This window comes from Streptosporangium sp. NPDC051023, assembly GCF_040689595.1.
Classification (GTDB): Bacteria; Actinomycetota; Actinomycetes; order Streptosporangiales; family Streptosporangiaceae; genus Streptosporangium.
Genome location: NZ_JBFBCE010000068.1, coordinates 1 through 52,133, shown reverse-complemented (window position 1 = coordinate 52,133; position 52,133 = coordinate 1). Strand labels below are relative to the sequence as shown.

General features: G+C 70.3%; 43 protein-coding genes. 17 read left to right on the top strand and 26 right to left on the bottom strand.

From position 1 onward, the window contains the following. Nucleotides 1-58: 58 nt before the first annotated feature. Complete coding sequence (locus tag AB0395_RS34280) at nucleotides 59-442, bottom strand: YciI family protein (RefSeq protein WP_366288163.1); 384 nt, start codon at nucleotides 440-442, stop codon at nucleotides 59-61. Nucleotides 443-747: 305 nt separating this feature from the next. On the opposite strand from AB0395_RS34280, the gene AB0395_RS34275 reads away from it, so the two are divergent. Continuing rightward, nucleotides 748-2,355 carry an MFS transporter gene (locus AB0395_RS34275; protein ID WP_366288162.1) on the top strand — a complete coding sequence of 536 codons (1,608 nt, stop codon included), beginning with the start codon at nucleotides 748-750 and terminating at the stop codon, nucleotides 2,353-2,355. A 151-nt stretch (nucleotides 2,356-2,506) separates the two neighbouring features. On the opposite strand, the gene AB0395_RS34270 is transcribed toward AB0395_RS34275, so the two are convergent. Beyond that, on the bottom strand, nucleotides 2,507-3,295 hold the full coding sequence (locus tag AB0395_RS34270; protein WP_366288161.1) for an SDR family oxidoreductase: 789 nt from the start codon (nucleotides 3,293-3,295) through the stop codon (nucleotides 2,507-2,509). 202 nt (nucleotides 3,296-3,497) lie between these two features. Next, nucleotides 3,498-3,866: a YciI family protein gene (locus AB0395_RS34265; protein ID WP_366288160.1), complete on the bottom strand. Its 369-nt coding sequence runs from the start codon at nucleotides 3,864-3,866 to the stop codon at nucleotides 3,498-3,500. 260 nt (nucleotides 3,867-4,126) lie between these two features. Between AB0395_RS34265 and AB0395_RS34260 the strand changes: the two genes are divergently transcribed. Both AB0395_RS34260 and AB0395_RS34255 read left to right on the top strand, forming a co-directional pair. After that, complete coding sequence (locus tag AB0395_RS34260; protein ID WP_366288159.1) at nucleotides 4,127-5,734, top strand: MFS transporter; 1,608 nt, start codon at nucleotides 4,127-4,129, stop codon at nucleotides 5,732-5,734. Nucleotides 5,735-6,120: 386 nt separating this feature from the next. Next, entirely contained in the window at nucleotides 6,121-6,894 is a 774-nt protein-coding gene (locus AB0395_RS34255; RefSeq protein WP_366288158.1) for a DUF2306 domain-containing protein, read from the top strand. A 71-nt stretch (nucleotides 6,895-6,965) separates the two neighbouring features. On the opposite strand, the gene AB0395_RS34250 is transcribed toward AB0395_RS34255, so the two are convergent. The 3 genes from AB0395_RS34250 to AB0395_RS34240 form a co-directional block, all read right to left on the bottom strand. Continuing rightward, entirely contained in the window at nucleotides 6,966-7,310 is a 345-nt protein-coding gene (locus AB0395_RS34250) for a VOC family protein (protein WP_366288157.1), read from the bottom strand. A 188-nt stretch (nucleotides 7,311-7,498) separates the two neighbouring features. Further along, nucleotides 7,499-8,422, bottom strand: coding sequence for a TIGR03619 family F420-dependent LLM class oxidoreductase (locus AB0395_RS34245; RefSeq protein ID WP_366288156.1), 924 nt, complete (start codon nucleotides 8,420-8,422; stop codon nucleotides 7,499-7,501). Between the two features lie 45 nt (nucleotides 8,423-8,467). Beyond that, entirely contained in the window at nucleotides 8,468-9,808 is a 1,341-nt protein-coding gene (locus tag AB0395_RS34240; RefSeq protein ID WP_366288155.1) for an extracellular solute-binding protein, read from the bottom strand. Between the two features lie 291 nt (nucleotides 9,809-10,099). Here AB0395_RS34240 and AB0395_RS34235 point away from each other — a divergent pair, with 291 nt between their 5' ends. Beyond that, complete coding sequence (locus tag AB0395_RS34235) at nucleotides 10,100-11,281, top strand: acyl-CoA dehydrogenase family protein (RefSeq protein WP_366288154.1); 1,182 nt, start codon at nucleotides 10,100-10,102, stop codon at nucleotides 11,279-11,281. 98 nt (nucleotides 11,282-11,379) lie between these two features. Here the strand turns inward: AB0395_RS34235 and AB0395_RS34230 are convergent, their stop codons facing one another. Continuing rightward, nucleotides 11,380-12,108 (bottom strand): DUF2306 domain-containing protein, encoded by a 729-nt coding sequence (locus tag AB0395_RS34230; RefSeq protein ID WP_366288153.1) that lies wholly within the window; start codon nucleotides 12,106-12,108, stop codon nucleotides 11,380-11,382. Between the two features lie 374 nt (nucleotides 12,109-12,482). On the opposite strand from AB0395_RS34230, the gene AB0395_RS34225 reads away from it, so the two are divergent. The 8 genes from AB0395_RS34225 (at nucleotide 12,483) to AB0395_RS34190 (ending at nucleotide 22,371) form a co-directional block, all read left to right on the top strand. After that, on the top strand, nucleotides 12,483-13,829 hold the full coding sequence (locus tag AB0395_RS34225; RefSeq protein ID WP_366288152.1) for an FAD-binding monooxygenase: 1,347 nt from the start codon (nucleotides 12,483-12,485) through the stop codon (nucleotides 13,827-13,829). Between the two features lie 38 nt (nucleotides 13,830-13,867). Further along, nucleotides 13,868-15,025 (top strand): epoxide hydrolase family protein, encoded by a 1,158-nt coding sequence (locus tag AB0395_RS34220; protein WP_366288151.1) that lies wholly within the window; start codon nucleotides 13,868-13,870, stop codon nucleotides 15,023-15,025. 16 nt (nucleotides 15,026-15,041) lie between these two features. Beyond that, nucleotides 15,042-16,427: a condensation domain-containing protein gene (locus AB0395_RS34215; RefSeq protein ID WP_366288150.1), complete on the top strand. Its 1,386-nt coding sequence runs from the start codon at nucleotides 15,042-15,044 to the stop codon at nucleotides 16,425-16,427. A gap of 57 nt (nucleotides 16,428-16,484) precedes the next feature. Continuing rightward, entirely contained in the window at nucleotides 16,485-17,726 is a 1,242-nt protein-coding gene (locus AB0395_RS34210) for an acyl-CoA dehydrogenase family protein (protein ID WP_366288149.1), read from the top strand. A gap of 45 nt (nucleotides 17,727-17,771) precedes the next feature. Further along, a complete protein-coding gene (locus tag AB0395_RS34205; RefSeq protein WP_366288148.1) occupies nucleotides 17,772-19,190 on the top strand; it encodes an FAD-binding protein in 1,419 nt (472 codons plus the stop codon). Nucleotides 19,191-19,400: 210 nt separating this feature from the next. Continuing rightward, on the top strand, nucleotides 19,401-20,900 hold the full coding sequence (locus tag AB0395_RS34200) for a multicopper oxidase domain-containing protein (RefSeq protein WP_366288147.1): 1,500 nt from the start codon (nucleotides 19,401-19,403) through the stop codon (nucleotides 20,898-20,900). Nucleotides 20,901-20,972: 72 nt separating this feature from the next. Then, nucleotides 20,973-21,734 (top strand): maleylpyruvate isomerase family mycothiol-dependent enzyme, encoded by a 762-nt coding sequence (locus AB0395_RS34195; RefSeq protein WP_366288146.1) that lies wholly within the window; start codon nucleotides 20,973-20,975, stop codon nucleotides 21,732-21,734. A 268-nt stretch (nucleotides 21,735-22,002) separates the two neighbouring features. Further along, nucleotides 22,003-22,371, top strand: a complete 369-nt coding sequence (locus tag AB0395_RS34190) for a YciI family protein (RefSeq protein ID WP_366288145.1) — start codon at nucleotides 22,003-22,005, stop codon at nucleotides 22,369-22,371. Between the two features lie 98 nt (nucleotides 22,372-22,469). Here the strand turns inward: AB0395_RS34190 and AB0395_RS34185 are convergent, their stop codons facing one another. After that, nucleotides 22,470-23,666: a cytochrome P450 gene (locus AB0395_RS34185; protein WP_366288144.1), complete on the bottom strand. Its 1,197-nt coding sequence runs from the start codon at nucleotides 23,664-23,666 to the stop codon at nucleotides 22,470-22,472. A 638-nt stretch (nucleotides 23,667-24,304) separates the two neighbouring features. On the opposite strand from AB0395_RS34185, the gene AB0395_RS34180 reads away from it, so the two are divergent. Then, entirely contained in the window at nucleotides 24,305-24,841 is a 537-nt protein-coding gene (locus AB0395_RS34180; protein ID WP_366288143.1) for an NUDIX hydrolase family protein, read from the top strand. Nucleotides 24,842-24,932: 91 nt separating this feature from the next. Here AB0395_RS34180 and AB0395_RS34175 read toward each other — a convergent pair whose 3' ends face one another. From AB0395_RS34175 to AB0395_RS34155, 5 genes are all read right to left on the bottom strand, one after another. Continuing rightward, entirely contained in the window at nucleotides 24,933-25,778 is an 846-nt protein-coding gene (locus AB0395_RS34175) for a M55 family metallopeptidase (protein WP_366288142.1), read from the bottom strand. A gap of 223 nt (nucleotides 25,779-26,001) precedes the next feature. Further along, the gene (locus tag AB0395_RS34170; protein ID WP_366288141.1) at nucleotides 26,002-26,244 is read right to left on the bottom strand and encodes a hypothetical protein; all 243 of its coding nucleotides are present in this window, start codon (nucleotides 26,242-26,244) and stop codon (nucleotides 26,002-26,004) included. A 20-nt stretch (nucleotides 26,245-26,264) separates the two neighbouring features. Then, nucleotides 26,265-28,409 carry a hypothetical protein gene (locus AB0395_RS34165; protein ID WP_366288140.1) on the bottom strand — a complete coding sequence of 715 codons (2,145 nt, stop codon included), beginning with the start codon at nucleotides 28,407-28,409 and terminating at the stop codon, nucleotides 26,265-26,267. Next, on the bottom strand, nucleotides 28,406-29,980 hold the full coding sequence (locus tag AB0395_RS34160; protein WP_366288139.1) for a peroxidase family protein: 1,575 nt from the start codon (nucleotides 29,978-29,980) through the stop codon (nucleotides 28,406-28,408). The genes AB0395_RS34165 and AB0395_RS34160 overlap by 4 nt, the downstream gene beginning before the upstream one ends. Continuing rightward, nucleotides 29,977-31,338: a cytochrome P450 gene (locus AB0395_RS34155; RefSeq protein WP_366288138.1), complete on the bottom strand. Its 1,362-nt coding sequence runs from the start codon at nucleotides 31,336-31,338 to the stop codon at nucleotides 29,977-29,979. The genes AB0395_RS34160 and AB0395_RS34155 overlap by 4 nt, the downstream gene beginning before the upstream one ends. A gap of 220 nt (nucleotides 31,339-31,558) precedes the next feature. Between AB0395_RS34155 and AB0395_RS34150 the strand changes: the two genes are divergently transcribed. Further along, nucleotides 31,559-32,551, top strand: coding sequence for an acyl-CoA desaturase (locus AB0395_RS34150; RefSeq protein WP_366288137.1), 993 nt, complete (start codon nucleotides 31,559-31,561; stop codon nucleotides 32,549-32,551). 174 nt (nucleotides 32,552-32,725) lie between these two features. Continuing rightward, nucleotides 32,726-33,013, top strand: coding sequence for a carbohydrate-binding protein (locus AB0395_RS34145; RefSeq protein WP_366288136.1), 288 nt, complete (start codon nucleotides 32,726-32,728; stop codon nucleotides 33,011-33,013). 314 nt (nucleotides 33,014-33,327) lie between these two features. Here the strand turns inward: AB0395_RS34145 and AB0395_RS34140 are convergent, their stop codons facing one another. From AB0395_RS34140 to AB0395_RS34080, 13 genes are all read right to left on the bottom strand, one after another. Beyond that, complete coding sequence (locus tag AB0395_RS34140; RefSeq protein WP_366288135.1) at nucleotides 33,328-34,398, bottom strand: flavin reductase; 1,071 nt, start codon at nucleotides 34,396-34,398, stop codon at nucleotides 33,328-33,330. After that, complete coding sequence (locus tag AB0395_RS34135; protein ID WP_366288134.1) at nucleotides 34,395-35,072, bottom strand: 4-carboxy-4-hydroxy-2-oxoadipate aldolase/oxaloacetate decarboxylase; 678 nt, start codon at nucleotides 35,070-35,072, stop codon at nucleotides 34,395-34,397. Before AB0395_RS34135 ends, AB0395_RS34140 begins: the two co-directional genes overlap by 4 nt. 134 nt (nucleotides 35,073-35,206) lie before the next feature. After that, on the bottom strand, nucleotides 35,207-35,914 hold the full coding sequence (locus tag AB0395_RS34130) for an RraA family protein (RefSeq protein WP_366288133.1): 708 nt from the start codon (nucleotides 35,912-35,914) through the stop codon (nucleotides 35,207-35,209). Next, complete coding sequence (locus AB0395_RS34125; RefSeq protein WP_366288132.1) at nucleotides 35,911-36,663, bottom strand: 4-carboxy-4-hydroxy-2-oxoadipate aldolase/oxaloacetate decarboxylase; 753 nt, start codon at nucleotides 36,661-36,663, stop codon at nucleotides 35,911-35,913. The genes AB0395_RS34130 and AB0395_RS34125 overlap by 4 nt, the downstream gene beginning before the upstream one ends. Next, complete coding sequence (locus tag AB0395_RS34120) at nucleotides 36,660-37,691, bottom strand: hypothetical protein (protein ID WP_366288131.1); 1,032 nt, start codon at nucleotides 37,689-37,691, stop codon at nucleotides 36,660-36,662. Before AB0395_RS34120 ends, AB0395_RS34125 begins: the two co-directional genes overlap by 4 nt. 82 nt (nucleotides 37,692-37,773) lie before the next feature. Then, nucleotides 37,774-38,778 carry an amidohydrolase family protein gene (locus AB0395_RS34115; protein WP_366288130.1) on the bottom strand — a complete coding sequence of 335 codons (1,005 nt, stop codon included), beginning with the start codon at nucleotides 38,776-38,778 and terminating at the stop codon, nucleotides 37,774-37,776. Between the two features lie 91 nt (nucleotides 38,779-38,869). After that, the gene (locus tag AB0395_RS34110) at nucleotides 38,870-40,336 is read right to left on the bottom strand and encodes a 4-hydroxyphenylacetate 3-hydroxylase N-terminal domain-containing protein (RefSeq protein WP_366288129.1); all 1,467 of its coding nucleotides are present in this window, start codon (nucleotides 40,334-40,336) and stop codon (nucleotides 38,870-38,872) included. 48 nt (nucleotides 40,337-40,384) lie between these two features. Further along, a complete protein-coding gene (locus tag AB0395_RS34105) occupies nucleotides 40,385-41,626 on the bottom strand; it encodes a flavin-dependent oxidoreductase (RefSeq protein WP_366288128.1) in 1,242 nt (413 codons plus the stop codon). Nucleotides 41,627-41,781: 155 nt separating this feature from the next. Further along, entirely contained in the window at nucleotides 41,782-42,822 is a 1,041-nt protein-coding gene (locus AB0395_RS34100; protein WP_366288127.1) for an alcohol dehydrogenase catalytic domain-containing protein, read from the bottom strand. 23 nt (nucleotides 42,823-42,845) lie between these two features. Next, nucleotides 42,846-44,030 carry a cytochrome P450 gene (locus AB0395_RS34095; protein WP_366288126.1) on the bottom strand — a complete coding sequence of 395 codons (1,185 nt, stop codon included), beginning with the start codon at nucleotides 44,028-44,030 and terminating at the stop codon, nucleotides 42,846-42,848. Nucleotides 44,031-44,179: 149 nt separating this feature from the next. After that, nucleotides 44,180-45,328 (bottom strand): FAD-dependent oxidoreductase, encoded by a 1,149-nt coding sequence (locus AB0395_RS34090; protein ID WP_366288125.1) that lies wholly within the window; start codon nucleotides 45,326-45,328, stop codon nucleotides 44,180-44,182. Continuing rightward, complete coding sequence (locus AB0395_RS34085) at nucleotides 45,325-45,516, bottom strand: ferredoxin (RefSeq protein ID WP_366288124.1); 192 nt, start codon at nucleotides 45,514-45,516, stop codon at nucleotides 45,325-45,327. The genes AB0395_RS34090 and AB0395_RS34085 overlap by 4 nt, the downstream gene beginning before the upstream one ends. A 31-nt stretch (nucleotides 45,517-45,547) precedes the next feature. Next, complete coding sequence (locus AB0395_RS34080; protein WP_366288123.1) at nucleotides 45,548-47,008, bottom strand: aldehyde dehydrogenase family protein; 1,461 nt, start codon at nucleotides 47,006-47,008, stop codon at nucleotides 45,548-45,550. A 220-nt stretch (nucleotides 47,009-47,228) separates the two neighbouring features. On the opposite strand from AB0395_RS34080, the gene AB0395_RS34075 reads away from it, so the two are divergent. Both AB0395_RS34075 and AB0395_RS34070 read left to right on the top strand, forming a co-directional pair. Further along, the gene (locus AB0395_RS34075; protein ID WP_366288122.1) at nucleotides 47,229-48,398 is read left to right on the top strand and encodes a helix-turn-helix domain-containing protein; all 1,170 of its coding nucleotides are present in this window, start codon (nucleotides 47,229-47,231) and stop codon (nucleotides 48,396-48,398) included. Between the two features lie 1,041 nt (nucleotides 48,399-49,439). Then, nucleotides 49,440-52,010, top strand: coding sequence for a S8 family serine peptidase (locus AB0395_RS34070; RefSeq protein WP_366288121.1), 2,571 nt, complete (start codon nucleotides 49,440-49,442; stop codon nucleotides 52,008-52,010). Nucleotides 52,011-52,133 lie beyond the last annotated feature (123 nt).

Genomic DNA, 52,133 nt, shown 5'->3' with positions numbered 1-52,133 from the left:
CCGGAGCGGTCAAGGTCACCCCGGCGCACGACCCCAACGACTTCGAGATCGGCCGCCGTCACTCGCTGCCGTCCCTCACGGCGCCGGCCGAGAACACGATCGGACGGACCTCGACGCCGAGCCCGTCAATCTTCGCGTCCGGAATCAGCGCGGCGACCTCGTAGGCGCGCTCCTTGCTCTCGCACTCGACGATGTAGTAGCCGCCGACGCCCAGCTCGCTGTCCAGGAGCGGGCCCTCCTTGACGCTCGTGACACCGTCGTTGACGCTGACGACCGCGCTGTTCGAGGGGTCGCCCAGCGCGTGCGTCGAGACGAACTCCCCGGTCTCCTTGATCTTCTCCTGGAACGCGCCGTGGCCGCTCATGATCTCGTTGCGGTCCGTTTCGGACAGGTTCTCCATGACCTTGGGGCTTATGTGCATGATCAACATGTACTTCGACATGTAACTCGCTCCTCCGGTCGTCGGCGCCCGTTCGGCGCCTCTCACGGACAGGTCGGAGCCGGAGCCGGGTTCTCGACACCCCGGACCGACGAATTCGATCGTTTTTCCGCCCGTCCCCGCGCCCCTCCTGGACGTAGCCGCGCCGGGGCGCCGACCTGCGGGAACCGGGACGGCGCCCCGGTCAGGGAAAGGCCGAAACCCTCGCGCGGGTGACGGATGTCGAGATCGCGAGGTCGGCTCCGACCTATCCGTGAAAGTGCCGCACACGTCGGCATCCGACTACTCGTGGACAGGAAGAGAACTCCATGCAAGACGAAACAACGGCGGAGGCCGGTCCTCTGGCCGGTCGCCGGGAGTGGACCGGGCTCGCGGTGCTGGCCCTGCCCACCCTGCTGATCGCGCTGGACATCGGCGTCCTGTTCCTCGCTGTCCCCCATCTCAGCACAGGCCTCGGAGCCAGCAGCGTCGAGCAGCTGTGGATCGCGGACATCTACGGCTTCCTCCTCGCGGGCTTCCTCATCACCATGGGCACCCTCGGCGACCGCATCGGCCGCAGACGGCTGCTCCTCATCGGTGCGGCCGCCTTCGGCTTGGCCTCCGTCCTGGCCGCCTACTCCACCAGTCCCGGCATGCTCATCGCCGCCAGGGCCATCCTCGGCGTCGCGGGCGCGACCCTCATGCCCTCGACCCTCGCGTTGCTCAGCAACATGTTCACCAACGCGAGGCAGCGCGGTGTCGCCATCTCGCTCTGGGCGGCGTGCCAGATGGGCGGCGCGGCGCTCGGACCCGTCATCGGCGGGCTCCTGCTCGAACACTTCTGGTGGGGCTCGGTCTTCCTCCTCGGTGTCCCCGTCATGGTGCTGCTGCTCGTCCTGGGCCCGATCCTGCTGCCCGAGTACCGTAACCAGACCCCCGGCAAGATCGATCTCGTCAGCGTCGTGATGTCCCTCGCCGCCATCCTCCCCGTCATCTACGGCATCAAGGAACTCGCCGTGAGCACGGTCAGCACGCCGATCGTGCCGATTCTGGCGATCGTCGTCGGCCTGGCGATCGGCGTGGCCTTCGTACGGCGGCAGCTACACCTCGAACACCCGCTGCTGGACCTGCACCTGTTCGCCGAGGGCACCTTCAGCGCGTCGCTGACCGCCATGCTGCTGGCGGGCGGCGCGCAGGCGGGGACGTTCCTGCTGATCAGCCAGTACGTCCAGTCGGACCTCGGATACTCCCCCGGGCAGGCCGGGCTCTGGCTGGCACCGCAGGGACTGACCATGGCCGTGAGCGCGGCGCTGGCGGCCCCCGTCGTCGCGCGGAAACTGGGTCTGAGCCTCGCGATCACCGGCGGCCTGGTGCTCGGGGCCGTCGGTTACGTGATGATCGGCCTGGTGCCCAGCGTCGACGGGCTTCCCCTCATCGTGATCGGCGGTGTCGTGATCTCGATCGGCCTCGGACAGCTGTTCGCGCTCGGCGCGGGCCTGGTCATGGGGGCGGTGCCGCCGGAACGCGCGGGCTCCGCGGCCTCGATGTCGGAGACGAGCGGTAACTTCGGCGGCACGCTCGGCATCGCGGTCATGGGCACCATCGGCGCCGCCGTCTATCGCGCCCAGGTGGCGGACTCCATTCCCGCCGACGTCCCCGCGGACGCCGCGAAAGCCGCCCACGAAACCCTCGCCGGGGCGACCGCCGCGGCGGCGAACCTGCCCGCGGGCCCCGCTGCCGAGCTTCTCGGGGCGGCCCGCGACGCCTTCACCAACGGACTCAACACGGTCGGCCTGATCGGTGCCGTCCTCCTGCTCTGCCTCGCGGTCATGATCTGGTTGTTGTTCCGTAAGCAGAGGAACCAGGAAGGAAACCCCGGCGGCGCGGAACCGGCGGCCGAGACGGACGTGGCGCAGGAGGTCAGAACCGACCACTGACCCCGCCCCCTGCCACCGGCGGCGGGCGGGACCGTACGGCGGCGCGGGCCGACGGGGTCGTGAGCGTTCCAGGGAGCCCCGCCTCACCGTCCTCGGCGACAGAACGTGGACCGCACGGGTGAGGCGGACGGCTTCGTCCGCGGCGGTGACCTCAGTTGTGGAACTCTCCGCCGTTGACGTCGAGGCAGTGCCCGGTGATCGCGCGGGCCATGTCGGAGGCCAGGAAGATCACCGCGTCGGCGACCTCGTCCGGGTCCTGCAGCCTGCGCCGGTCGATCGTCCTCGTCATCTCGCCGTAGACCTCCTGGGACGAGATGCCGCGCGTGGTGGCGATCTCCTCGACGAAAGCCTTCACCGTGTCGATCAGGATCGGGCCCGGAGCGACGCTGTTGACCCGAACGCCCTTCGGGCCCAGCTCGGTCGACAATGTCTGGGCGAGGGCGAGCAGACCGCCCTTCGCCATCTTGTAGGCCCCGCACAACTCGTTCGAGTGCCGCAGGACCGAAGAGTTGATCATCACGATGGAGCCCTTGTTCTCCACCAGTGTCGGCAGGAGCAGCCGGACCAGCCGCAGCGCGGCGTACACGTTGGTCTCGAAGCCGTCGCGGACCTCGTCGAGATGGACCTCGATGACCGGCACGTGCCGCGGGACCGCGAACGCGTTGTGGATGAACGTGTCCACCCGGCCGAAGGTCTCGAGCGCCGTACTCACCAGATTCTCGGCCGCTGCGTCATCGGTGAGGTCGGTCGGCACCACCAGCGCTCGGCGGCCGATCTCCTTGACCTCGTCGGCCACCTCGACCAGCCGGGACTCGGTGCGTGCGGCCAGCACCAGATCGGCGCCCGCGCGGGCGCAACGCACCGCGAGCTCTCGGCCGAGGCCCGGGCCGACCCCCGCGACCAGGACCACCTTCCCCGGTAACAAATCTGGAACGTTCACGTTTCCACCTCCGTTGCCGGACCCGGACCAAGGGTCCCATTTCACTGTTTATCAAAGCTTCTTCTGGATTGCGATATCAGGAACCTAAACTGCCGGATATATCCATCTCGCCCCTTGTTTCCCGGCTTTATCCGGTATTACCTGGCGTTTCACGGTGTTTCCTGGCATCGGATGCCGGGTCGCAATGCAAAAAGGCCGGCGATCAAGCACCCGCGCCCGCCGAGAAAACGATCGGCCGTACCTCGATGCCCGATCCCTCGATTCTGGTGTCCGGAATCATCGCGGCGATCGCGTGTGCGCGTTCCGTGCTCTCGCACTCGACGACGTAGTAACCGGTGAGGCACTCCCCGCCCTCGACGAAGGGACCGCCGGTGACCCAGGCCAGCCCGTCGCGGACCTTGATGACGGCGCTGTGCGACAGGTCCTCCAGCGCGTTCGCGCCGAGGAACTCCCCGGTTCTCTTGATCGTCTCGACGAACCGGCCTCGACCGCTCCACACGTCGTCGCGAACCCGCTCGGGCAGAGCGTTCCAGACCTTGGGGTTCGTGTAGATCGACAGCAGGTACTTCACATCTTCACTCCAAGCCTTCCGGTTCCCGGCTCTGGCCGGTCATGTAAACAGGTCGGAGCGGGCGTCCCGTTCTCGACATCCGGTTCCCGGCGTCCGGAAATCCGGCCACCCCCGGAGATCCTCCGGCCACCGCAATGGCCAAACCATGACAAATCACCGGCAAGCGAGCGTCGAGAGTCCCGGATCGGCTCCGACCTGTCTACGAGAGGTGCCACTCGCACCCGATATCCGAATCACTCGTGGACAAGGATGAGAACCCCATGCATGACGAAACAACGGCGGAGGCCGGTCCTCTGGCCGGTCGCCGGGAGTGGACCGGGCTCGCGGTGCTGGCCCTGCCCACCCTGCTGGTCGCGCTGGACATCGGCGTCCTGTTCCTCGCGGTGCCCCACCTCAGCGCTGATCTCGGGACCAGCAGCGTCGAGCAGCTGTGGATCGCGGACGTCTACGGCTTCTTCCTGGCCGGCTTCCTCATCACCATGGGCACCCTCGGCGACCGCATCGGCCGCAGACGGCTGCTCCTCATCGGCGGGGCCGCCTTCGGCTTGGCCTCCGTCCTGGCCGCCTACTCCACCAGTCCCGGCATGCTCATCGCCGCCAGGGCCATCCTCGGCGTCGCGGGCGCGACCCTCATGCCCTCGACCCTCGCCCTCATCAGCAACATGTTCACCGACGCCAGGCAGCGCGGTGTCGCCATCTCGCTCTGGGCGGCGTGCCAGTTCGGCGGCGCGGCGCTCGGACCCGTCATCGGCGGCGTCCTGCTCGAACACTTCTGGTGGGGCTCGGTCTTCCTCCTCGGTGTCCCCGTCATGGTGCTGCTGCTCGTCCTGGGCCCGATCCTGCTGCCCGAGTACCGCGCTCCGGAGGCGGGACACCTCGACCTCGTCAGCGTCGCCCTGTCATTGGCCGCCATCCTCCCGCTCATCTACGGCATCAAGGAGCTGGCCGTCGGTGATCACACGACACCGGTGGCGGCCGTCGCCGCGGTCGCCGCGGGCCTGGCGTTCGGCGTGGCCTTCGTACGGCGGCAGCTACACCTCGAACACCCCCTACTGGACCTGCACCTGTTCGCCGGGCGTTCCTTCAGCGTCGTCCTCGCCACGATGCTGTTGAGCGGCGCGACGGTGGCCGGAACGGGACTGCTGGTCAGCCAGTATCTGCAGTCGGTGCTCGGCCTGTCCCCCGCGATGTCGGCCCTGTGGTACGCCCCCATGGGCCTGGCACTGGCCGTCGGCGCCGTGTTCTCGCCCACCCTCGTCCGCTGGATGAGGCCGGGAACGGCCATCGCCTGCGGCCTGGCGCTCTCGGCGGTCGGCTTCGTGCTGGTGACGCTGGTCGACAGCGTCGGCGGACTCGCGTTCGCGGTGCTCGGCATCGCGATCGTCGCGCTGGGCGACGGCCCGCTGGTCTCCCTGGGGACGGGGCTGGTCGTCGGTTCCGTACCGCCAGAGCGGGCGGGCTCCGCGGCCTCGATCTCGGAGACCAGCCTTCACTTCGGCGGGACGCTGGGCATGGCGGTCATGGGCACCGTCGGCGCCGCCGTCTACCGCTCCCACATCGCCGGATCACTCCCCCAGGGCATCCCCGCGGAGACCGCGCGGGCGGCCGGTGAAACCCTCGCCGGGGCGACCGCGGCCGCCGCTGACCTGCCCGCGGACCTCTCGGCCCCGTTCCTGCGGACCGCCCGCGACGCCTTCACCATCGGGCTGAACACCGTCGGCGTCATCGGCGTCATCACCTTCGCCGCTCTGGCGGCCCTGACGGCGAGCGCGTTGCGGCAGCGGAGATCGGTCCCCGGGACCGCCGGGGAGAGACGCGGCACCGACTCCCCGGCCGCCGGTGAAGTGCCGTCCATCGTCGAGAACTGAGCCCGCGGCACACCGATCGCGAAGCACGGCACGATGCCGAACGCCTTTCAATGCCGTTCACCATGTGCCGTTCACCATGCGCCGTTCACCATGCGCCGTTCGCCATGGCGAGACTTCGAAGGAACGAGGCGTTCCGGAAAAATCCGGATTTCCGTGGCGGGCCGCCCGCCGACGACACCCGCGCCATGACTCCGCAATCTAAAAGAAATCCCCCCACCACCCCGGTGGGACCATCGAGGCACGGCATTTTCTGCCATGTTCAGGCGCCGAAAACCGGGCGCGTCGAACAACGCACTCCGGCGTCCCCGCTTTCCCCGGTTCATCAGGCGCGCGCCATCGCGGGCGAACTCTCCCCGCAGCGAAGATCTGTCAGAGAGGGAATCGACGTGACGCAATCGTCGGAGAAGGCACCCGAGGTCCACGACGTGCCCGACGAAATGATCGAGCTGGACCGGAAGCTGACCGAACGGGCGAGGCGACGTTCGCCCCGGCCGCGGTGGTGGCGAAGGCCGTGGATGATTCCGCTGGTCATCCTGGTCGCGGTATTCCTGACCTACATCTGGGGCCCCTACATCGGCCTGGATCCGAGCACGGCGACCGTGCACCTGGTACGGAGCATCCCCCTGCACTACGTGCTGGTGGTCACCCACATCCTGACCGCCACCATCGCGATGGTGACGGCCTGCCTGCAGGTGTGGCCGCTGATCCGCAGGCGGTACCCAGCCGTGCACCGGATCAGCGGCCGGTTCTTCGTTTTCGCGGGCGCGGTCCCCACCTCGATCGTCGCCATCGTCCTGATGCGGATCCGCAACACCCGCGACGGCGGGATCCAGGTCGGCAGCGCGGGCCTGTACATCACCGCGGCCCTGTGGCTGGTCATCACGCTCGTCGGTTACCGGATGGGACGGCAGCGAAGGTGGGCCGAGCACCGCCGCTGGATGACCTACAGCTTCGCCCTGTCGCTGACGAACATCTACAGCAGGCCCATCGGGATATACGTGTCGAGCTTCCCCGGCGCCAATATGAACCTGTACTTCGAGCTGATCGGCTGGCTGCCCTTCATCGTGCACCTCACGGTCGCCCAGTGGTGGCTCGACCGCACGTCGGGACTGCCGTGGGTGAACCGGAGGGTGAAACGCGCCGCGCCGTCCCGGAGCTGAGCGACGACAGGCGACCTCGGGCCGGTCGCACCACGGCCCGAGGTCGCCGCCGCCGGAACCGGCGGTCGTCCCTAGTGCTTGTGCTGGACGATCTGGACGTAGTTGCCGTCCGGGTCGATCAGGGTGCCGATCCACGCCTGCTCGCGATCGGCCACCTCGGTCAGCCAGGTCACCCCCAGCTCGTTGAGGTGCTCGGCCGTCGCCATCGCGTCCTCGACGCCGAAGCAGAGGATCTGCCGGCCGGGCTCGGGGTTCTTCTCCCCGACGTCGTCACGCTGGTCGCAGACCAGGACGACGTCGCCGAAGAACAGGACCGGCCCCTCGACCCGGGGGTTCAGCGCCTTGATGTACCACTCGCGAAGCCGATCGGCGTCGGGCGTGCCCAGCAGAATGCCGCCTAGCGTGTGTGAAGCCACGTGTCTCCTCCTCGGTGCGACCCCGGTCGGGGCCGTCTGACCTACAGTCGGAGCCGAAAACGGGTTCTCGACATCCGGTCCGGCACCGATTCGGCTGACGGACGGCACGCCCGTGGAAACGACCGGGCCGGCCCGCGGACGTTCCCGATGCGCCCGCGAGAACGGCCACGCCCCGGGCCCGGCCCCAATCAGAGTCTGGCGTCCGTCAGCGCCTCGAACACCTCGAGCGACCTGTCGAGCAGCTCGTCGCCGTTCTTCGCCGAGGGCGTCAGGTCGAGCAGGATCTCGTCCGCACCGGCGCCGGCGAGCGCGGCGACGTCCTCGACCACCTGCTCGAGCGACCCCTGGAACGGCCGCCTGCCCGTCGCTCCCGGCGTCTCCGAGAGCACGACGGCGGCCCGGGGAATGAGCTCCAGCGCGTCAGCGTCCCGCCCGTACCCGGCTGCCCGCTCCCTGATCCGGGCCCAGAGGTCGGCCACCGCGGGCGCGGGCAGCCCTGAGGGCAGCCAGCCGTCGGCCTTGCGGGCGATCCGGTCGACGGCCCGCTCCGAGCGGCCACCGCCCAGCATCACCGGAATCCTCGACACCGGTTTCGGGCTCACCAGCGCGTTCTCCACGGTCACCCGCGAGTCCCGGTAGGAGACCGGGTTGGTCCCCCAGAACGCGCGGCACGCGTCGACGGTCTCGTCGAGGGTCCGGCCACGGGCACCGAAGTCGGCCTCCATCCCCCGGTACTCGTCCGAGGACCAGCCGCTGCCGAACCCGGCGATCACCCGCCCGCCGCTCGCCTGGTCGAGCGCCGCCAGCGCCCGCGCCAGGTGCAGCGAGGAGTAGAACGGCGCGACGAGGATGCTGGTGCCGAGCCGTACGGTGTCCGTGACCGCCGCGGCGAGCGTGAGCACGGTCAGTGCGTCCGCGCACTCCCGGTAGTGGTCGATCCAGGGAAGGCCGGGCACGCCGTTCATGCCGTCGGCCGGTTCGAGCGGGTAGAGCACCCGCTCGTAGACCCAGAGGCTGGAGTAGCCCGCCCGCTCCGCCCCTCTGGCGACTCTCACGACATCGTAACGAAGATCGAACCCGCTGCCCTGCGGCAGCCCGAAGCCGAACCTCACGGCGCTCCTCTCCTGGCCTCTCCTGGTCGTGCTGGTCGTGCTGGGTCAGTGCACGCGGTAGCTGCCGGGGTCGCGCCCCGGTCCCCGGTGCGCGTTGTAGTCGTCAAGCAGCCTCTGCCCCTCGGCGTTGGCCCGGGCGAACCGGGCCACCGGGTCGGCGCCGGAGAGCAGCACGTCGTGCATGGCGTACGTCATCACATCCTGAAGCCTGGGCAGCTCCCCGACCATCGCCCCCAGCGCCGCAGGTGAGTCGTCCGAGCCCTCAAGCTGGTCGATGGCGACCCGCCGGTGCGGGTTCTCGGCGAACCAGCCCTGCTCCTCCAGGAGGCCGACCGCGGAGTAGGTGATCGGCATGTAGTTGGTGCGCCGGTGCCGGTCGATCGCGTTGGCCGGGTTGTTGAGGTACTGCAGGAAGGCGAGCGCGCCGTCCCGGGTCGCCTCGTCGAGCCCGTCGGCCAGGAAGATCCCGTCGCCGCCGAGCACGTTGCCGACGTAGGGCACGTCGTGGTTGTACGGCAGCCTGCTCGCCCTGACAACGAACCCTCTGTCCTTGCCGACCTGGACCAGTCGCGGCGCGTCGACCGACGAGGTGAACATGAAGGCCACCTGCTGTTCGGCGAACACCCCGAAGCTGCCGACCCAGTCCATCAGGGTGCCGGTGTAGTGGTAGTAGCCGTCCTTCTGCAGGCGCTGCCACCAGGCGACGAAGGCCATCATCTCGTCGGAGTCGAGGTGGGCGGTTTCGGCGACGCCGGAGCGGCCGTTGTCGTGGTCGACGATGAGGCCGCCCTGCGCGGCGATCGCCTGCATGAACATCCAGCCGTGGTTGCACCAGGTGATGGCGTGGGCGGGCGGGTTCGGAAGCTTGGCGACGGCCCGGCAGGCGGCGTCGATCCCGGCCCAGGTCTGCGGGACCTCGGAGACGCCCGCGGCTTCGAGCAGCGTCATGTTGGCGTAGAGCAGGGTCGTTGAGGACAGCGGCGACAGGGCGGTGCGCCCGTCGGGGACCGAGAAGTAGTAGCGGGCGTGCGACAGGACGTCGCCGTCGACGACCGGCTCGCCAAGGATCTCCGTACGGCCACCGATCGCCCCGGCGATCGAGGTGTAGAGCGGCGAACCGTCGTTCTTCACCATGTCGAAGGCGACACGGCTCGAGGTCGAGTAGTACTGGGCCATGGTCGGCGTGACGCCGCGCTCGACCGCGCGGGCGACCTCGAGGGGCATCTTCACGTAGTCGTGCTCGTGCAGCCTGACGTCGTATTCCGGGTGCGCCTCGTTGAAGCCCTTGATGGCGTCCCTGGTGCTGTCCAGGAAACGCGGGGTCTTGTAGTAGTGCAGCCAGGCATCAATGACGATCTTTTTCCGGCCGCCGACGGCGCTGTTCATTCGGCATACCCCCTCGTCTCTTGGCGGAAGATTCCACGCGTGACCCTGTGGCCGAAGACCTCAGGGGCGGCCCGGATCGCAGAAAAAAGAACTCGCAGCCAATGATGTGCACCGCGCTCAGGCGGCGCATCTTCGCGATTGCGATATTCCCTTCCGCGTTGCCGTCGCCCGCGTACGGCGCAATCAGAGAGATGCGACGCGAAAAAAGGACTGCGAGGGTCGACGTGCACGGGCCGGCCTCCGAGGGCGGGCCGTGAGCCGACACCTGCCGCAGTCTCCCGAGGAGGATCGATGGACGTCACCGAGGTACCGCCGAGGAGGGAACTCCTCCGCCGCGCGTCGGAACTGGTGCCCCTGCTCCAGAAGAACGCGCTCAGGGCCGAGGAGAACAGGCGCCTTCCCGACGAGTCGATCGAGGCCCTGACGGACGCGGGCATCCTGAAGATGCGGGTCCCGACCAGGTACGGCGGCTACGAATCGGACATGCGCACCGTGGTCGAGGTGCTGGCGGAGCTGGCGCGGGGCGACGGCTCGCACTCCTGGACCGTCGCGGTCTGGGCGATCAGCACCTGGATGGTCGGGCTGTTCCCCGACGAGGTGCAGGACGAGGTCTTCTCCACACCCGACGTCCGGGTGAGCGGGATCCTCAGCCCGACGGCGGTCGCCGTTCCCACGGACGGCGGCGTCGTGCTCAACGGCAGGTGGTCGTTCAACACCGGGTCGCAGCAGAGCCACTGGAACACCAATGCGGCGGTCCTGGCCACCCCCGACGGCGGCTACGAGCCGATCATGGTCGCGGTCCCGCTGTCGGACCTGCAGATCATCGACGACTGGTTCACCTCGGGACTGCGCGGCTCCGGCAGCGTCACCAGCGTCGCGCAGGACCTGTTCGTCCCGCGGGCGCGGGTGCTGTCCATGGGGCCGGTGCTGCAGGGGCAGATCTCCTCGAAGCTCAACGCGAACTCCCCGATCTTCCGCGCCCCGTTCATGCCGACCGCCTGCACGACCGTCAGCGCGACGGCGCTCGGTCTGGCCAAGGCCGCCAAGGACGCCTTCTTCGAGCGCCTGCCCGGCCGGAAGATCAGCTACACCTCCTACGACAGCCAGCGGGAGGCACCGCTCACCCATCTCCAGGTCGCCGAGGCGACGACGAAGATCGACGAGGCCGAGTTCCACGCCTTCCGCGCGGCGGGCCTGGTGGACACGAAGGGGCCGACCGGTGAGCCGTGGACGCTGGAGGAACGCGCCCGCGTCAGGCTGGACCTGGGCGCGGTGTGCCAGCGGGCGAAGGAGGCGGTGGACATCCTCAACACCGCCAGCGGCGGATCCTCCATCTACACCTCGGTGCCGATCCAGCGCATCGAGCGTGACGTGCAGACCCTGAACCTGCACGCCATCATGCACCCCAACACCAACCTCGAGCTCTACGGCCGGATCCTCTGCGGCCTCGAACCCAACACGGTGTACATCTGAGGGCTCGCGCATGGGAAAGTCCTCCGGTGGAGCGGTGACCGCCTCACCGGAGGACTCGTGTGCGCTGGCTGCTCCTACGAGTGACCGCCGCGCGCCCCCTACGACGGGACCGTGGTCTTGACGGCCCGGCGCCTCGGAGAGGTCCGCTCCAGCCACCAGTACGCGGCGACGAGGCTGACCACCCAGCCCATCCAGGAGGAGATGTCGAAGAACACGGCGACGTCGATGCCCTTACCCGGTATGGCGAACTGGCTGATGACCCGGCCCCACGACGTGCCCATGGCCAGCGCGAAACTGTAGATCATCCAGCGGCGGTGCTCCATGTAGCGGCGCCGCCTCGCCATCCGGTAGCCGGTCAGGGCCGTCGCCAGCCAGAGGATCGCCATCGTCGCCAGGCCCAGCTTGCCCATCGGCGCCGTCGAGTACGGCAGCAGCACAAGGGACAGCAACGCGGTGGGGATGACCCCCCCGAACACGTACACCCGTCCCGTCATCCGATGGAAGGCCGGATGACGCCTGCGAATCCACGGCAACAACTGCAGGAAGACCGTCACCAACGCCAGGTTTCCCGCGACGACGTGCAGGACGACCACCGGGTAGTGCAGAGGGAAGGTCGGGTCTATCCGGGTGCGTGACTGGGTCGGGTCGAAGCTCAGGTATCTCGGCAGAGCGTAGATCAGATTGAAGACGACGAGCGCGGCGAGCCCGTAGACCCATGGGCTGCGCCACCAGGGCCGCCGCGCGCGGGACATGACGGAACCTTCCCCGTCCTCCTGCTCCTCGGGCCCGCTCACCAGCGTGCCGGCCCCGTCGGATTTCTGCGTCACTGTTCGTTCCACCTTTTTTCCTCGGTGGCCGACGTCCTGCGTCCGCCCGGGGCCGAAAAACGTCGTCCAGGTGAGAGAAGATCGCGGCCGAAGGCGCTAAAGGCGAGTTTCACACCCGTTCCTCGGGAATCTCATCTCCCGTATTGCGCCCTTTTCCGGCGAACCCGGTTCAGCCACCGAGAGAAAACAGAAAGCGCAATTCAGAAGATGTCGCCCCACCCTCTCCTGTGCCACCATGCAGGGGCGGACAGGGCAGCACAGAAAATCCATGCAGAGTGACCCCTCGATTCCTCCCGTGCCCTTTTCTCCGCGCGCTTCGTCATGCCTGATCGATAAGTACCTGATCGAGTTCTGGAACCTGCGAGGTGACTCCAATGGGTCGTGAAACGGGAACCCGGGTGGTTGTGCTTGGCGGGAGCATGGCGGGGCTACTGGCCGCACGAGTGCTCTCCGATCGGTTCGCCGAGGTGCTGCTGGTCGACCGCGACAAACTGACCGGGGTGAGGACCTACCGCAACGGGGTCCCACACGGACGGCACGCGCACGGCCTCGTGGCCCGCGGCCAGCAGATCCTGGAGGAACACTTTCCCGGGCTCACCGAGGACCTGGTCGCCGCCGGGGTCCGCCCCGGCGACTTCAACGGTGACATCCGCTGGCTGTTCAACGGCAGGCGGATCGCCCCGTCCCACTCCGGGCTGAGATGCGTTCCGGCCACCCGGCCCGTTCTGGAGCACCAGGTCCGTCTGCGGGTGCAGGGCATTCCCAACGTGACCTTCCTCCAGGAGCACGACATCCTCGGGCTTGAGACGACGCCCGACCGCACCCGGGTGACCGGCGCGCGGGTGCAGCGGCGCGACGGGAGCGCTCCGGCCGAGACGCTAACCGCGGACCTGGTGCTCGACACCACCGGCAGGGGCTCACGCACCCCGCTGTGGCTGGAGGAGCTCGGATACCAGCGGCCCGAGGAAGAACGCGTCAAGATCGACCTGGCGTACACGACCCGGCACTACCGGCTGCGTTCCGACCCGTTCGGCGACGACCTGGCGATCATCCCGGCGGCCACCCCGGAGACCCCGCGCGGGGCGTTCTTCTTTCCCATCTCCGGTGGGGCGGGCCTGGTCGAGCTGTCGCTCACCGGCATCCTGGGCGACCACCCTCCCGCCGACCCGGAAGGGTTCCTCGCCTTCGCGAAATCCCTGCCGATCCCGGACATCTACGAGTCCGTCAGGGACGCCGAGCCGCTCGACGACCCGGTGACGTTCAAGTACCCGGCCAGTGTCCGGCGGCACTACGAACGGCTGACCGACTTCCCGGCCGGCCTGCTCGTCATGGGCGACGCGGTGTGCACGTTCAATCCGGTCTACGCCCAGGGCATGACGGTCTCCGCGCTCGAATCCCTCGTCCTGCGGCGGCACCTGAGCCAGGGGACGGTCCCGAAGGCGAAGGCGTTCTTCCAGGACGTGTCCCGGGAGATCGACTCCCCGTGGGAGCTGGCCGCCGGTTCCGACCTCGGCTACTCGGGGGTCAGGGGAAAACGTTCCGCGAAGGTCAGGTTCGTCAACTCGTACGTGGCCAGGCTGCAGGACGCCGCGGTCCACGACCCCGGCCTCGCGAACGCCTTCATCCGGGTGGCGGGGCTCGTCGACTCACCCGCGTCGCTCATGCTGCCGCGTCACATCATCCGGGTGCTGCGCGGATCGCGGCGACATCCGGCCGCCTAGCCCCCGTCCCCACGCAGAACCGACTGAAAGGCACTTCGATGCGTCCCTTCCGAGTCGAGTTCCCTCAGGCAGACCTCGACGACCTGAACCGGAGGCTGGCAGGGACCCGGTGGCCCGGCGAACTGCCGGGCACCGGGTGGGAGCGCGGTGTTCCCCTGGACTACCTCAAAGAACTGACCGAGTATTGGCGGACGGGCTTCGACTGGGCGGCGGCTCGGGAGAGGCTGAACCGCTTTCCCCAGTTCATCACCGAGATCGACGGCGTCGACGTGCACTTCCTGCACGCGCCCTCACCGGTGCGCTCGGCCGTACCGCTGATCATGACCCATGGCTGGCCGGGGTCCTATGCCGAGTTCATTGAGGTGGCCGGGCCGCTGACCGACCCCGCGAAGTACGGCGGCGACCCCGCTGACGCCTTCCACGTCGTGGCCCCCTCCATCCCCGGGTACGGCTTCTCCGGCCATCCCGGCGAGGCCGGATGGTCGACCCGCCGGGTCGCGCGGGCGTGGGCGGAGCTGATGCGCCGCCTCGGCTACGAGCGGTACGTCACGCAGGGCGGCGACTGGGGCATGCCGATCTCGCTGGAGGTCGGCCTCGCCGACCCGGACCACGTCATCGGCGTCCACGTCAACATGTTCGCCGCGTTCCCGCCCGCGGACCCCGGCGAGTGGGGTGAGCTGAGCGCGTCGGACAACGCGCGTCTGGAGTTCGCGGCGAGGTTCGAGCAGGACGGCGCGGGCTGGCGGTACATCCAGTCGACCCGCCCGCAGACGCTGTCCTACGCGCTGACCGACTCGCCCGCGGGACAGCTCGCCTGGATCGTGGAGAAGTACAAGGAGTGGACCGACTCGGCGAAGGCGCCCGAGGACGCCGTCGACCGTGACCACATGCTGACCATCGCCTCGATCTACTGGCTCACCGCCTCGGCCGGATCGAGCGCGCAGCTCTACTACGAGTCCAACCATCTCACCGCCGACTTCCTTCGGACCTGGGGCGGCCCCTGGCCGCTGCGGGCCCCGGTGGGGGTCGCGGTCTTCCCCTCCGACGCGGTACTGCCCGTCCGCTCGTTCGCCGAACGGGTCCTGCCGACGCTGTCGCGCTGGTCGGAGTTCGACCGCGGCGGCCACTTCGCGGCCATGGAGCAACCGGAGCTGCTCGTCGACGACCTGCGGGCGTTCGCCCGCCCGCTGCGGTGAAGGGGAGCCGGACGACATGACCGTTCCCGAGACCTCACCGGCGCCCGGCGAGCAGGCGGGCGGGATTCCCCTCTCCCTGAACCAGGAGTTCGTCTGCCTCTTCGACCAGGGCGAGAGCGGCGGCCCGTTCGGCCCGCGCTACCACCTCGTCCACGGCTGGCGCGTCCGCGGCGGGATCGACGACGAGACCCTGCGGGGGGCGCTGGACGACGTCGTGGCCAGGCACGAGGCGCTACGCACCCGGATAGCCACGCAGGACGGCACGCGTCACCAGGAGGTCCTGCCCCCGTGCTCGGCCGAGCTGGTGGTCAAGGACCTCTCCGGGACCGATCCCGCCCTGCGCGAGGAGGTGGTCGAGACCCTCCTGAACGATGTCGAGGCCGGAACGATCGACTCCCGGTCGCTGCCGCATCTGCGGGCCGTACTCGGCCGGTTCGACGACCAGGACGCGATCCTGGTGATCATCGCTCACCACACGGCGACCGACGGCTGGTCCATGCGGCTGATCATCCGCGACCTCGCCCACCGCTACGCCGCGCGCCGCGACGGCACCTTCCCCGATCTCCCCGCGACGCGCCAATACCGGGAGTACGCGCGGTGGCAGCTGGCGGGCTCTGCCGGCGCGACCGCGGCCGTCGACCACGAGTACTGGCGGCGGAAGCTGCGCGGCGCGGAGATCTTCACCGTGCGCACCGACCGGCCCAGGTCGGCCGCCGCCGTGCAGGAGACGTCGGTGCACCGCTTCCTGGTCGACGCGGAGGTGATCTCCGGGACGACGGCCCTCGCCAAGGCGGTGCGCGGGACGCCGTTCATGGTGCTGTTCGCCGCGTTCAGCCTGCTCGAACACCGGCGGACGGGCCGCACCGACATCACGGTGCCGACGTTCACCCCGGGGCGTGGCCGCGAGCGCGACGGGTTCGGGGACATGGTCGGCTCCTGTTTCAACTTCCTGCCGCTGCGGACCGACCTCGCCGGATGCCGGACGTTCCGCGAGATCGTCGAGCGGACCAGGACGACCTGCCTTGAGGGCTACTCGCACGACATCCCGACCCTGCGGATCTTCGAGCAGGCCCCCGAGCTGATGCGCCCCGCCGTCGAACCGGACAGGGCGCCCTGGGTCTTCCAGGTCTTCCCGTTCCCGTTCGTGCTCGACGGCGAGGTGATCGGAGACCTGGAGTACACCGAGGTGCGGATGCGGCTGCTGGAGCAGCCCATCGGCTCCGACGTGCCGGACGGCGCGCTGTGGACGCTGAACCTCCATCCGACCGGCGAGCTGGTGGGCAGCGTCCAGTACAAGAGCGGCCTGTACGACCGGAGCACGATCGGCGACATGGTCTCCGAGTACCGCCGTGTGCTGGGGGAGGCGGTCGCCGCGCCGGACGCCCCGCTCCGGCTGAGCTGACCACGAACTCTCCCGCCCGCAGGCCAGACAGGCCAAACAGGAAGGAACCGCTCCGCGATGACGGCCGTCACGAACGTTCCCGGACAGGGGTTTCCGGCACCGCCGGAACCCGCTCTCACGCCGCTCGAGGTGATAGCCAGGGCCGAGGCGATCGCGCCGACGCTGGTCGGCCGCCAGAGCGAGACGGAACACCGCACCTACTACTCCCAGGAGACCCACAGGGAATTCGCCGCGGCCGGTTTCTACCGGATCCTGGTGCCCCGCCGCTACGGCGGCTACGAGTTCGGGATCGACACCTTCATGCGCGTGACGATGGCGCTCGCGCGCGGCTGCCCCTCGACGGCCTGGATGTACTGCCTCGGCGCGACCCACGCGATCGCGGCGGCCACGCTCTTCGGTGAGGAGGCGCAGGCCGAGATCTTCCGCGACGGCGATTTCATCTGCCCCGCGACGATCGTGCCCAGCGGTTCCGCCGTCCGCACCGCGGAAGGGGACTGGGTGCTCAACGGCACCTGGAACTACTGCTCCGGCGCGCCGTACGCGACGCACTTCATCGGTCACGCGCTGGTACGGCCCGCCGAGGACCAGCCCCCGGCGCCCATGCTGTTCATCGCCCCGAGGAGCCAGTGGCGGCGCCTCGACGACTGGGGGCGGCAGCTGGGTCTCAAGGGCAGCGGGTCGCACAGCATCACCGTCGAGGACGGGCGTCTGCCCGCCGCCTTCGCGCTGCCGGGTGTGCATCTCAGCGAGGCGACCGTCACCGGTGGAACCCCCGGGCGTGACCTGCACGGCAACCCCGAGTACGGCGGCGGCCCGCTCAGCTACATGGTCCTGGAGATCGCGTCGCTGGCCGTTGGCATCGCCCGGGGCGCGTTGGACGTCTACGGCGACCTGATGCGTTCGAGGAACACCCTGCTCCCGCCGATCGTCGGCCGGGCCGAGGACCCCGACTACCAGTTCTGGTACGCCGAGGCCTCAGGCATGATCGCCGCGGCGGAGGCGGGGGTGTTCGGCGCGATCCAGCAGTGGCGCGACCTCTGCGCCCAGGGGCCCGCGGCGTTCACCCGCGAGCAGGACCTCCGGATCACGACGATCTGCCGTCACACGATCAGGCTCTGCTGGACGGCGGTCGAGAGCTACCTGTTCCCGACCGCCGGTTCGAGCTCGGTCCGCCAGGGTGAACGCCTCGAACGGGTGTGGCGGGACATGTCCATGTTGCACAGCCACTCCGGGTTCGCGGTCTTCCTGCCCACCGTGGCGAACCGTGAGTTCACCCGGGTCCACTTCGCCGCCCGCTGACGGCCAGGTCCGTCGGCACCGGAACCGCGCTGGAGGAACACCGCCATGACCACCGTCGACGAGCAGGAAACGGGCATCGCCCGCCACGGGGAACCGAGGTACGAGGCCGCGACACAGGTCTTCAACCTGGCCGCGCCCGCGGCTCCCGCGGCGGCGGCGACGGTGCGCACGGTCGGCCAGATCCGTGCCGCGATCGCCTACGCCGTCGCGGAGAACCTGCGGGTCCGCGTGCACACGACCGGGCACGGCTCGGCCACCGCGGGGCCGATGGAGGACGCGCTGCTGCTCAGAACGCTGCTGCCCGGCGGCGTCGACATCGACCCACGTGCCCGCGTCGCCCGTGTGCCCGCGGGGACGTGCTGGGGCGAGGTGGTCGAGGCCGCCGCGCCGTACGGCCTGGCCGCACCGCACGGCTCCTCCCCGCTCGTCGGCGTCGCCGGGTACGTGCTGCGCGGCGGGGTGAGCCTCTATGGGCGGCACACCGGGCTTGCCGCCAACAGCGTCAGGGCGATCGAGCTGGTCACCGCCGACGGTGAGCTGCGCAGGGCGGACGCCTCCTCCGATCCCGAGCTGTTGTGGGCGCTGCGGGGTGGCGGCGGCGGGTTCGGCGTCGTCACCGCGGTCGAGATCGACCTGTTCGCGGCCGAGCGGGTGGTCACGGGGGCCGCCTACTGGCCTGCCGCGCACGCGCACAGGCTGCTGCCGCTGTGGTTGCGCTGGACGCGGGACGCTCCCCGGAAGGTGACCACGACCCTGCGGGTGATGAACCTGCCCTCGCTGCCGGAGATCCCGGAACCGCTGCGCGCGGGCACGGTGCTCTGCGTCGACGGTGTCGTGCTCGGCGAGGCCGATGACCCCGCCGCCGCGGGGCGGCTCGCGGAGGACCTGCTCGGGCCGCTGCGCGCGGTCGCGGAACCGGTGTTCGACACCTGGCAGGAGGCCACGCCCAGGGAAGTGGTGCGGACCCACATGGACCCGACCGAGCCGTTCCCCATCTTCGGCGACCACATGCTGCTCGGCGACCTGCCCGAGGAGGCGATCGCCGAGTTCCTCGCCCTGGTCGGCGAGGGGTCCGGGTCACCGCTGACGAACGCCGAGCTGCGCCAGCTCGGGGGGGCGCTGGCCGTACCGGACGGGGAGGGGGGCGCGCTCGACCGCCTCGACGCGCGTTTCGCCTACATCGGCGGGGGTGTGCCGTTCGGCGGGCTCACGCCGGACATCCTGGTCGGCCACTGTGCACGGGTGCGCGCCGCGCTCGGCCGGTGGGACACCGGCCTGACCGCGCCCTCGTTCGTCGAGAACGTCACTCAGCCCCAGCGCCACCTGAGCCAGGAGAAGGTCGCGGCCGTCGACCGGGTCCGCGCGCGCCTCGATCCGTCGGGGCGGTTCCGCGGAGACATCGCGCCCAACGCGTCCGCCGGACAGCGGGCGCCCGGGTCCCCGGGGAACGCGTCCGCCGGATAACCGCACGGTCCCCGTGTTCCGCCGCCCGGCGACAGCGCAACCTGCGAGATGCAGCCCGTCCCGCGAGATGGGACGGTGCACTGGCAGGCCTCCTGGCTCGACCGTTCACGAGAGCGAACTCCCCGCCTCACAGGGGACCGAGGACTTCTTCGCCGTCATTTCGAGGGCGATTCCCGGCGCCGCCCGGCGAGAGAACCGATTGGGGACCAGATGTTGAACAGACGACGCCTGCTGACAGCCGGCGGTCTGGCGCTCGGTGGCGTGGTCGGCGGAACGCTGCTGCTCCCGCAGAACGGGACCACCCGCGCCGCGGCGAACACGAGCCTCGGCGCGCACGGCCACATGGCGCACGGCATGGCGTACGGCACAGCGCACGGTACGGCGCCCGGCCGCCCCTCGCCCCCCGTCGCCCCGTTCCGCGTGCGGATGCCGGTGCCACGCGTGCTCACGCCGGTGGCGTCGCACCGCGACGTCGACGTCTACCAGCAGGACATCCAGCCCGCCTCCGTGGAGATGCTCCCCGGGATCCGCACCGAGGTGCTGGGGTACGGCGGCGGCTTCGTCGGGCCGACCATCCGTGCCAGGAGCGGGCGGCGGGTCGTTGTCCGCTACCGCAACGGGCTCGACCGGGCGGTGAACACACACCTGCACGGCGGGCACGTGGCCGCGAGCAACGACGGCTACCCGATGGACCTCATCGAACCGGGCCGGTCGCGGTACTACGAGTACCCGAACAATCAGCCGGGGGCGACGCTCTGGTACCACGACCACACGCACCACCGGGAGGCGGAGCACGTCTACCGCGGCATGCACGGGTTCTACCTGCTCGAGGGCGAGGATGAAAGACGCCTGCGGCTGCCCTCGAAGGAGTACGACGTACCGATCATGCTCACCGACGCCCACTTCAACGAGAACGGTGCCCTGATCTACGCGCCCGAGGACACCCCGAACCGGAACACGCTGCTGGCCAACGGACGCCCGCAACCGTACTTTCCCGTGGCCGCGCGCAGGTACCGGTTCAGGCTGCTCAACGTGTCCAACTTCCGGACGTTCCACCTGCGTCTCGACGGCATGACGATGACGCAGATCGGTTCGGACGGCGGCCTGCTGCCCGCTCCGGTGAACCGGGACGAGGTGGTCCTGTCCCCGGGCGAGCGAGCCGAGGTCGTGGTCGACTTCGCGGGGTGCCCGATCGGCGGCAAGGTCGTCCTGAACGACGTGAGCGGCCCGGTCCTGAGGTTCGACGTGGTCACCGGGGCGGCGGACGACAGCCGGGTGCCCGACGTGCTCCGCCCGCTGCCCGCGCTGCCCTCGCTACCCGCGGGGCGGACCGACCGCGAGATCACCCTCAAGGTCGACATGGTCCGCGGCGCGGCCTACATCAACGGCAAGGTCTTCGACCCCGACCGGGTCGACGCCCGCGTCAGGCGCGGAAGCACGGAGGTCTGGCGAATCACCAACCTGGACACCGACATCGCGCTGGACCACAACCTGCACCTGCACCTGGTGCAGTTCCGGATCCTGGACCGCGACGGCGCCCCGCCGCTGCCCGGTGAGTCCGGGCTCAAGGACACCGTGCTGGTCCCGGCGGGCACCTCGGTCCGGATCCAGGTCACCTTCGGCGACTTCCTCGGGCGCTACCTCTACCACTGCCACATGCTCGAGCACTCGGTCGGCGGGATGATGGCGCAGATGGAGATCGTCGCCTAGACCAAGACCGCAACGACCGGCCACGGTGCCGACCGCAGCGGCGAACCTTCCTATGGCGAAAGGACCTGCACCATGACCGACCTGCTGGACGTGATCGCTGACCTGCGCTCGGAGGCCGAACAGATCGACCGGATGGTCGTCGATCTCGATGCGGACGGATGGGCGGCGCCGACCACGGTGTCCGGCTGGACGGTCGGGCACCAGATCGCCCACCTGGCCGCCCTCTTCCGGCTGGTCGGCCTGGCGGCCTCCGACCCGGTCGCGTTCACCGCGCTGATCTCGCAACCCCGCTTCGACGTCGAGGCCCGGGTCCGCGCGTCGCTCTCCGGCTACCTGCTCGAACCGCCGGGGGCGCTGTTTCCCCGCTGGTACACCGAACGCGAGCACACCGCCGCCGTGCTCGCCGCGGTCCCGCCGGGCCAGGCGGTGCCGTGGCTGGCCGCTCCGCTGAACGCCACGGTGCTCGCGGGCGCCGCGATGACCGAGTTGTTCCGCCACGGTCATGACATCGCGGACGCGCTCGGACTGCGCAGGGACCTGACCGACAGGATCCGGCACGTGGTCGAGTTCGCGGTGCTGCCCTCGAGCGCCGGGTACCGTCCGGCCGAGTGGACCCCGCCGGGCACGGACTTCCACCTGCTCCTCACCGCGCCCTCAGGCGGGCGCTGGGAGTTCGGCCCGGCCGGGTCACCGCAGAGGATCAACGGTTCGGCCGGGGACTTCTGCCTGCTGGCGACCGGGCGCGGCCGTCGGTCGCTCGACCTCCTCGCGACCGGCGAGGCGGCCGAGCGGTGGCTGGCGGAGGCGCGGAACCATCTGGTCGAGGTGACATGATCCCGGCCGTCCTCGACGATCCCGGACTCGGTCTGACGGGTCCATGGGGCCTGACGGGTCCGGAGCTGAGGTGGGCGACGGATGCGTGCGCCCACCGGACCGCTGCCGGACCGCCGAACCGCCGGAGTGCTGAGCTGGCGCCTGGCCGATCAGGAGTTTCTTCCCGAATGTCGAGAACCCGGCGTCAGCTCCGACCTGTCTCCTAGAGGCACCGCCATGGTCCTGTGAGAAGGTGCTGCCCCGGCACCCGGGATGGTGAGGATCAAAGATGAAGTTCCTACTGATCATGCAGATGAACCGCGACGTCTGGGAGTCCATGCCGGAGGCGGAGAGGACCGAGGTCGTGACCGGGCACGGCGACTTCATGAAGATGATCACCGAGTCCGGGGAGCTGATCAGTACGCACGCGCTGGCCGACCCGGCCAACAGCAACGTGGTGCGGAGTCTCGACGGCGTCATGTCCGTGAAGCCAGGGCCGTACCAGGAGACGAAGAACTACATGGGCGGCTACTACCTGGTGGACTGCGAGAGCACGGAGCGCGCGGTCGAGCTGGCGTCCCAGATTCCGGACGCCCGGGTCGACGGGCTGGCCGTCGAGGTCCGGCCGGTCATGTTCTCCTCCGGCTCGGACATGTGACCTCGTCACGTGCGGAAGCCGTGCCACCACCGGCCGCCGGATGACGTTCGGCCGGCGGTGGTCGGCTCCCGGAGACGGTCGTCAGGGCGCGGCCGAGATCACCAGGTGACCGGCAGTTCGTGGATGCCGTAGACGGGCGCCTCGTCCCGGAAGTTGAGGTCCTTCAGGTCACAGGCCAGCCTGAGGTCGGGGAAACGGGAGAAGAGACGGTCGATGCCGATCTCCATCTCGGCCTTGGCGAGGGGCGCCCCGATGCACTGGTGCGCGCCGAAGCCGAACGCGAAGTGATGCCCCTGGTAGCGCCCGACGTCCAGCCGGTCGGGCGCGGCGACGCACTCCGGGTCCCGGTTGGCCGAGAGCAGGGAGATGATGACCCCCTCGCCCGCGCCGATCATGACGCCTCCGACCTCGACCGGCTCCAGCGCCATCCGGGCCATGGGCCCCTGCGTGATGGTCAGGTAGCGCAGCAGTTCCTCGACGGTCGGCGCGAGCATGTTCGGGTCGGCGCGCAGGGCCCGAAGCTGGTCGGGGTGGCTGAGCAGCGCCAGGACGCCCAAGGAGAGCGAGTGGACGGTGGTCTCGTGCCCGGCGACCAGGAGCGCGCGCCCCATGGCGACCAGTTCCTTGTGGGTGAGCTCGCCCTGGTTGGCGCGGATCGCCAGACGGCCGAGAAGGTCGTCCTCGCTCGGGGCTCGCTTCTTGTCGACGGCGAGCCGCTCGACGTACTCGAAGAGCTCGACGTTGGCAGCGACCGCGACCTCGGGATCGGTCGAGCAGATCACCGTCGCGCTGCGCGACCTGAGGAACTCGTGGTCGGAGTACGGCACACCGAGAAGCTCACAGATGATCCTCGTGGGCAGCGGCACGGCGAACATCCGGACCAGGTCGACCGGGCCCTGATCCTTCTCCCTGGCCCTCTCCATCCCGTCCAGCAGTTCGTCGACGATCCGCTGAATCCACTTCCGCATGGTGGCGACCCTGCGGACGCTGAACTCCGAGATGACCATGGTGCGGAGGCGGTTGTGCTCGGGGTTGTCCATACGGGTGAACGAGAGCTGGCCGGGTTCCGCCGCCACCAGCATCTGGGGGAAACCGGGTTTTGTGTCGTCCGCGCTGAACCGCGCGTCGGCCAGCACCGCCCGTACGTCGGCGTAGCGGCTCAGCAACCAGTATTCGTTTCCGTCCGGAAACCGGATCCGGCTCGGCGGTCCTTCGCGAAACTCGGCAAGCTCTTTGGGAGGGGTGAACGGATCGGGTCTGGCACTGGGGAACTCGCGCATCGTGGACTGACTCATGGAAGTCCTTCCTTTGTGAGCACCGACGAATCCGAACATGGAATCTTCTGTGACGTCACCTGCCGGAAGAGTAGGCCACGCACTCACTTCGAGTGAAGGGAATTCCCATCATCAAGCAATTTCGAATAAATATCCGGCCTGGCCACGCCCCGGTGGAGGCCCCGTGAAAATGCGCCCTTTCCGGCCGCCCGTTCACCTTCGACCATCGAGCACATGGGCACCGACCAGCCAGATCACTCCGACCGCCGGCGAGTCAATACACCAATTCACACATGAAGGCCAGTCGGGCTCGACGAGAAATTAATACCGATCAAGAAAAGCCAGGAAAAACCTCGAAGGACACCTTCGCCCGCCGCCAGGCCGGAATTCATGTGACCCGACCAAAACTCCCGGAAGGGCAGCCGTTTTCCACCGCCCCCGGAGACTGTTCGAAACTCACGCACCGCCGCTCCCCTGCCGAGGCGGCCTCGCACGCGATGAGGGCACCGGTTCCGAGGCCGGGGACGGCCCGGCGAGGCCCCCGTCGCCCCTCGGACGTCAGGAGTCCGGCCACACCCCTACCACCTGCGCTTACTCGGTTCGCCACGACTTCACAGCGCCTCCGTGTCTGCACGTCGACTGCGAAGTACGATCGATCAATGACCGAAATGACCGAAACCACGCCCGGCTGGCTTTCTCCCGAAGAGCTGGAGTCGACTCGTGCCCGGATGCCGATCCTCTACGTCGACGCCGTACCCGTGCGGGTCGACGACGCGGGGGTGGTCACGCATGTCGGCCTGCTGCTGCGCATCGGAGCTGACGGCACGGTCAGCCGCGCTCTCGTCTCGGGCCGTGTGCTTCACCAGGAGCGCGTCCGTGACGCGCTCATCCGCCACCTGGAGAAGGACCTCGGCCCGGTGGCCCTGCCGCGCGTCCCGGCTTCTCCGCAGCCGTTCACCATCGCCGAGTACTTCCCGACGCGGGGGGTCACGCCGTACCACGACCCCAGGCAGCACGCGGTCTCCCTCGCCTACGTGGTCCCGGTCGTGGGTGACTGCCGTCCTCGGCAGGACGCGCTCGACCTCGTCTGGTTCACCCCGGAGGAGGCGGCGTCGCCGCTGGTGCAGCAGGAGATGCCGGGCGGGCACGGCGTCCTGCTGAAGCAGGCCCTCGCGTACGTCGGCTGCCTTACCTGACCCCGCGATCCGGCTCTGGAGGCCCTGGGGTCACGGAAGCCCCGGGAGCCCGGCGGGCAGAGCCCGCCAGGCAGGGGGGCGCCGGTCCCGATCAGCGACGGTCGTACAGGATCGCCCTGGCCTTGGTCGTGCTCGCGGCCAGCTCGTAGCAGATGGAGATGACGCCGAGCACCTCGCGCGGGCTGGTCAGGTTGCCCTCAAGGGTACGGTCGCCGGTACGGGCGATGCCGGGGATCAACGCGCCAAGCTCGGCCGCGGCGGCATTCGGCATGTCGATCTCCAGGCGCAGCTCGTCCGGGATCTGGACGGGCTGCAGGTCGCCGGCCTTGGTGACGGCCTCAGCGGCGGCGACCCTGATGCGCTCGCGCGCCACCGAGGGGGAGAGGCTGTCGGCGGCGAAGACACCGTGCGCGGTCTTCACCTCGACGGTCCGCGTCCCAGGGAACTGGGCCTCGATGGTGGCGCAGATGACGTCGTCCCCGGTGACCAGCCCGACGGGGACGCCGACCGCCGCGGCCTGCAGCGCGTTACCCTCGGCCTCGGACACGACGCGGCCGTTGAGGCGAACCTCGGTGAAGTGCGAGGAGTAGGTGTGCGCGAGCACGCCGGGCTCACCCGCCGCGGCGTGATAGCCAAGGAAGAGGGCCACGTCGTGGTCGGCGCTGATTCCCTCCGCCATGCAGTCGAGCTTGGGCGAGCCGAAGATGAGCCTGGCCCTGGGGTCGAGCTCCTCGTGGATCAGGTTGTCCATGGTGCCGTGGCTGTCGTTGATCAGGACGCTCTCCGCGCCCGCGTCAAAGGCGCCCGCGATGGCCGCGTTGGCCTCCGCGGTCATCAGCCGCTGCGCGGCCGGATACCCGTGACCACCCCTGACCACCTGGTCCATGGTGGCGATTCCCGCGACACCCTCCATGTCGATGGACATGTAGACCCGCATGTAAGAGACTCCTCACGCTTCACGAACGACCCCCCTGAGCTTCTCCGAGGGTTCTCCGCGCAGGCTACGTGCTCGGGGCCAAGCCAGGGTGGCCCCCTTTGTCCTGGCGTCCCTTGTGCCGTCCCGCCACCGGTGCTCCCGCGCCGCCCGGATCCCACGGACCCGCCCGCGACGACCGGGCACGGGCCGGCCGCGGCGGGCTCGCTCCGCGTACGCGGGCACGTCACGGGCGGGTGCGCTCCGCGTAGTGGCGCAGTGTGGCCGCGGCCTGTGTCAGATCATCGGAGGCCGCGGCGCAGGCGGCGAGGTGCGCCTCCATCGACGTGCGAAGCCACGGCGGTGCGACGCCGGCTGCCTCAAGCCTGGCCTCGATCTCGCGCAGACGTTCGGCACACTCGGCGAGCACGCGGGCGTCGGACCGCAGGATCGCGGCGTGCTCGGCGATCCCCTCGGGTACGGCGGGCATCCGATCCTCCGGTCTTGCGATCATCCGATCGGCACCGGGACGCACGCGTCCTGGAGCGTCTGGCGAACGGGGGTGGAAAGGCACAGCAACGGGCGGGCACCGTCGAGCCCCAGCTCACGAAGCCTGCCGGCCAGCGGGTGAGCCGCCTGCCCGACGGTCAGCCGCACCCGTGGCGCGGGATGCACCCGGCCGGGGCCGCTGGTCCGCACGCACGAGCGCAGCGTGGCGTCCGCGCTGCGCATGTAGCCGACCAGGTCGCGGTCACTCGCGGGCAGCCAGGGACCGAGGGACCCGCTCAGGACCAGGAGCCGGTCTTCGAGTCCGCCGACCGCGACGCGCGCGGCCCGGTCGGTGAGTTCGAACTCCACGGGCGCCATGTACGGCTCGCCACCCCACAGCCGCGGCGCCACCGCGCAGGCGAGGCCCGTGTCAACGATGGAACCGGCCATGAAGCTGCCCGAACGCCGCCGGTCGGCGCCACGCGGCAGGTCGGGCCAGACACGCGGCGACCCTGGCCGCCACGGGTCGGGCACCACGACCCCGAGGTGGACCTCACGGTAGGCCCCCAGGCTGGTCCGCCGGTTCCATGAGGCGTGCACCACGACGAGGGCCCGTCCCGCGAGCCGTACGGCGGGCCCGAGCCCGGTCCCTTTCAGCAGGTCGGCCGCCGCGCCCTGCTCCGCGGCGAAGTACGCGGTGAGGGCGCCGCCGTCCTGGCACCTGACCGGCAGCTCGATCGTTCCCCCCGGGGTCTCGGCCGGGTAGGTGGGCACGGTCAGGAACGGGAAACCCTCGGGACAGGGGGCGCGGTCGAACAGTTGGTAGGCCTGCGACCGCACGACCCGGCCCTGATAGGGCGTCAGCTGCCCGTCGATTCGGGCATGGGCCTCGGGCAGGTCGTCGGCGAGGTTGGCGATGTAGTGCTCGATGCCGTGGCAGAGCGGGAACAGGTGGGTGGGGTCGGAGTAGTCGACCACGTACCAGTCGGGATGCAGGTCGAAGCAGCCGCCCGCGCCCTGCCCGTCGAGGGTGGGGATGATGTCGTGCTGGTTGGTGACGCTGGCGATCCAGGTGCGCGGATCCGCGGGCCGCTTGAAGTCGATGGGCGAGCCGACCGCGACGGCGTGGGTGACGGTGTGGCGGGCGCAGAACCCGGCGTCCTGCACCAGGTTCATGATGGCCGCGCCGCCCGCGCTGTGCCCGACCAGCGCCAGCTCGGCGCCGTGGGGCAGGCCGTAGTCGTCGACGGCCCTGGCCAGGGCACGGCTGTACGGGCTGCTGTCGAGCACGGCGCTGCTGAAGGCGCCGAGCAGGTCCTGGGGCGAGTCGTTGTCCGGCTGTCCGGCCTGCATTCCGGGCGCCTGGACGATGTGGCGCGTCACCCCGTCCTGGCCCTCGACGCTCTGGATGAGGATTCGTCCCGTCGTGCCGAGCAGGCTGATGTTGCGCAGGAAGCCGAGCAGCGACCCGCTCCGGCTCAGCCGCGCGGACTCGAGGGCGGCCAGGTCGACGCGGCGCGCGGCCCCCTCTCCCGTGTCGAGGACCGCGATGGCCCTGTTGCTCATGCCGGTGATCGGGTCGGCGGTCGCGTAGCCCTTTCCCGTCGCGATCAGCCAGGCGGTGGCGTCGTTGAGCGGGTTCTCGTCCAGCAGGGCCCGCAGGGCGAGCACCTCGCCGAAGACCGGGGCGAGCTCGCTGAGCGTACGCACCGCGCCGCGGTCCCTGAGCAGGACGCGCAGCGCGCGCACCGCCTCCAGGTCGCGGTCGGCCGCCGCGGCCTCGACGAGCCTGGCCAGCATGGGGTCGCCGGTCAGTTCGGGGTGGTCGAGGGCGACGGCGGCGATGCGCAGCCGCAACGAGGTGGCCAGGACCCGCACGGCCAGGCTCTCCCCGCCCACCATCGCGCCGAGCTTGGCCGCCAGGGTGCCCAGCACGCCGCCGGAAAACGCGTATCCGAGGCCTCGGCCGTTCGTGACCGCGCGCAGCAGCGCGCGCTGGGCCAGGCAGCCCGCGGCGGGGGCACGCGCCACGGCGCCGAGTGCGGCGCCCTCGGTGAGCGCGGCCGTCGCGTGGACGGACGCCTCCCGGATCATGACCCCGATGTCGGCCAGCTCACGGGCCGCGGCGCGCAGCAGCGCGGCGTCCCCGTCCTTCTCCCCGCTCACGGCTCGGTCCTGCGGGTCATGCTGACGAAGCGGGGCCGCGGATCCTCGGGAACGTTGCGGTGCAGCACGTCGGAGAGCGTGCGGGTCGCGGCGATGACCCGCAGCCCCTGCGGGGAGAAGGTCGCGGCGTTGAACACCCTCGGGGCCAGCAGCGGGTTGGTCAGCGCCTGGGAGAAGGCGTCGATGGCGATGATCTTCGTCAGCAGCGGTGGCAGGATGGCGTCGGGAGATCCGGGCTCCTCGGCGAACAGGCCGACGTACAGGTCGAGGTCGTCAACACCCCGGTAGAGCTCGCGCAGCGCCCCGCTGACCCTCTCGTCGCCGGAGACCTGCTCGAAGCCGCGCACCCTGGGGAAGCGGCAGTGCTCGCGGTAGCCGTTGTACGGGGCCAGGTCGAGGGCGCGCGACTCGGCCATGCTCGCCACGTCGACCTCCCGCAGGACAGGGTCGGTGTTGAACAGGCCGATGCGGCCCGCGCGCTGGCGGGAGGCGTCGTCGAAGAGCCTGCCCAGACCCGGCCCAGGGAGCAGCGCGGCGCCGACCAGGGTCTGCGCCATCGGCAGGTCGCGGTCGCCGACCGACAGGTGGGAGGGGATCAGACCGTGCCAGCGGTAGACCAGGTTGAACTCGACCGAGGCCCAGTTCTCCCGGTGCCAGGGCGCGTGGGCCAGCATCGTGGAGAGCCGGGAGTCGAGGGTGAAGCGGAAGTGATAGGGCGTGATGTGGTTGATGTACTCCTCGACCACCAGCTTGATGAGCAGCACGATGAGGATGTTCCGTGTCGTCTGGAACAGTCGCTCGTCGTCCCAGCGCGGGTGGTATCCGGCCAGCAGGCGGGCCACCCTGTTGTGCTCGCGCAGGAACAACACCGTGAGCATGGTGAAGCCGATCTGGATGTTGCCCCGGTCGCTGCCGGTGGCGAACAGGGTGTCGCGCTGCGCGTCGGTGAGCTCGGAGAAGCGGATCACGCTCAGCGGGGCGAACTCCGGCTTGATCTTGCCGTTCTCGCAGAGGGGCGGCGGGAACTCCCCCTCATTGATGAGCTGGCTCTTCAGCCGGCCGCCCTCGAACGTGCGCAGGGCCGCGGTCACCTCCTCGTGGAGGCCGTAGAGCTGGTTCAGGTCGATCTGGTGGTTGGAGGTGTTCTTGCGGGGGTCGCGCGGGACGTGGGTGTCGCCGCGCAGAAAGCCGTCGGTGAACCACTGGGCGAAGTAGGCGAACAGCACGGTCGAGCGGGGGCAGGGAACCATGGTGTCGCCGCGGGTGAAGAGGTCGGCGGCACGCTCCGGGGTTGGCCTGCCGCTCTCGTCGGCCGGGACCGGTGGCAGGTGTCTGCCGCTGTAGGTGCGGTCGGTCAGTGAGGCCCAGGAGGTGTAGTCGGCCATGGTGCTCAGCGGCTCCGGGCGCGGGGGCATCTCGCGGATCGCGTGGTCGATCAGCGAGGCGTTGACGCGGCGCCGTACGGGCTCGATGGCCTGCACGAGGTCCCAGAAAGGGCGTCCGCCGGTCAGGGCGAGGAACCGCAGGCGGTTCGCGACCCCGTCCGTCGCGATGCTCCGCGCCGTCGTCATCCTTCCCTCCTTTCCCGACCGAGACCGGGATCATGACCGAGACCGGGATCATGACCGAAGCCGGATTCGCGGCCGAGGCCGAGCACGAACCGGTCAGGGAAGATCCCGTGCGAGCGGACGACCTCCCCCTCCGGCGGCGGGAGCAGGCGCACACCGGGGCGCAGCAGCAGTCGCCGTACGGCTTCGCAGATGACGACCCTGGCCGGGTGCACGCCGAGGCAGGCGTGATGGCCATGGCCGAAGAACAACCGGTGGTGCTCCGGCCGGTCGGGGCGGAACTCGTCCGGCTCGGTCACCACGTCGGCGTCGAACGCGGCGGAGGCGGGTGCCGCGAGCACGAGCGTGCCCGCGGGGATCACGGTGCGGCGCGGGGTGCCCGCGGCCAGGACGTGGTCGCGCCGGCACACCCGGGCAAGCAGCTTGAAGAACGGGTTGAAGCGCAGGGCCTCCCAGACGTAGCCGTCGAAGCGCGCCGGATCGGGGTCCGCGGCCGCCTCGACGGCCAGGGCGAGCACCCGGGGGCGCAGCATGAGCTGCTCGGCCGCCTCGACCATGGCTCCGGGGCCGCTCTCCACGAACCCGAGGGGCAGTCCGGCCATGTTGATCACGACACGCTCGTCATCGACGGCGACCTCGGGAGGCAGGACGGTGCCGACGAGCCTGGCGAAGACGTCGTCGGGCGGCTCCTGCCCGGACCGGAGCGCGGCCCTGCGTTCGGCGAGCCTGCCGCGCAGGTGGGCCGTCATCTCCGCGCCCGCGGTGACGGACGCCGCCTGGATCTCCTGGTCGCCGTTGAAGTTGGCGAAACCGTCAACGACGATGGCCCGGGTCCACCTGGACAGAGTCTGCGGATCGGGCCCGGGGAAACCGAAGTACTCCGCGCAGACACCGAGGGCGACGTGGCGGAACAACTCGTGGACCGCCTCGACGCGGCCGCTCGGCCAGGCGGCGTCCAGCGCCTCGTCCGCGAGACGCCCCGCCAGCTCGCGCACGCGCGCCGCGTCGCCGGGGGCGAGCATGACCCGCATCAGCCCTTTCTCGTGCCAGTTCATCGGGGTCGCGTCCCTGGAGAGCATGAAGGGGGCGCCGAGCGCGGCCTCGAGACGCGGGCCGAATGCCCTGACCGTGAAGACCTCCTCGTGGGAGAGCACCTCGACGACGTCGGCGAACCGTGTCACGACCGTGAAAGCGGGCGTGACGAGAACCGGCCTCCGCTCACGGAGCTCTGCGAACAGGGCACGCCAGTCGGTGCGCAGCCACTCGCGGACGAGACCGAACGCGGACAGCGGGTCGCGGGCCAGAAGCTCGTCGTATCTCTCCAGATGTCCGCCAGTGGTCGCCTGATCGACAGCACCCATGCCGTGGGCCCTTCCGTCTGAAGCCGGAGCGAACAGAGATCATCACGTTGTGTAGCCACAACAATCTAGGGGCGCGGCACGGCATTCCTTGATGGCTACCCTATGGAGTGTTTTACTTCCCCTGGGTGACCGTCATGTCACTTTCCGGCAACTGTCGTGACGTTGGGTTACAGACGTTCAATGAGTGGCCCGATCGACTTCGCCGACCGCAGGAGGCAGCGTGGCCTCGTCGCCCGTCCCGCGACCCGCCCCGGGCGCGACGGAGACGGTCGCGGTCACCATGGGCCGCCGCACCGCGTACCTAGTCGTCCTCGTGCTGCTCCCCCTGCTGCTCCTGGCCCTGGCCCTGCCCGCCGCGTGGGGGTGGGGCGTCGGCCTGCGCGACGTGGTCATCGCGATCGTGATGTACCTCGTCAGCATCTTCGGGATCGCCATCGGCTACCACAGGCTCCTCACCCATCGATCCTTCAGGTGCCGCAGGCCGCTGCGGATCGCCCTGATGCTGGCGGGCGGCATGGCGGTCGAGGGACCGGTCACACTGTGGGCGGCCGAGCACCGCCGCCACCACAAGTACGCCGACCGCGACGGCGACCCGCACTCGCCGTGGCGTTACGGCGACAGCGGCCTGGCGCTGCTGCGCGGCATGGCGCACGCCCATGTCTGCTGGTTCTACACCGCGCGTCACCGCTCAAGCCGCGCGCACTGGGTGCCCGATCTGCTGGCCGACCCGGACGTGCGGCGCTTCGATGCCGCCTACCCCGCCGTCGCCGCACTGTCGTTCGCGCTTCCCACCGCGGCGGGCGGGCTGTGGTCGATGTCGTGGGCAGGCGCGCTGAGCGCCTTCTTCTGGGGCGGCCTGGTCCGCTACGCCGTGGTGCACCACGTCACGTGGTCGGTGAACTCCGTCTCGCACACCTTCGGCGAGCGCCCGTTCACGACCAGGGATCGCTCGTCCAACGTGCGGTGGGTCGCGATGCTGACGCTCGGCGAGGGCTGGCACAACTGGCACCACGTCGAACCGACCTGCGCCAGGCACGGGGTGCTCAGGGGGCAGCTCGACCCGAGCGCCCGACTGATCCGCTGGTTCGAGCGGGCACGCTGGGCGTACGGCGTGCACTGGCCTGACCCGGAGCGTCTGGCCGCCCGCCGCGCTGACCAGCATGACCAACACGGCCAGTACGGTCGGTGCGACCAGCACGACCGGCACTCCTGACGGCCGGTTCACGTTCCCGGGCCGGCGGAGTTCGCACGAAGTTCGCGGGCACGCGGCGGCGCCGTATGCGGTCCATACAACCGGGATATGCAAAAGCGAGGGCTCCTCACGCCAGGTGAGCCCAGGGCAATGTGGGGACGCTCGTTCTCCTTTTCCCCTCTCCCGAGGAGTCACATGAAATCAGACCGCGCGACATCCGCCATCGCGCTCTTCACAACGATTTTCCTGGGCATCGGCCTGTATGCCGCCATGGCTGCCCTGGCCGCCCCCGTCGGCGGTTCCCGCCCAACGCACGCAACCGACCCGGGCATCGTGTGGCCGTCCTGGTCGGCGTCGCGCGCCTACAAAGTCGGCGATCTGGTCACCCACTATGGCACCACCTACAAGTGTGTCCAGGCCCACTCCTCCTCCGACGGCGGGGAGCCGCTCACCACCCCCGCCCTGTGGATGGCCCTGAGCTGACGGACTGACGGCCGCAACGACGCGCTCCGCCCGCCCTCAGCGCGGAGGACTCCCGCGACCTCACCGAGGCCGCGTTTCACCGGACCTCACGCAGACCCGTGTTCACGGGCCCGCACGGGCCACGGAACCTTACGGAGGACGGGCGGAGCCTCGAACCAGGACACGTGGTCCTCAAACCAGAGCACGTGATCGTCAGAGCCCGGGCGCATAGACCTCGAACCAGGGAACGTGGGTCTCGAACCAGGGCACGTGATCGTCAGAGCCAGGCGGTGAGGGCGGAGCGCACACCGTCGGGTGCACTCTCGACAGACATGTCATGACTCCTTCGTCGGGCTCGTCGAGACGGCCGGTGCGGGTTCCGCCGGGCAGCACAGGCGCCTGCCGACCACGGCCAGGTGTGCGGTCATCGCCTCCCTGGCCCGCACCGCGTCACCCGCGGCGATCGCGTCGTAGATCTCCTGGTGCGCGGCGAGGGCCCGCCGGGTCGCCTGGGGGTTGGTGCCGGTCGAGTAGTGGGCGTGGCGGGAGCGGGCGAGGGACTGTAGCGAGGCCGCGATGGCGGGGTTGCCGCTGGCCGTACCCAGGGCCGCGTGGAAACGTACCGACTCCTCGGTGAAGCGCTCCGGGACCGACGCGGCCACGCGGGAGCCGTCGATGGCCTCACGCAGCGCCGTAAGGCCCTCGGGCGACCGCCGGAAGGCCGCCAGTTCCGCGGCGGCCGGTTCGAGGGCGCGCTGGGCCTCGATCAGCTCGCTCGGCGACAGACCGTCCTCGTGCAGGCGCGCGGACAAGGCGTCGGCGAACGTCCCGATCCCGGTGTCGGGAGTGCCCTCGTCGGCGGGGTCGAGCCGCCGGTAACCGCCCGCCCAGTACAGCAACGGCCCGTTCTCCGCGTTCCCTCCCGGCCCGGCCGTACCGTTCTCCGTACCGCCCGCGGCCACCACCTCACCGATCAGGATCTGGTGGTCCCCGCCGGGGAGAATGGCGTGCAGCCGGGTGTCGAACCAGCTCAGGCAGGCGGAGACGACGGGGGCGCCGGTCCGCTCCGTGCGGGTGACGACTCCGGGGAAGGCGCCCTCCGCGCGGCCCCTGCCACGTGTGGAGAAATACTGCGACACATCCCGCTGGCCGCTCGCCAGCACGCTGACGGCGAAGCAGCCCGCCGAGTTCACCTCGTCCAGGAAAGGACTGTTGGAGTTGATGGACACGGCCACCAGCAGCGGGCTCAGGGAGAGCGAGACAAACGAGGTCGCGGTGATGCCGTAGAGGTGGTCGCCGTTGCGGGTCGTCACCACGGTGACGCCGGAGGCGAAACGACCGGCGGCGTGCCGGAAGGAGTTCGCGAGGACGGCGGCATCCGGTACGGCGTTCGCCCGCGCGTTCACGGGGCACCCCCCGCCCGCTCCGCGGCCACCGCCACGTCCTCCGGAAGCTCGGCGACCAGCGGGTTCCCGAGGCCGCGGAACCCGTAGAGGTCAAGGGTGAGCTCCCCCTCCCGCAGGCGCCGCATGAAGACGTCCTCCTTGGCCACCCGTTGCCGGGCCGCCTCCAGGACGCCGTCCACGGACGCGGCGGGCAGGACGACGATCCCGTCCTCGTCCGCCACGACGAGGTCGCCGCGGTGGACGACCCGGCCGCGCATGATGACCGGGGACCCGATCGTGCCGGGCCATTCCTTGCCGGTCCCCCGGATCGCGATGTGCGTGCTGAACGCCGGGAAGTCCAGGGCGCGCATGCGGTCGGTGTCACGGACGCCACCGTCGATCACCAGACCGGCCACGCCTCGCCGCTGCGCGGCCACCGCCAGGACCTCGCCCCAGTAGCCGAAGGGGGCGCCGCCCGCGTCCACCACGAGGACGTCACCCGGACGGGCCGCTTCAAGGGCCCAGTGCAGCGGAAGGTTGTCCCCGGCCGCGGCCTGGACGGGCAGTGCCCGCCCCGCGAGCCTGGCTCCGGCCCAGGCGGGCCGGAAGGCGGGATCGAGGTCGCAGCCCAGCCCGGACGCCTCGTACAGGGTCGCCGACCCCATCGCCAGCACCTCGGCCACCGAAACGGCCACTGAGACAGCCACTGAGACGGCCACTGGGACAGCCACTGGGACAGCCACCGAGACAACCGTCGGCACGTCCACCGGGTCCTCACCCGGAGCGGCGGCGGAGAGGTCCTTCGAAACGCCCACGGGGCTCTGCCCGGTCACGACTCGGCCTTTCGCTGCAGGTTGTGGTACCCATAGGCGGCGCGGGCCTCGGCGATGGACGCCCCGGCCAGCGCCATGCGCAGGATGTTCTCCTCGCGCTCGGCGATCTCCTTGGCGACCGCGAGCACCTGTTCCTCGCAATCCCGCGGGATGGCGACGACCCCGTCCTGGTCTCCAACGATCAGGTCGCCGGGGCGGACCTGCACCCCGCCGATGTTCACCGGTCCCTGGACCTCGGCGACCTCGACACGGTCCTTGCCGGTGCGCATGAACCGGCCCCGGCTGTAGACGGGGTAGGTGAGGTCGAGCGCCCGGTGGACATCGCGGCAGACACCGTCGATGACGGTCCCGGCGATGCCCCGGGCGTGCGCGACGGCGGTGAGGATGTCGCCCCAGACGGTGCAGTCGGTGCGGCCGTCGTTGTCGAGCACGACCACCCCTCCGGCGGGCACGTCGTCGAGGTAGTCCCCGACGGTGCCCGGCGGCGTGCTCGCCGACACGTAGCGGACGGTGTAGGCGCGGCCGGTCATCTTCTGCCCCGGCCCGAGCGGGGCGATGCCCAGCAGGCTGCCCGTACGGCCCAGCCGGTCCAGGGCATCGGAGACGGTGGCCGTGGAGAACGCCGCGAACTGTTCAACGATGCCGCCCTGTTCGACGGCACCGGCCTGTCCGATACTGCCGGTCTGTTCGATGGTGCCGGTCATGGGGCCGCCTCCGCGGTGATGGTCGGGAACTGTGAGTCGTGCATGACGTCGATGACGCTGCGGCCGGACCGTACGGCCCGCGCCATGTCGGCCTCGCGGGCCGCGATGCGCTCGGCGAGGCCCAGGACGCGCCCGATCTCATGCCGGGCGACGAAGACGACGCCGTTGCGGTCGGCGATCACGAAGTCGCCGCTGCTGACGCGGACCCCGCCGACCTGAATCGGCACGTCCATGGCCTCCTGGACGATCCGGCCCCTGGCGCTGACGGTCACGGCGGCGCGGGCGAACAGCGGCAGGTCAACGCCCTCGCAGTCCTGCACGTCCCGGCAGGCGCCGTCGACGATGACTCCGGCGACCCCGCGCTGTGCGGCGGCCTCGGCGAGCAGGCCGCCCCAGCAGGAGACGTCGGTGCGCCCGTGGTTGTCGATGACGACCACGTCGTCGGGGTCGGCGACGGCCACGAGCGGGGTGGCGATGTGCGTGGCGGGTCCGGCCGCTGACTTGGGGGCCGCCTTGACGGTCCGGACGACACCTGCGACGACCCGCCCCGCGGCCCACATCGGCCGCAGCACGGTCACCGCCCCCGGCAGTCCGAGGGTGTCGAGGGCGTCGGAGATCGCGCACGCGTCGAGGGCGCGCAGCCTGGCGACCTCGGCGGACGCGGTTCCCGCCCCCACAGCGCCCGTCTCCATGGCACCCGCGCTCTCCATGGCCCCCGTCTCCGTGTCGGCGGTCTCGTTCTGGGTCATCGGTCGGACTCCTCGGTGGCAGGTGACCAGGTCACGAATCCCATGGCGTTGCCCGTACCGGCCTCGGTCCGGTAGCAGGGCTGGTAGTCGACGGAGCCGACGGTCAGCCCGGTCTCGGCGGCGATCCCGGCCACGACGATCCAGTTGCGCAGCTCGGAGCTGCCCGAGCGCATCTCGGAGGCCGGGACCGACGCGAGATAGCGCTCGTCGCCGGCCTCCAGGCCCCTGATGAAGGCCCGGTCGAGGTCCTCGTCGATGACGAAGTGCGACAGTCCGCCGGAGGCGACCACCCCGACGCGCAGGTCTTCGGGGAAGGACGCCAGAGCGCGGCCGAGAGCGCGGCCGAAGTCGAGGCAGCGCCGCGCCGTGGGCGGGTTCGGCTCGTAGAAGGTGTTGACGAAGACCGGCACCATCGGCACCTTCGACGTCTCGCCCATGATCCGCTGGTAGATGAAGCCGTACCCGTGGGGGATGCCGTGGTTGCCGTACCGCCCGGCGGGCAGCGAGCGCGACGCGGCGACGTCGAAGCCCTCCTCGGCCGAGCGCTCGATCAGATGCCTGGCCAGGCCCGCATGGCAGGGACGGGTGACAGTGCTGGAGGGCACATCGCCCAGCGCTGCCTCCCCCAGTCCCGGCTGCATCGCGGCGATCTGCTCGGGGGTGAACGGAACGTGGTCGACGGCGTCCCCCCAGTAGACCGCGAAGGCGGGCAGCAGTTCGTCGTCATAGACCTCTTTGTGGTCGCTGCTGACGATGACCAGCACGTCGATCGCCGCGTCGGCCAGGTGCCCGCCCAGGCGGTCCATCGCCCGCTGGCAGGCCGCCCAGCGGTTGTACTGGACGTCGGGCGCGCACTCGTGAGAGAAGTCGTCGCGCTCGGCCTTGAGCTCGTCGAAGGTGTGGCGCCCGCCGCGGAACTCCAGCGTCGAGCTGCGGCGGTCGGCCTCGCCGCGCTCCGCCCAGCGGACTGGAGGCGTCTTCAGCTGTGGTCCGTGTGAGGTGCCGATTCCGGCTACGACGGTTGCCATCGTCTGCCTTTCGTTCGGTGTTCGGCCCGCCCGCTGTCCCGGGCGGGCCCGGCCCGCCGTACGAGGCGGGCCCGGCCTGCTGTCAGAGGCGGAAGAGGTCGCTCGCGTTCTTGCTGAAGATCGCCTCACGCTCGGCCTCGGTGAGCCAGTCGATGTCGTCGACCAGCAGGTGAATGTCGTCGAACCAGCGCCCGTTCTCCGGGTTGATCTGGGAGCCGGTGCCGGGCTTCTCGGTGCCGAACAGGCAGCGGTCGACGCCCACGACCTTGACGAGCAGTTCGATGGCCTCCTGGGTGTACAGGCAGGTGTCGAACCACAGGCGGCGCAGCTTCTCCAGGTACGGCGTGCCCCCGGCGCGGACGCCCGACGGCAGGAACCGGCCGACCTGGTACGGGATCGCCCCGCCGCCGTGCGAGACGACGATCTTCAGATCGGGGAAGTCACGCAGGACCTGCGAGGACAGCAGGCTCCAGATCGCAACCGTCTCCTCCTGGATGAAGTGCAGGCTGTACGGCTCGCGCGCCGGGGGCCTGCAGCCCGCGGCGTGGATCAGCGCGGGCACGTCCAGCTCGCACAGGGCCTCGTAGACCGGATACCAGTACCGGTCGCCGAGCGCGGGCGGCGTCGCCGTACCCTCGTGCGGGTCGGGGTTGAGCAGCGCGCCGACGAAGCCCAGCTCGGTCACCGTACGGCGCAGCTCGCCGACCCACTCCTCCGGCCGCAGGTCAGGGCTCTGCGGCAGCCCGGCGACTCCCTTGAACCGCCCGGGGAACAGCTCGCAGGAGCGGTGGATGACGTTGTTCGTCTCCTCGGTGAACCACTGGACGAGCTTGGCGGGCTGCTCGCTGTGCATCATCTGGTACGGCCGGGGCGAGATGAGCTGGACGTCGACCCCGGCGCCGTCGATGTGGTCGAAGTGGGAGACGTTCCCGAAGCTCGGGTGCGGCTCGAAGTGCACGGCGCGGATCCGGTCGTCACTGATGGACGGGCCCTTTCCGCCGTGCGCTCCGCGGTGGGACAGGAGGTTGGCCTTCCACGCGTACAGCTCCGCGGGGGCGGTCACGTGGCCGTGGACATCGATGATCATGACGTTCTTCCAGGGATGCGGGGCCGCCCCGGACGGGAACGGCACGGACGGAGAGCGACGCGGGCGAAGACCCGCTCAGGCGGAAAGCGGCTCAGGCGGAGAGCGGGGAGGAGATGAGCTCGGTGAGGCGGCCGTCGACCGACGAGCGGTCGTAGGTCCGCAGCAGACGGGTGCGCCCCGCGCCCGGATCCCCCCGGTGCAGGTACTCGTACAGCTCCTGACGGGAGCCGAACCCGTCCCCGACCAGCTCCCACGCGACGCGGAAGAGCCGTGCCTTGCGGTCGACGTCGATGTCGTGGCCGCGCATGTACTTCTCCAGGAACGGCCGCAGCTCGGGGCTGGCCAGGTCGGCCTCGGTCGGCTGCATGATCAGCCCGGAGGCGCCGATGCGGCGGACGATCTCCACGACGCGCGCGGAGACGTCGGCCGACCAGAACCCCAGGCCGTAGCTCGGCGCGGGGGCGAGCAGCCCGCCGGGGGTCGGCTCTGCCGACATCTCGGCTCCCACGATGCCCAGGCGCAGCGTCTCGGCGTAGGAGATCAGCTCCCCGACGTTCTCCTGGATGCCGCGGAAGGCGTTCACCCCGATGCTCTCGGCGAGCATCGCGGCCACGGACACGAAGACCTTCAGCCGCTCGTGGAAGCGGATGTGGGTGCTCTGCATGCTCCAGGCGTTGATGCGGCTGAGCCCGCGCAGCGCGAGCATGCCGTCGCCGAGGAGGAACAGCCGCTCCCAGGGGATCTCGACGTCGTCGAAGAAGAGCATCGCGTCCTGCTCGTCGAACCGACGCCCGAGCGGGTGGCTGTGGCCGTTGCCGCGGTCGCCGAGCGGCTCCCGGCACAGGATCTTCAGGCCCTTGGCGTTCATCGGCAGCGCGAACCAGATGACGAACTTCTCCGCGCCGCGCTGCGCGGTGACGGCGTTGAGGTAGACGAGGACCTCGTGGGAGAACGGCGCGAGGGTGGCCAGCTGCTTGGCGCCACGGATCACGACGCCCCGCTCGTTCTCCTCGACGACGCGCAGCGCCAGGTCGGGGTCGTCGAGGGGACTCGCGCTCCGGTCGATCTGCGGGTCGCCGAGCGCGTGGGTGAGCACGAGGTCGTGCTCCATGGCGTACCGGTGGTAGGCGACGGCGTTGGCGCCGAAGCCCGCCCTGCCCTTCTCCAGCTCGTCGTGATAGTCGTGCAGGCCGACCACGACGTTGGCCATGAAGTCGGGCGAGCGGCCGAGCTGTCCCCAGCTCTCCCGCATCCACCACTCGGAGGCCGCGAACTTCGCCCGCAGCTCGTCAGGGGTCCTCGGCAGCGCGTACGACCTGCTCACCCTGTTGCCCGTCTCCGGGGAGACGAAGGTGTTGGTCTCGACGGCCTCGGGCGTGGAAAGGCGCAGGTCGAACAGCCTGGCGAACTCGTCGACGACCCCGCGGAAGGCGGGATGTTCGGCGACGTTCTTCACCCGCTCCCCGGCCAGCCAGACCTCCCGTCCGTCGTCGAGGCTCTCGCGGTATCTGTCACCGGTCATGGCGCCGCGAGCGTGAGTGATGTCGGTGATGCCCATGGTTTTCCCCCTCATGGTTGTCTGGAGTGGTTGTCTGGGTCTGGCGGGTCAGGAGCGGGCGAGGGCGGAATGGGAGAACCCCGCGACGGCCTGGTAGCCCTCGCTGAGCCGCCTGATCTCCTCGGGGGTGATCACGTCGCCGACACGCTCGAAGGGCCGGTCCCCGGTGCGCTCGTAGACCTCCCGCAGCAGGGCGTCCGGCGGGTTGGCCCGGTTGGTCAGCACGACACGGGAGGTCGCGGGCAGCCGCTCCTCCTCGTAGGCGCGCAGCGCCCGGTACGGGTCCCCGTCACCGGCGAGGCGGGCGGCCAGGACGCGGGCGTCCAGGATGGCCTGGGCCGCGCCGTTCGAACCGCGCGGCACCATCGGGTGTGCCGCGTCGCCGAGAAGGGTGACGCGGCCCTCGGTCCAGTGGCCGAGCGGGTCCTGGTCGACCATGGGGTACTCCAGCACCGCGTCGGCGGCCCGGATCATCGCGGGCACGTCCAGCCAGTCGAAGTGCCAGTCGGCGAAGGGTCCGATGAAGTCGTCGACCAGTCCGGGGCGGTTCCAGTCACGGGCGTCCCCGATCGGGGCCTCGACCTCCGCGACCCAGTTGACCAGCTGGTCTCCCCGGTCGTTGACGTCGTCGCGGATCGGGTAGATCACCATCTTTCCGGTGGCCAGCCATCCGGCCCTGACCATGCTCGCCCCGGTCAGGAAGCGCGGCCAGACGGTGGTGCCGCGCCACATCATGTATCCCGTGTAGCGCGGGGCGACGTCGCCGTGGAACTGCCTGCGCACCACCGAGTGGACGCCGTCGGCGCCGACGACGACGTCGCTCCTGACCTCCGAGGTGGAGCCGTCCGGGTGCTCGACGTGGACGGTGGCCGAGCGCTCGTCCTGGGTCACGCGGACGCCGCGGTGGCCGAGCAGTACGGCGTCGGGGCCGAGCCGGTCGCGAACGGCGCCGAGCAGGACCTGCTGCAGGTCACCGCGGTGGATGGAGAACTGCGGCCAGTCGTAACCCGCGTGCCTTCCCGCCGGTTCTGTGGCGATCAGCTGACCGAACCGGTTGAAGAACGCCGACTCCCTGGTGGTCACGGCGACGGCGGTGAGGGCCTCCTGGAGACCGAGCCGCGACAGGTTGCGGGTCGCGTGCGGGAGCAGGTTGATGCCCACGCCGAGGGCGCCCAGGTTCGGGGCGGCCTCCAGCACCACGCACTCGACCCCCACCCTGTGGAGTTCCAGCGCCAGGGTGAGACCTCCGATCCCGGCGCCGAGGATCGTGACCCTGGGCTTGGTCGCCATCTGCGACTCCTTCCTCTGCGTGCTCCGCACGACTGTCTGCTCTGTACGGCTCTGTACGGCCCGGGCGCGACGGGCATGCCGATGAGGACACGGCGGCATGGCCCGTCGGCGCCCGTGGCACCGCGAACTGTGAAATCGGGGGGTGTCGGGGTGGGTCAGGTCATCCGGAGGATCGCCTTGAGCGCCGTCCCCTGGTCCATCTCGGCGTAGCCCTCGGCGATGTCCTCGATCCCGAGGACCCGGTCGACCAGCGGTGACGGGTCGAGCCGGCCGCCGACGACGTCGTCGATCAGGCCGGGCAGGTAGTGGCGTGCCGGGGCGACCCCGCCCGCGAGCCGTACCTGCCGCCCGAACAGCCGCATCGGTGCGATCTGCGACACCCCGTGGGGGACGCCGACGAATCCCACCGAACCGGCAGGGCGGACGACGTCGAGCGCGGTGTCGAAGGCCGCCTGCATGCCGACGCACTCGACGACCCGGTCAGGCAGACGTCCGTCGAGCAGGTCCCGTACGGCCTCGACCGGCGACTCGTCCCGTGAGACGAGCAGCGTCCGCGCTCCGGCCGCCTCCGCGACCTTCAGCCGATCCGGCCGCTCGCCGAGCAGGAGCACCCGGGCGGCCCCGGCACGGGCCGCGGCCATCGCGGCGGAGATGCCGACCGCGCCGTCGCCGATCACCGCGACGGTCTCGCCGCTCTCGACCCCGGCGAGGACGACGCCGTGCGTACCGGTCGCGAAGACGTCGCACAGCGGGATCAGCCCGCGGGCGAGATCGTCGTCGATCTCCGCCTCCGGCCAGGGAAGCTTGACGAGCGTCACGTCGGCGTACGGCACGCGGATGGCCTCCGCCTGCGCGCCCGCCCAGTCCTTGCCCCAGATCCCGGCATGCGCGCAGAGCGGCTGCAGACCGCGCAGGCACTCCTCGCACCCGCCCTCGGAGAACAGGAACGGCGCGATGACGACGTCACCGGGGCTCAGAGTGGTGACGTCCTGCCCCACCTCCCGCACCCTGCCGATGAACTCGTGCCCGATGCCGCCTTCGCCGTGCGGTACGAGCCCGCGGAAGGTCCACAGGTCCGAGCCGCAGATCCCGGCGTAGAGGATGTCGACGACGACGTCGCCCGGATCGACGACCTCCGGTTCCGGCAGGTCCTTGACCCCGATCCGTCCCGGTTCGGTGAACCACGCTGCGCGCATGCTGTTTCGGCCTTTCGTCGGTCTCAGGCGGCCGCGACGACGGTGGCGGGCAGCGCGTCGAGTCCGCGGATGAGCTGGTTGATGCGCCGGACCGGCGTGCCGACCTCGAAGCGCTCGACCCGCCGCGCCAGCGCGCCGAGGATCGAGTGGCCCTCAAGGCGGGCCAGGCCCTGGCCGGCGCAGCCGTGCATGCCGTAGCCGAACGTGAGGTGGTCCACCGGGTTGCGCGTGACGTCGAAGCGGGCGGGGTCCTCCCACTTGCGCTCGTCGCGGTTGGCCGAGGCGTACAGCATCATCACGCGGGACCCGGCGGCCAGCCTCTGACCGTCCACCTCCACGTCGCGGGTGGCGACCCGGCAGAAGAACTGCACCGGTGCCTCGATGCGCAGCACCTCGTTGAACGCGCTGGGGATCAGGGAGGGGTCCTGGCGGACGAGGTCCCACTGCTCGGGGTGCTGGGCGAAGTGCCAGACCGCGTTGCTGATCGCGTTGATCGTCGTGTCGAGCCCTGCGGTGACGTAGGCCGACATGAGCGGGACGCAGGACTCCTGGCGGATCTCTCCGGCCGCGGCGGCGTCGTAGATCGCACGGCCCATGCTGCCCGGCGTCAGCTGGTCGGGCTGGATGCTCGACAGGTAGGCGAGCTGGTCCTGCAGGAGCGGGAAGGCGGCGTCGGTGCGCGGTCCGGGCGGCCCGCTGGCGGAGAAGGCGGCGTCGGCCCAGCCGAGCACCTTGTCGCGTCCGTCCTGGGGCAGGCCGATCAGGTCAAGGACGATGGAGATGGGGAAGGCGCGCGCGAGGTCGTTGACCGCGTCGAAGCTCCCCGCGGCGACGAGCGGCTCGACGAGTTCGTCGGCCCTGCGCTCGATGTCCTCCCTGAGGTTCCTGATCGCCTTCGGCGACAGCCTGGAGGCCAGCACGTTGCGGAGCTTGTCGTGCTCGGGCGGGTCGGTGGCGATGATCATGCCCTGGGTGGCGGCGTTGGCCAGGTCGTTGAGGCCGATGCCCTGGGCGGAGCTGAAGGACTCCCAGTCCGACAGGGCGGCCCGCACGTCGGCGTACCGGCCCATGGCCCAGGAGCCGTAGTGGGGCAGGTAGACGGCGGGGGCGGTGTCGCGGATGAGCTGGTAGCCGGGGAACGGGTCGGTCAGGGCGTCGTCGCTGAACAGGTCGAGGTCCAGGGAGGGACCTTCCGGGGTGCCGGTCATGCTGTGCTCCTTAGGGGAACTGTGGGGGGTGGCCCGGTGTTCGGCCCGGATCAGGGCCGGGGTCCTGGGTCCGGTTTCGGGCCGTGTCTCAGGTCCTGGGTCCGGTTTCGGGCCGTCATTCGGCTTCGGGCCGGGATTCGGGTCCTGGGTCAGCTCGCGGTCGCGAGCCTGCGCAGTTTGACCACGGGCATGCGATGGTTCACGGTTGCGGCGGCCACGGGGACGCCGTCGTGGGTCCACCGGACGAGGGCGGTGCGTTCGTCGAGTGATCCGCTGAGGACCTCCGGGATCGCCCCCGGCAGGATCCGGCCGCAGATCTTGATGTCGAGGCCCCACTGCTCGGTCCAGTAGTACGGCGCCGGGCGGTAGACAGGGGCCTCGTCCCCCTTGAGCAGGGCCTGAGCGGCGGCCCGTGCCTGGTCGATCGCGCTGCCCCAGTGCGGGGAGCGTCTGGGCCTGCCGGTGCGCTCGCTGACGCGGGTGACGACGTCCCCTGCGGCGACGACGCCCGGCGCGACCCGGCAGCGGTCGTCGACGAGCAGCCCCTCGGGGCCGCCGAGTCCCGAGCCCGCCAGCCATTCGACGTTGGGCAGGTCGCCCACCGCGCTGACGACCACGTCGGCCTCCAGCAGCAGCCCGTCGGCCGTCCGCACCGCGGTGACCGGGTTTCCCCCGACGAGCTCGACCGCGCCCGGGGAGCGGACGAGCCGTACTCCCTCGTCCACGGCGGCCCGCGTCATGTGCTCGGCCAGGAAGCCGCCGAACTGCCGGACCAGCGGGGGATCCCGGTCGACGACGGTGACGTCGAGGCCGAGCCCGCGCGCTGTCGAGGCGATCTCCATGCCGAGGAACCCGCCGCCGACGACGACCAGCGAGCCCGCTCCGGCGAACGCGGCGCGCAGGCGCAGCGCGTCGTCCAGGTCGCGCACCACCAGCTCGCCCGCCTCCGGCGGCCCGAGCCGCCTGGCCCGCGCCCCCGAGGCCACGACCAGGCCGTCGTAGGGGAGTTCCTCGCCGCCGTCCAGCAGCACCCGCCGCCGTTCGAGGTCGAGGCCGACGGCGCGGGTCTTGACGCGGAAGTCGATGTCGGGACGCGGCGGCGCCATGAAGACCGACTCCTCGGTCTCGGTGCCCTTCAGCATCCCCTTGGACAGCGGCGGCCGTACGTAGGGGGTGTACGGCTCATCGCTGACGATCGTGATCGAGCCCTCGTGCCCGTGCTGACGCAGCGCGTCGGCGGCGGTCACGGCGGCGATCGAGCCGCCGACGATCACGACGTCCCGGATGTCCTCGGTCACTGCTGCAGCCTCAGCGCGGCGACCGGGCACACGCGCACCGCGGCCTCCGCGTTCGCGGCCTCGTCCGGCAAGACCTCCTCGGACAGGACCGTCAGCTCGCCCTCGTCATCGAGTTCGAGCAGGTGGGGAGCGGCCTCGGCGCAGAAGCCGTAGCCCTCGCAGCGCGTCTCGTCGACGGTGATCCTCATGTCGGCACCTCTGTCGGGGATTCTCGGGTGATCAGACGGGGTAGGCGGGCGGGGTCGGACGGGCGGTGACCCACTGCCAGTAGGTGAACTCGTCCAGGTTCCAGTGGCCGCCGTAGCGGCCGCCGTTGCCGGAGGCGCCCATGCCGCCCATCGGGATGTGCGCGGCGTCGTTGATGGTCTGGCCGTTGATGTGGACCATTCCGGTGCGCAGCCGCTCGGCGATGGCGAGCCCACGTGACATGGTCCGGGTGTGGATCGCGGCGGACAGGCCGTACGCGGTCAGGCCCGCGAGCCGTACCGCCTCCTCGTCCGAGGCGAACCTGGTCACCGGGATGACCGGGCCGAAGATCTCGTCGGTGAACGCGCGGTCCTCCGGCGAGACCCGGTCGAGCACGGTCGGCCGGTAGAAGGGCCCGTCGTGGGAGCCGCCGGTGCTGAGCACGGCGCCGGAGGCGATCGAGGCGGTGACGATGTCGTGCACCCTGGTCGCCTGGCGGACGTCGATGAGCGGCCCGACCCGCACCTCGGGGCGCTTCGGGTCGCCCATGACGAGGGAGGCGGCGTGCTTGGTGAGTCGCTCGACGTACTCGTCGGCGATCCGCTCGTGCACGAGGTGGCGGCCCGTCGCCATGCAGATCTGGCCCTGGTGCAGCAGCGAGCCCCAGGCCGCGTTGTTGACGGCGGCGTCCAGGTCGGCGTCGTCCAGGACGATGAAGGCGTTGTTGCCGCCCAGCTCAAGCACCACCCGCTTGAGCAGGCCGCCCGCGATCTCGCCGACTCGCTTGCCGGTGGCGGAGGACCCGGTGAAGGAGATGACCGACGTGTGCGGGGAGCGCACGACGGCCTCGCCCGTCTCCGGGCCGCCCGGCAGAACGTGCAGCAGCCCGGCGGGCAGTCCCGCGGCCTCGAACACGCGGGCGAGGGCGACGCCTCCGCTCAGGGACGTCTTGATGTCCGGCTTGAGCAGTACGGCGTTGCCGAGCACCAGCGCCGGGGCGACGGAACGGATGGCGAGCATCAGTGGAGCGTTCCAGGGCGCGATCACCCCGACGACGCCGACCGGGACGCGCCTGGCCATGCTCAGCGTGGACGGGTCCTCGTGCGGCAGCAGCTGGCCGTACGGCTGATCGGCCAGACCGGCCGCCGACCGCAGCTCGTCCAGGGCCTTGGTCACCTCCTGCTCGGCCTTGGACCGGATGCCGCCGGTCTCCCGGATCATCGTCTCCACGATGTCGGCCCGCATGGACTCCAGCGCCTGGGCCGCCCTGACCATCACGGCGATGCGCTCCCTGAAGGAGGCGCGGGCCCATTCGCGCTGAGCGGCCGACGCGCTCGCCCCGGCCCGCTCGACGTCCGCCTCGTCGGCCAGGCCGATCTCGCCGATGCGCTCGCCGGTCGCCACCTCCAGCACGTCCGCGGTCCCGGCGCCACCGGGACGCCACCCGTCGGAGAACAGGTGGCCGGAGACCGACGCGAAATCACATTGGCTCACTGAAACGCTCCTAATCACGGCAGCAACCCAGGTCAGAGGGGGTTAAATCGGCGTTTAGAGGAGGTTACGCCGCGGTATCCGGGTGGCGTCTCGCTACAGGTGAACTAATCTCCGGGGTAGGAGTCCGACACGGTGTCGGAACGCCGCCGGAACGATCTCGGAGCGGCACCGGGACGGCGTCGGAGCGCCGCCAGAACGGTGTCGGCGCGGGAGGGGTGACATGAGCCTCGACGACATGATCCAGACACTCGCGGAGCAGCTCGACGTCCCGGTCGTGCTCTACGACGACGACCTGAACCTCGTGGCGTTCAGCGTCCACGCCAACGACGTGGACGAGGCCCGCAAGTCGGTGATCCTGTCGCGCAAGGCGAGCGCCCGGGCCCAGGAGATGATCGCCGCCCACCAGGTCCGCAGGGCGCACTCCCCGGTACGGCTGCCCCCGCACGAGGGGATGCCCGCCCGGGTGATCTACCCGGTCTGGCTCGACCGGCACCTCGTCGGCTACATCGCCTACATCGGCGACACCCCCGACGAGGAGTTGGAGGCCCAGCACCGGACGGCCCTGGCCCCGATGGAGTCCGAGATCGGCGCGCTGCTGGCCCTGCGCAGCCTCCAGCGCCGCCAGACCTCCGAGGACTCGCGCCGCCTGCTGGTCGGCCTGTTGTCGGCGGAGCCCTCCCAGCGCGCCGCGGCCGCGGCCGAGCTCGTCGACTCCGGGATGCTCAGCTCCGCCGCCAGATACGCCGTGATGATCTTCAGGCCGGCCCACCCCACGGCGCGCTCCGCGAGCGGCCCCCGGCTCGCGGTCGAGCAAGGGCTGTCGGTGATCGTCAGGTTGACCTCGCTGAAGGCGTGCGGCGCGGTCCTCGGTGACGAGGGAGTGCTGGTCATCCCCCGTCCCGTCAAGGCCGGCAAGCTCGCCAGCCTGCTCAGACGTCCCGGGCTTGAGTCACTGCGGGCCGGGGCGGGCGGCCCTCGTGACTCTCTGGCACAGGTGCACGAGTCCTACCGCGAGGCCGTCATGGCCTGTCGCGCCGCGACCGCCGACCCGGCCCACTACGGCCACTCAGCCCACTGGGACGACCTGGGCCTGGACCGCCTGCTCATCCAGCTCCCCCTCGACTCCCTCACCCTCGACGACCTCCCCCCGGCCGTCCGGCGGCTCCTTGAGGCCCCCTCGGGCGCGAAACTGGTGGAGACCTTGGAGGCCTACCTCGACAACGGCGCCGACGCCCAGGAGACCGCCCGGGTGCTGGTCATCCATCGCAGCACGCTGTACTACCGGCTCGGCCGGATCCACGAGATCATCCAGGATGATCTGTCCGACGGCCGGACCCGCCGCGAACTCCACACCGGCCTGAGAGTCGCCACCCTCGCCGGCCTCCGCTAGCCGTGTTCCTTTGCGACGCCTGACGGCGTCGCGGGCTTGGGCCCCCGAGTCAAGAGCGGTCCCGATCACGAGGGCACCCAAGCCGGGTCCAGGAGTGATCGACGATTACCGCCTGATCCGGGAAACACACCTTGGTGCGGTGAGCGCTTACCTCCGCCATGACCGTGACCGTCCGGGCGCCGGTACGGCCTGCCGCCCGCCGGTGCGCCGTTGCCGTTCCGGCGATTCTCTTCGGCATGTTCAGCCGGTTTTTCCGCACTCCTTCGAACGATGTCCGGTGTGATGTCCGCGCAGCGGGGTTACACCCGGTGTTCGACGTGTCACATTCACTCCCCGAGGGTTTCCGGTTTCGCTCCCGCGGTGCGGTAAGGGCGTTTTCCGTCCAGCACGTTCCCCGGCGTCCTATTTCACTGGGCGTTTCATTCGGACTCCATTCTGTATCGGAAATCACCCGCCTCGTTGGAGTGCCCCTCCCTCAAGGGGGGCACGCGATCCGTGAAAACTTTCAATAATGGTGAAATAAAAGGCCGTTCGCCGCGGGAGCCGTACCTCCCGCAACGTGCTGACACATGACGACCAGGGCAGACACGGGGCGCAGCGGGTGGGCGGGCATCGGGGGGCCGTCATTTCTATGATGTTCCCCGATCGCTGTCAAGCGCACGGAAATCAACTTTTCAGCGACAGGACGGGCCCTGCCGTGAATCGGCGCAATGACTCCGTGCGCCCATCTAATGGCCGACCGTATAAATCAATTTACGGGTTGATTTTCGTATGGGTGATCAGCCTATGCTGACTCGTCGGGTCCATTGTTTTCATGACACGCCGATTGTGCGGGTAACAGGGCTTGCGGCACCTCGGATCGACCTGTTCGGGGGAACACGCCGCTGTTCTTCGGCATGCCCGAAGTCACCGATCGTAAGGCTCTGAACTCGCGCGGCGTGAAAGAGACAAGAGGAGAATTTTTTGTCCGTCCATTCCGCTTCCCGGAATCGCAGAGATTTTCCATCGTCACGACGGCGGCTCGCCGCCGCCCTGCTCGCCGTGACCGTCGGCACGCTGTCCGGCGTGGTCTCGGCGGGACCGGCCGCGGCCGAACCGGCCCCGGCCTACGACCACGGCAAGGAGAAGGGCGTCGCGCCGGGAACCCACGGGCCGCTGCCCAAGGGGTTCTCCACGACCGAGCTGTCGGTGAAGTTCAGGTCCGACCGGACTGTACGGCTGCGCGACCACAAGCTGGTCGCGGAGGACAGCGCCGACGCCTCCGAGATCCAGCGGGTGTTGGCCAAGTACAAGGGCGCGTCGATCAGGCCGCTGTCATCCACCCCCGAGACGAAGGTCACCCAGCAGCGGCTCCAGCTGGAGAAAAGCACCGGCCGCGAGCTGCCCGACCTGAACTCCTGGTTCGTCGTCACCGTGCCGCAGGGCATCGAGGCGCTGCTGAGCGACCTGAACGCCCTGCCGTCGGTGGAGATCGCCCAGGCCAGGCCCATTCCGGCAGCGCCAACCGAGCCGCTGCGCACGCACCAGAAGTACCGCAACGCGACCGGCTCCGTCCAAGGCGGAGGGCTCGACGCCGACTACGCCAACGCCCAGCCGGGAGGCAAGGGCGACGGCATCACCGTCACCGACATCGAGGTCCAGTCAACGGTGACCCCGCTGTACGGACCGCAGACGATCGCCGCCGGAAACGACCACTCGCTGATGGTGACGTGGACCCCGGTGCTCGGCGAGGTGTGGGCCTCGGGTGACAACGCCCAGGGTCAGCTCGGCATCGGCAACACCACCACCAAGAAGGTCCCGGTTCGGGTCCCCGGCCTGTCAGGCGTCGCCGCCGTCTCGGCGGGCAACGGCTACTCGGTCGCGCTGAAGTCCGACGGCACCGTGTGGACCTGGGGCGACAACAGCCAGGGTCAGCTCGGTAACGGCACCCTCACCGACAGTTCGGTGCCGGTGCAGGTCGCCGGAATCTACAACGCGGTGGGCGTGAGCGCGGGCCCCGGCCACGTGCTGGCCGTACTGTCGAACGGCACCGTGCGGGCGTGGGGCGACAACAGCCAGAGCCAGCTCGGCTACGCGGGCTCCGACTCCCCCATCGCGATCACCGTCCCCGGGCTCACGGGCGTGTCCACCGGGCCCGGCTCCGTCGCGGCGGGAGCCGCCCACTCCGTCGTGGTGCTCGCCAACGGCACGGTCAAGGCCTGGGGCGACAACAGCCAGGGACAGCTCGGCGACGGCACCACCACCGACCGAATCTCCCCGGTCGCCGTCCCCGGCCTGACCGGCGTCGGTCAGGTCAGCAGCCGCGGCGAGCACGTGCTCGCCCTGGTCTCCGGCGGCACGGTCAAGTCCTGGGGCGACAACAGCCAGGGACAGCTCGGCGACGGCACCACCGTCGACCGGCTCTCCCCGGTCGCGGTGTCCGGCCTGACCAATGTCAGCGGTATCTCCGCCGGCTCCCTGCACAGCGTCGCCACGACGACGTCGACCTCCTCGGCGACCTACACCTGGGGCGACAACGCCCAGGGGCAGCTCGGCAACGGCACCACCACCGACTCCACCACCCCGGTGGCGACCTCCCTGGCCGCCGAGACGGTCGCGGCGGGCCTGGCGCACACCGTCGGCAAGCTCGGCCAGTGGTTCTACGTCTGGGGTGCCAACGGCAGTGGACGGCTCGGTGACGGCACCACCACCACCCGGACCAGCCCGGTCCAGCTCAGTGGGGTGACCAACCACTGGAACATGTGCCACGAGGACTTCGCCGGGCGCGTCGCCACCGGCGGGGTGGTCCAGGTGCCCGCCCTGTTCGGCGACCCCTGCTCCACCGACTCCTCGGTCGGCCACGGCACCGCCGCCGCCGGGATCATCGGCGCCCAGGACGACAACGGGCTCGGCCTGGCGGGCATCGCGCCGCACGCCACGCTGCACCTGTCCGGCACCGCCGTACCGGACGCCGTCGCCTACGCCACCGCGCACTCCGGCCCGGGCGGCGTGATCCTGTACGAGGTCCAGGTGGGCTCCTCCGGCCGCTGGTATCCGTGGGAACTGGACAGCAGCGTCTACGACCAGACGGTGCTGGCCACCGCGGCCGGGGTGACCGTGGTCGAGGCGGCGGGCAACGGCGGCAACAACCTCGACGACCCGACCGACGCCTACGCAACCACCATCATGGGCCGTCCCGACTCCGGCGCCGTCATGATCGGGGCCGGAGCGCCGCCCAGCCCCGGCGGGACGAACTGCACCGGATCCACCCCGGCCGCCGAGCTGACCGCGCTGTCGTTCTCGACGTACGGCTCACGCGTCGACGTCCAGGCCTACGGCGCGTGCGCCGCGTCCCTGGGCACTCCCGGCTGGCAGGACCTGACCCCGTCGGAGACCAACCCGAACAAGCTGTACACCGGTACCTTCAACGGCACCTCCAGCGCCAGCGCCATCGTCGCCGGTGCGGTGACCGCCCTCCAGGGCGTGGCCAAGCAGGCGGGCGGGGTGCTCACCCCGGCCCAGGTCCGCGACACCCTCAAACTGACCGGCACGGCCCAGCCCACCGGCGACCCCCACCACATCGGCCCGCAGCCGAACCTGCACGCCGCGATCGACGCGATCCTGGCACCCTAGATGATCGCCCCCACGGCGTAGCCGCAGGAAAGCCGCGTAGACAAGGCGCACCTTCATCTATGCCTCGTCACGCTCTCCGGTCGCGGAGAGCCCTTCCATTTCCATCAGCGGATTGGCGTGGAG

Coding starts and splice junctions, on each gene's coding strand:
- AB0395_RS34280 (WP_366288163.1), bottom strand. CDS start 442: ATGTCGAAGTACATGTTGATCATGCACATAAGCCCCAAGGTCATGGAG.
- AB0395_RS34275 (WP_366288162.1), top strand. CDS start 748: ATGCAAGACGAAACAACGGCGGAGGCCGGTCCTCTGGCCGGTCGCCGG.
- AB0395_RS34260 (WP_366288159.1), top strand. CDS start 4,127: ATGCATGACGAAACAACGGCGGAGGCCGGTCCTCTGGCCGGTCGCCGG.
- AB0395_RS34240 (WP_366288155.1), bottom strand. CDS start 9,808: ATGAACAGCGCCGTCGGCGGCCGGAAAAAGATCGTCATTGATGCCTGG.
- AB0395_RS34235 (WP_366288154.1), top strand. CDS start 10,100: ATGGACGTCACCGAGGTACCGCCGAGGAGGGAACTCCTCCGCCGCGCG.
- AB0395_RS34225 (WP_366288152.1), top strand. CDS start 12,483: ATGGGTCGTGAAACGGGAACCCGGGTGGTTGTGCTTGGCGGGAGCATG.
- AB0395_RS34220 (WP_366288151.1), top strand. CDS start 13,868: ATGCGTCCCTTCCGAGTCGAGTTCCCTCAGGCAGACCTCGACGACCTG.
- AB0395_RS34215 (WP_366288150.1), top strand. CDS start 15,042: ATGACCGTTCCCGAGACCTCACCGGCGCCCGGCGAGCAGGCGGGCGGG.
- AB0395_RS34210 (WP_366288149.1), top strand. CDS start 16,485: ATGACGGCCGTCACGAACGTTCCCGGACAGGGGTTTCCGGCACCGCCG.
- AB0395_RS34205 (WP_366288148.1), top strand. CDS start 17,772: ATGACCACCGTCGACGAGCAGGAAACGGGCATCGCCCGCCACGGGGAA.
- AB0395_RS34200 (WP_366288147.1), top strand. CDS start 19,401: ATGTTGAACAGACGACGCCTGCTGACAGCCGGCGGTCTGGCGCTCGGT.
- AB0395_RS34195 (WP_366288146.1), top strand. CDS start 20,973: ATGACCGACCTGCTGGACGTGATCGCTGACCTGCGCTCGGAGGCCGAA.
- AB0395_RS34190 (WP_366288145.1), top strand. CDS start 22,003: ATGAAGTTCCTACTGATCATGCAGATGAACCGCGACGTCTGGGAGTCC.
- AB0395_RS34185 (WP_366288144.1), bottom strand. CDS start 23,666: ATGAGTCAGTCCACGATGCGCGAGTTCCCCAGTGCCAGACCCGATCCG.
- AB0395_RS34180 (WP_366288143.1), top strand. CDS start 24,305: ATGACCGAAATGACCGAAACCACGCCCGGCTGGCTTTCTCCCGAAGAG.
- AB0395_RS34175 (WP_366288142.1), bottom strand. CDS start 25,778: ATGCGGGTCTACATGTCCATCGACATGGAGGGTGTCGCGGGAATCGCC.
- AB0395_RS34170 (WP_366288141.1), bottom strand. CDS start 26,244: ATGCCCGCCGTACCCGAGGGGATCGCCGAGCACGCCGCGATCCTGCGG.
- AB0395_RS34160 (WP_366288139.1), bottom strand. CDS start 29,980: ATGACGACGGCGCGGAGCATCGCGACGGACGGGGTCGCGAACCGCCTG.
- AB0395_RS34155 (WP_366288138.1), bottom strand. CDS start 31,338: ATGGGTGCTGTCGATCAGGCGACCACTGGCGGACATCTGGAGAGATAC.
- AB0395_RS34145 (WP_366288136.1), top strand. CDS start 32,726: ATGAAATCAGACCGCGCGACATCCGCCATCGCGCTCTTCACAACGATT.
- AB0395_RS34130 (WP_366288133.1), bottom strand. CDS start 35,914: ATGACCGGCACCATCGAACAGACCGGCAGTATCGGACAGGCCGGTGCC.
- AB0395_RS34125 (WP_366288132.1), bottom strand. CDS start 36,663: ATGACCCAGAACGAGACCGCCGACACGGAGACGGGGGCCATGGAGAGC.
- AB0395_RS34120 (WP_366288131.1), bottom strand. CDS start 37,691: ATGGCAACCGTCGTAGCCGGAATCGGCACCTCACACGGACCACAGCTG.
- AB0395_RS34115 (WP_366288130.1), bottom strand. CDS start 38,778: ATGATCATCGATGTCCACGGCCACGTGACCGCCCCCGCGGAGCTGTAC.
- AB0395_RS34110 (WP_366288129.1), bottom strand. CDS start 40,336: ATGGGCATCACCGACATCACTCACGCTCGCGGCGCCATGACCGGTGAC.
- AB0395_RS34105 (WP_366288128.1), bottom strand. CDS start 41,626: ATGGCGACCAAGCCCAGGGTCACGATCCTCGGCGCCGGGATCGGAGGT.
- AB0395_RS34100 (WP_366288127.1), bottom strand. CDS start 42,822: ATGCGCGCAGCGTGGTTCACCGAACCGGGACGGATCGGGGTCAAGGAC.
- AB0395_RS34095 (WP_366288126.1), bottom strand. CDS start 44,030: ATGACCGGCACCCCGGAAGGTCCCTCCCTGGACCTCGACCTGTTCAGC.
- AB0395_RS34085 (WP_366288124.1), bottom strand. CDS start 45,516: ATGAGGATCACCGTCGACGAGACGCGCTGCGAGGGCTACGGCTTCTGC.
- AB0395_RS34075 (WP_366288122.1), top strand. CDS start 47,229: ATGAGCCTCGACGACATGATCCAGACACTCGCGGAGCAGCTCGACGTC.